This window comes from Microbacterium sp. ET2 (genome assembly GCF_030347395.1).
GTDB lineage: Bacteria > Actinomycetota > Actinomycetes > Actinomycetales > Microbacteriaceae > Microbacterium > Microbacterium albipurpureum.
The window spans coordinates 3,513,701-3,570,516 of record NZ_CP128170.1; the positions used below are offsets into that span (position 1 = coordinate 3,513,701).

Here is a 56,816-nt window from a genome sequence, read left to right on the forward strand (position 1 = left end):
GCGGTTCATCGATTCGCTTCAGCTCGCCTCGCATCTGGCCAACATCGGTGACGCACGCACCCTCGTCATCCACCCCGCCTCGACCACCCATCAGCAGCTGAGCGCCGAGCAGCTGAGTGCGGCCGGCGTCCCCGCCGACCTCGTGCGCATCTCCGTGGGTCTGGAAGACCCCGAAGACATCCTCTGGGACCTCGACCAGGCCCTGACCGCCGCGACGGGAGCGACCCGATGACCGATCTGTCCTGTGCCCTGCCCGCTGCCCGGCCGACGGCGGCGCCGGCTGACCAGCCCGTCACCGCGGATGGCGCGGCGTGCGTGCTGCCCTCCGCCGCGGTGCCGGGTCGCACGTGGCAGGGTCCCGGCCCGCAGGAACGCTTCGAGATCCTCCGCCGCACACGATCGATCGCCATCGTCGGCGCCTCCGACAACCCGGCGCGGGCGAGCTTCTTCGTCGCGACCTATCTGCTGGGAAGCGCACCGCACGACGTGTACTTCGTCAATCCCCGCGCCGACTCCATCCTCGGCCGGCCCGCGTACGCGTCGCTGGCGGATCTGCCGGTGGCTCCCGACCTGGTCGACGTCTTCCGCCGGCACGACGACCTTCCGGGCGTCGCAGCCGAGGCGGTGGCTGCCGGTGCGAAGACGCTGTGGCTGCAGCTCGGCTCGTGGCACGAGGGTGCCGCCGCCATCGCCGAGGAGGCCGGACTGTCGGTCGTCATGGACCGGTGCATCAAGATCGAGCACGCGCGGTTCCACGGGGGACTCCACCTCGCGGGGTTCGACACCGGGGTGATCAGCTCACGCCGGCAGCTGCTCAGCCGGCGCGCCGACCTGTAGAATGGAGGGATGGCGCGGCTCAGCCGTCCGCCCCGCGCCCGACGACTTCTCCGCCGACATCCTTTCGAACCAGGAGGTTCAGCCATGGCCGGAACCAACCAGGGCATCATCGAGCCCCCCATCGACAGCCTTCTCGAGAAGGTCGACTCGAAGTACCAGCTCGTCATCTACGCCGCCCGTCGCGCGCGTCAGATCAACGACTACTACTCCGACCTGCACGAGGGGAACCTCTTCGACAACGTGGGTCCCCTCGTGGACTCCACGGTCGAGGACAAGCCGTTGACGATCGCCCTTCACGAGATCAACGAAGACAAGCTGCGCCTGCGGGCCGCCGAGTAAGTCGTTCCCGAGTCCCTGCCCGGGGTGGCTGTCGGCCACCCCGGGCATACTTGTGCCCGTCCCCGCGAGATCTGGAGCACCGATGACCTCACTGCGTCTGTTCACGTCCGAATCCGTCACCGAGGGGCATCCCGACAAGATCTGCGACCAGATCTCGGACAGCATCCTCGACGCGATCCTCGCCGAGGATCCGCACGGTCGGGTCGCCGTCGAGACGCTCGTGACGACAGGCCTCGTCCATGTGGCCGGCGAGGTCTCCACGGCCGCGTACGTCGAGATCCCGGCGATCGTGCGCTCGGTGGTCAACCGCATCGGCTACACCTCCAGCGACACCGGCTTCGACGGCGACTCGTGCGGCGTGAGCGTCTCGATCGGCGCGCAGTCCTCCGACATCGCCGCAGGAGTCGACAAGGCGTTCGAGCGACGCGAGGGCGGATCGATCGACCCGAACGACGAGCAGGGCGCAGGCGATCAGGGCATCATGTTCGGCTACGCCACCACCGAGACCCCGGAGCTCATGCCGATGGCCGCGTGGACGGCTCACCGCATGGCCGAGCGTCTCGCTGCCGCGCGACGCGACGGCAGCCTCCCCTTCCTCCGTCCCGACGGCAAGACCCAGGTCACCCTCGGCTACGACGGCGCGGTCCCGCGCACCGTCGAGTCGGTGGTGCTGTCCACCCAGCATCACCCCGACATCTCCCAGAAGGCCCTGCGCGGTGCGGTGCGCGAAGAAGTCATCGAGCCGGTGCTCGAGGCCACGGGGCTCGACACCTCAGACGTGAAGTTCTACATCAACCCGGCGGGGCCTTTCGTCGTCGGCGGTCCGAAGGGCGACGCGGGTCTGACGGGGCGCAAGATCATCATCGACACCTACGGCGGCGCCGCACGCCACGGCGGCGGAGCCTTCAGCGGCAAGGACCCGTCGAAGGTCGACCGCTCGGCGGCGTACGCGATGCGGTGGGTGGCCAAGAACGCCGTCGCCGCCGGGCTCGCCGACCGACTCGAAGTCCAGGTCGCCTACGCGATCGGCAAGGCCAAGCCGGTGGGTCTTTACGTGGAGACGTTCGGCAGCGGCCACGTGCCGGACGAGGTGATCACCGCCGCCATCCGCGAGGTGTTCGACCTGCGTCCGCGCGCGATCATCCAGCACCTCGAGCTCCTTCGTCCGATCTACGCCCAGACGGCGGCCTACGGTCACTTCGGCCGTGAGCTTCCCGACTTCACCTGGGAGCGCACCGACCGGGTCGACGACCTGCGCGCCGCCGCAGGACTGTGAGACCGGCCCTCCCGGGAGGGGATCCGCGCTCATGAGCGGCGCGCGGGTGGCGCGGGTCCTCATCGACTCTCCGCTGCCGCAGCTGGATCGTCTGTTCGACTACGCCGTACCCGGACCCCTCGCGGGGGACGTGGTGCCCGGCGTCCGGGTCAAGGTGCCGCTGCGCAGCGCCGGCCGCGTCGTCGACGCCTACGTCATCGAGGTCCATGACGAACCGGATGTCGGCGGGCGGCCGCTCTCCGACATCGACGCGGTCGTCTCGCCGGTCCCCGTCCTTCCCGATGGGCTCTACCGGCTCGCGCGACGCGCGGCCGACCGGGCTGCCGGGTCGGCCTCCGACATCCTGCGCCTGGTGATCCCCAAGCGCATGGTGCGCGCCGAGAAGGTGTGGATGGCGGGCGAGAGGGCGGCGGCGCCGTCGGTTTCGCAGGACGCCCGGAGCTGGGCTCGAGCCGTCCTCGACGGCTTCCCGGAGCTCTCGTCGACGCTCCGCGCCGCGGAGCGTCTCGCCGTCGACGCCCCGCCGCACCCTGTCGCCACTCCGGAGGGCGAGGTCGGCGCGTGGGCAGAACTCCTGGCCGCCGCGGCGGTCGACACCCTCGCGGCGGGAAGGAGCGCTGTGATCGTCGTGCCCGATCATCGCGATCAGGCCCAGATCGAGCGCGCCCTGGCCTCTCGGGTGGATGAGTCGGTCGTCGTCCGCGACGATGCGCGTCAGCCCGGCCCCGCCCGGTACGCGGGCTTCCTGCGGACGCTCTCCGAGTCCCCCTGCATCGTCGTCGGCAACCGGTCGGCCGTCTACGCCCCGGTGCACCGGATCGGGCTCGTGGCGATCTGGGACGACGGCGATCCGCTCCTGGCCGAACCGCTCTCGCCCGGCGTCCACGCGCGCGATGCCGCGCTCATCCGGCAGGAGCTCGATGGCTGCGCGCTGCTCTTCGCCGGCCACACCCGCACCACCGATGTGGAACGGCTCGTGCAGCTCGGCTTCGTACGCGACGTCCCCGCCTCGCGCCGCCGTTCGCCCCGGGTCGTGCTCAGCGCCACACAGGAGGGGGAGCGCCGCGGAGTGCGCATCCCGTCGAGTGCGTTCCGGGCCGCTCGAGACGCCCTCGCCGAAGGGCCCGTCCTCGTCCAGGTCGCCCGGCCCGGATACGCCCCCGTGCTGGTGTGCGCCGAGTGCCGCCGGCCCGCACGGTGCCGGCACTGCGAGGGGCCGCTCCACGCGCGCAGTGTCGGCGCCGTGCCCGAATGCTCCTGGTGCGCGCGCGAGGCGCGAGCCTGGACCTGCGTGCACTGCGGCTCGGAGAAGGTGCGTCTGGCCTCATCGGGCAGCGAGCGCACCGCAGAGGAGCTCGGCCGCGCCTTCCCCGGCGTGCGCATCGTCATCTCGGACGGTCGCCACGCGGTGGACGAGGTCCCTGCGGCCCCCGCACTCGTGATCGCCACCCGCGGCGCCGAGCCTCCGGCGGAGGGCGGGTACCGCGCCGTCGTGCTTCTCGACGGAGAACGGATGCTCCTCTCCGACGACCTGCGGATCGGCGAGGCGGCCCTTCGATGGTGGTCGAACGCCGCCGCTCTCGCCGCCCCCGACGCCCCGGTGCATCTGGTCGGCGTGACCGGTGCCGTCGCCCGGGCGCTGGCGACCTGGTCGCAGGCGGCCTACGCCCGCTCCGAACTCGCCGCCCGGGCGCCGCTTCGCATGCCGCCGGCTGTGCGGGTGGCCGCAGTCGACGGCGACGCGCCCAGCGTCGAGGCGGCGATGGCGGCACTGCGCGAGGCCGTGCCCGCTCTCGACGATGACAGTGTCCTGGGCCCCGCCCCACGGGGCGAGGGCGGCGTTCGGGCTCTGGTGCGCTTCGACTACCGCGCCGGCGCCGAGGTCGCCGAGTCCCTCCGCTCCTCTGTCGTGGCGGCTGCACTCCGCACACGTCGCGCTCGCGGTCGTGCCCCGGCGCCCGGCGGTGCGCCGCCTACACTCAGAGTGCGGGTGGACCTGCCCGACCTCGACCTGTGAGAGCCCCTATGCGTCTCGTCTTCGCCGGAACCCCCGCCCCGGCCGTGCCGTCATTGCGCGCCCTCCACGCGTCATCCCACGACATCGTGACCGTCGTGACCCGCGATGACGCGCCGCTGGGACGCAAGCGCGTGCTGACTCCGTCGCCGGTCGCCGCGGCCGCCGCCGAGCTCGGTCTGCCGGTTGTCAAGACCCGCCGACTGGATGACGCGGCGACGACCGCGATCGAACGCACCCACCCCGACCTCGGCGTCATCGTGGCCTACGGCGGACTCGTGCGCGAGCCACTGCTGTCCGCCCCTCGCCATGGCTGGATCAACCTGCACTTCTCGCAGCTGCCGCGGTGGCGGGGTGCCGCGCCCGTGCAGCACGGGCTCATCGCGGGTGACGCCGACGTCGCCGCCAGCGTCTTCCGGCTCGTGGCCGAGCTCGACGCGGGCGACGTCTTCGACGAGGTGGTTCTTCCTGCCCCTCAGGACGCGACGGCGGGGGAGGTGCTCGACCTCCTCGCCGAGCGGGGAGCGGCCCTCCTGCGCACGGTCGTCGACGCGATCGCCGATGGGTCGGCGACGGCTCGGCCCCAGGAGGGCGTGCCGACGTTCGCGCCCAAGCTCGGCGACGCCGACGGTCGCCTCGACTGGAATGGGACGCGCGAAGAGGTGATCCATCGGTTCCGTGGGGTGACCCCCGAGCCGGGCGCTCACACGATCCTCGACGGCGCCCGACTGAAGGTGCTGCGTGCCCGGGAGGCCGCTCCCGACGCGCCCCGCCTGTCTCCAGGTCGTCTCGCGATCCACGGTCGCGCGGTCATCGTGGGGACCGCGACCGAGCCGGTCCTCCTCGAACGCGTGCAGCCCGCCGGGCGCGGGCCGATGATCGCCGAAGACTGGTTCCGCGGACTCCGCCACAGCGAGCCGGTGCTGGGCTCGTGAGCGCCCTGAATCCCGCACGACAGGTGGCCTTCGAGACGATCCGCTCCGTGCACGACTCCGATGCCTACGCCAACCTGCTCCTGCCCACCGCGATCCGCCGCGCAGGACTCGACGCCGCCGATGCGGGGCTTGCGACCGAGCTCACCTACGGGACGCTCCGTCGGGAGAACACCTACGACGCCGTCATCTCGCTCGCCGCCGGCCGCTCGGTCGACCTCATCGATCCGCCCGTGCTCGACGCCATCCGTCTCGGCGTGCACCAGCTGCTCTCGACCCGGGTCGCCTCGCACGCGGCCGTCAACGAGTCCGTCGAGCCTCGCCCGACGCGACAGGGGACGCAGCGCCGGAGGTTTCGCCAACGCGGTGCTCCGGCGGATCTCACGCGACACGCCGGGCGAGTGGATGACGCGCATCGGCGAGACCGCGCGCTCCGACGACGAGCGGCTCGGCCTGCTCACCTCCCACCCCGTCTGGGTGGTGCGCGCCTTCCGGCGGGCGCTGGCCGCCGAGGGACGCGCCGACGAACTCGACGACCTCCTTCAGGCCGACAACGCCTCACCCCGCGTGACCTTCGCCGCCCTCCCGGGCCTCGCCGAGGTGCCGCAGGACGCGCGGCGCACAGCGTTCTCCCCCCTGGGCTTCCGCTCGCCCGGCGGCGACCCGGAAGCCCAGGTGACCGCGTCGGGCGGTCGCATCCGCGTGCAGGACGAGGGATCGCAGATCGCCGCGCTCGCGCTCACCCGGGTCCGTCCCACGCGGGCGGGGGAGCGTTGGCTCGATCTATGCGCGGGACCAGGCGGGAAGACAGCGATCCTCGCGGCCGAGGCTCTCGCGGCAGGTGCGCGGCTCGAGGCCAACGACGTCAGCCCCGCCCGTGCGGGGCTGGTGCGGCAATCCGTCGCCGGGGTGCCGCTCGACGTCCCGGTCAGCGAGGAGGATGGCCGCGCCCGGGCACGCGTCGGAGGATACGACCGCATCCTCGTCGACGCTCCCTGCACGGGGCTCGGTGCGCTGCGCCGACGCCCGGAGGCCCGGTGGCGCAAATCGCCGGCTGACGTCGCCGACCTCGTCGATCTGCAGCGCGGGCTCCTGGATGCGGCCGTCGACGGGCTCGCCCCGGGGGGTGTGGTGGCCTACGTCACCTGTTCGCCGCACCTGGCCGAAACCGCCGGCGTCGTCGCCGACATCCTCCGAGAGCGCGCCGAGGTCGAGGAGCTCGATGCCCGTGCCGTGATCACCGCGTTCAGTGCGACCGACCCCGGCCTCCTGCCCCAGGCCGATGGATCGGGCCGCGCGCAGCTGTGGCCGCATCGGCACAACACCGATGCGATGTCGATCTCGCTGCTGCAGCGGCGCTGAGCCCCCCACAGCGCGCACTGCCGCGGGGTGCCGGCAGTGGGTGTGCCGACATAATGGTCCGGTGCACGCCGACCACGACTCCGCCGCAGCGGTGAGGATCAACCCCAGCATCCTGGCCGCGGACTTCGTCCACATGGCAGACGATCTCGCCCGCATCTCCGCCGCTGATTTCGTGCACGTGGACGTCATGGACAACCATTTCGTGCCGAACCTGACGTTCGGTCCGCAGATGGTCCAGCGCATCCAGGACACCAGCCCGGTCCCGCTCGACGTTCACCTCATGATCGACGATCCCGAGCGGTGGGCGCCGGGTTACGCGGAGATCGGCGCCGCGTCGGTGACGTTCCATCTCGAGGCGGCGAGCGAGCCGACAGCCGTTGCGCGGCGTCTGCGCGCGATCGGCGCCCGGGCCGGGGTCGCCGTCAAGCCCGCGACCCCGGTCGAGTCGCTCTACGACGTGCTCGACGAGTTCGATCAGATCCTCGTGATGACGGTCGAACCGGGATTCGGCGGGCAGTCGTTCATGCCCGAGACGATGCCCAAGCTCAGCGCCCTGGCGGCCGAGGCGAGGCGTCGCGGGTCGGAGGTGTGGCTGCAGGTCGACGGCGGTATCGGCGAATCCACCATCGCCCAGGCCGCCGAAGCCGGTGCGGACACCTTCGTCGCGGGGTCGGCGGTCTTCGGCGCCGACGACCCCGAGAAGGCGATCATCGCCCTGCGCGAGCAGGCCCGCCACCACCACGCCCGCCACCACCCGCAACACCCCCGTCGCTGATCGGAGAACGCCCATGACCGACCGCTCCGAGGACCAACCCGCAGACCCCGGGCCGGAGCCCACCGTGGGTGGCGCGAAGGTGGCGGCACCCTCGAGCACCGAGGCGCTGCGCGTAGCCGGGGCTCGCGGAGCGAAGGCGCTGCTGTCGGCTTACAGCGGTGAGCACGGCATCTACGGCGTGGTCCTCGTCACCGCCCTCATCGGCGCCGAGATCGAAGCGCCCACCGACCTCGACGTCATCTGGTTCGTCGCCGGAACGGTCGGGGTGTTCTGGTTGGCCCACATCTACGCGGCCGTCGTCGCCAGCCGGTCCCGCAGGCCGGTCCCCCCGCTGCACGAGGGCATCCGCGATGGCGTGCGCCACTCCGGCGGCATGGCGCTGGCGATGCTCATCCCGGTCTTCCTCCTCGCCACCGGCACGTGGGGTGTCCTGGACGAATGGACGGCCTATTTCCTCGCGCTCGGCAGCGGCGTGGTCATCCTGGGGCTGATCGGCTTCCTCAACGCCCGCCGCAACGGTGCGACGTGGCCGTGGCGGGTGCTGGGCGTCCTCGCGACGACGCTGCTGGGGCTGCTCGTCATCGGCCTCAGCATCCTGGTCCACTGACATCCCGCCGCGCCGGTCCGCCCCGCCCGTTCGCTACCCTGGCATGGTGAAGACTTTCGACGCGCTGTTCGCCGAGCTCACGGCGAAGGCCGTCGAGCGACCCGCCGGATCGGGGACCGTCGCCGAGCTCGACGCCGGTGTCCACGTAATCGGCAAGAAGATCGTCGAAGAGGCCGCCGAGGTGTGGATGGCCGCCGAGTACGAATCCGACGAGCGCGCCGCCGAGGAGATCTCGCAGCTGCTGTACCACCTGCAGGTGATGCTCGTCGCGAAGGGTCTCACGCTGGAGGACGTGTACCGACATCTCTGAGCGGTCCGCTCGTCCGTCCTCTCTCTTGAAAGCCACCCACATGCTCAGAATCGCCGTGCCCAACAAGGGCTCCCTCGCCGACACCGCCTCCGCGATGCTCCAGGAGGCCGGGTACACCGGCCGACGTGATCCGAAGGATCTGCACGTCATCGACCCCGAGAACGAGGTCGAGTTCTTCTATCTGCGCCCGAAAGACATCGCCACCTACGTCGGATCCGGCGCGCTGGATGTCGGCATCACCGGTCGCGACCTGCTCCTGGATGCCCGCATGCCGGGCGCCCGCGAGATCGAAGCGCTCGGCTTCGGCGACTCGACCTTCCGCTTCGCCGGGCCCCCGGGACGTTTCGCCGATGTCGACGACCTCGAGGGAGTGCGTGTGGCAACCGCTTACCCCGGACTCGTCGACGGCTTCCTCGACGAGCGGGGGGTCGCCGTCGATCTCGTTCCGTTGGACGGCGCGGTCGAGTCTGCCGTGCGTCTCGGCGTGGCCGACGCGGTAGCCGACGTGGTCTCGACGGGTACGACGCTGCGCCAGGCGGGCCTGGAGATCTTCGGACCGGCGATCCTGCAGTCCGAGGCGGTCCTCATCGGGGCACCGGTCGATGCGGAGGGGACCGAGACCTTGCTGCGGCGCCTGCGGGGCGTCATGGTGGCCCGCCGCTTCGTGCTCATCGACTACGACCTGCCTGCTCGTCTGATCGACGACGCCGTCGCGGTGGCGCCCGGCATCGAGTCGCCCACCATCTCGCCTCTCCGCGATCCCGAGTGGGTCGCTGTGCGGGTGATGAGCCCGCGCAAGGGCGTGAACCAGGTCATGGACGCCCTGTACGCCATCGGTGCCCGGGCGATCCTCGTCACCGAGATCCACGCGGCGAGGCTGTGACATGACTTTGGCCACCCGGGTCATCCCCTGTCTCGACGTCGCAGGCGGTCGCGTCGTCAAGGGGGTGAACTTTCTCGATCTGCGCGACATGGGCGACCCGGTCGAGCTCGCCAAGGCCTACTTCGAACAGGGCGCGGACGAAGTCACCTTCCTCGACGTGACCGCGACGGTCGATGAGCGTGCCACGACCTACGACGTCGTCCAGCGCACCGCGGAGCAGGTCTTCATCCCCCTCACGGTCGGCGGCGGAGTGCGATCCACCGACGACGTCGCGCGCCTGCTGTCGGTGGGCGCGGACAAGATCGGCGTGAACTCCGCCGCGATCGCTCGTCCCGATCTGCTCGACGAGATCGCCGACCGCTTCGGCGCCCAGGTTCTCGTTCTCTCGCTCGACGTCAAGCGGGTCTCACCCGATCGACGAGCCGCCTCGGCATCGGGCTTCGTGGTGACCACTCACGGCGGTCGCACCGAGACCGACCTGGATGCGCTCGTCTGGGCCCGGGAGGCTGTGGAGCGGGGAGCCGGGGAGCTGCTGGTCAACTCGATCGACGCCGACGGGACCAAGCAGGGCTTCGACCTCGAGCTCATCGGTGCGATGCGCGAGGCGGCACGCGTTCCCGTGATCGCCTCCGGCGGCGCAGGCGCACTCGAGCACTTCGCCCCCGCCATCACCGCCGGAGCCGACGCGGTGCTTGCCGCGTCGGTGTTCCACACCGGTCAGCTGCGGGTCGGCGAGGTCAAGGAGGCGCTGGAGCGCGAAGGCATTCCCGTGCGTCGAACGGAGCAGAACGGATGACCCGGACCAAGCCTCCCGCCGATGTCGAGGAACGCATCGCGCGCGTCAGCTTCGCCGACGACGGCCTCGTCGCGGCGATCATCCAGCAGTGGGACACCCGCGAGGTCCTCATGCTCGGATGGATGGATGCCGAGGCGCTGCGTCGCACGCTGACCGAGGGGCGAGTCACGTTCTGGTCGCGGTCCCGCAAGGAGTACTGGCGCAAAGGCGACACCTCCGGCCACGCGCAGTACGTCCGCGGCGCGCGTCTGGACTGCGACGGCGATGCGATCCTCGTCGAGGTCGATCAGATCGGCGTCGCCTGTCACACCGGCACCCGGACGTGTTTCGACGCCGACGACCTCGATCCGTCGGTCGGCTCCGCGCCCGCCGGCGACCCGTCGTGAGGGCGTCACGGGAGGAGCGCGGCGGCGTGACCGCCCGTGCGCGCTCGCTGGCGGTGCTGCTCATCCTGGCCGCCGGTGCGACCGGCGTCATCGCCTCGACGCAGACATGGCTGATCGTGACCATCGAAGACGGGGCGCGTGACCCGCTCCCGGTGAGCGGCGCCGCCGCCCTCCCCGTACTCGCACCCCTCAGCCTGACCACACTGGCGCTGGGAGCGGCCCTCGCGATCGCGGGCACCGTTCTGCGGTACGCCTTCGGGGCCCTCACGATCGTGATCGCCGCCACCCTGGGTGTCGCCACCGGTGTCGTCGCCCTCACGGCACCCGTTGCCGCCGTCGTCTCAGCGGTGACGGAGGCGACCGGGATCGCCGGCCTCGAGGCCGTCGACGACCTGGTCACGGGGATCTCCACGACGCCGTGGCCGCTCATCACGCTCGCGGCATGCGTCGTACTGCTCGCTGCGGGCGTGCTGATCCTCGCCACGGCGCACCGGTGGCCAGGTTCGGGTCGCAAGTACCGCACCAGCGCGCAGGTCGCACCCGACGGTGCGCCATCGCGGCGCACGGATGCCATCGACTCGTGGGACGAGCTGTCGCGCGGACAGGATCCCACGGTCTGACCGATAGACTGGCGCTGGTGTGTCCCGGCGTCCTGGAGGATATTCATGAGCAACCACATCGGTGATCCCGGCCACGGCAATTCGCCCGCAGCATGGACGGCTGTCGTCATCATGCTCGTCGGCTTCACCGTCGGAACCGTCGCGTTCTTCTTCGACGTGCCGGTGGTGGTGTGGGCCTCCGCCGGTCTGGTCGTCGTAGGGCTGCTCGTGGGCTGGGGCATGTCGAAAGCCGGTTACGGCGTCGGCGGTGCCAAGACAACGGCGAAAGAGCATTGAACGCGGGCGCTGAGAGAACCTCGGCGGGCATCGATCTGCTCGCCGAACTGACGGCCGGCGCCGTCGCGGATGCCGAGCGCCGTGCTGTCGGTGCCCCTCTCGCCGCGGTGGAGCGTGCCGCGCTGTCGCGCTCCGCAGCCCGAGACGCCCGCGCAGCGCTGGCCCCGAGCGACCGGGTGAAGATCATCGCGGAGGTCAAGCGGGCGAGCCCCTCGCGCGGGTCGCTGGCCGACATCCCCGACCCTGCCGCGCAGGCGCTTCGCTATCAGCAGGGGGGCGCCGCGGCCATCTCGGTCCTCACCGAGGAGCGTCGCTTCTCGGGCAGCCTCGCAGACCTCGGCGCCGTGGTGGCCGCGGTCGACCTGCCCGTTCTGCGCAAGGACTTCATCGCCACCGAATACCAGGTCGTGGAGGCCCGCGCCGCTGGGGCGGACCTGGTGCTCCTCATCGTCGCCGCTCTCGAGCAGGACCTCCTCGCCCGGCTGCATCATCTCATCGGCGAACTCGGCATGACCGCTCTCGTCGAGACCCACAGCGCCGACGAGGTGTCCCGGGCGATCGACCTCGGGGCCTCGGTGATCGGCGTCAACGCCCGCGACCTCTCGACCTTCGAACTGGACCGTGACCTGTTCGGGCGTCTGGAACCCCTCATCCCCGAAGGAACCGTCCGCATCGCGGAATCCGCGGTGTCGTCTCCGGACGACGTCGCGCACTACCGCGATCACGGCGCTGACGTGGTCCTCATCGGCGAAGCCCTTGTGACGGGCGATCCGGTGGCCACGCTCGGTCGGTTCCTCGCGGCGGGAGAACGTCCCGCCGGCCGGAACCGGAAGGAGCGGACATGAGTCTGCGTGAAGCCGCAGGGCCATTCTTCGGCGAGTTCGGTGGGCGGTTCATGCCCGAATCGCTCATCGCCGCGATCGACGAACTGAGCGCGGAGTACGACCGTGCCAAGAACGACCCGGCCTTCCAGGAGGAGTTCCTCCAGCTGCTGCGCAGCTATGCCGGTCGGCCATCGATCATCACGGAGGTTCCGCGGTTCGCCGCCCACGCCGGCGGCGGCCGCGTGTTCCTCAAGCGCGAGGATCTCAATCACACCGGCTCGCACAAGATCAACAACGTCCTCGGCCAGGCACTGCTCACCCGCCGCCTCGGCAAGAAGCGCGTCATCGCCGAGACAGGCGCCGGCCAGCACGGCGTGGCCACCGCGACCGCGGCAGCGCTGTTCGGCCTGGAGTGCACCATCTACATGGGAGAGGTCGATACCGAGCGCCAGGCGCTCAACGTCGCGCGCATGCGCCTGCTCGGGGCCGAGGTCATCCCGGTGACCACGGGATCGCGCACTCTCAAGGACGCGATCAACGAGGCATACCGCGATTGGGTGTCCAGCGTCGAGACGACCAACTACATCTTCGGCACAGCGGCGGGTCCGCACCCGTTCCCCGCCATGGTGCGCGACTTCCAGAAGGTCATCGGGGAAGAGGCCCGCCAGCAGCTCCTCGACGAGGTCGGCCGCCTGCCCGACGCGGTCTTCGCGTGCGTGGGCGGGGGATCCAACGCGATCGGAATGTTCGACGCCTTTCTGGATGACGCCGACGTGCGCCTGTACGGGGTCGAAGCCGCGGGTGACGGCGTCGACACGGTGCGACACGCGGCGTCGATCGAGCGGGGTCGCCCGGGCGTCCTCCATGGGGCGAAGACCTTCGTCCTGCAGGACGACGACGGCCAGACCGTCGAATCACATTCGATCTCGGCGGGCCTGGACTATCCGGGCGTCGGGCCGGAGCACGCCTGGCTCGCCTCGATCGGTCGGGCCGAGTACATCCCCGCCACCGATGCCGAGTCGATGGCAGCGCTGCGGCTCCTCTCCGAGACCGAGGGCATCATCCCCGCCATCGAATCGGCGCACGCCCTGGCCGGCGCGATGCGGATCGGCGAGCAGCTGGGCCCCGACGCGGTGATCGCGATCTGCCTCTCCGGCCGCGGAGACAAGGACATGGACACCGCGGCGCGCTACTTCGAGCTCTACGACGCGGGGATCGATCTCGCGGCCGCGGCCGCCGAACCTGTCGTCGACGCCGCCAAGGGCGAGGGTGTGAAGCTGTGACCTCGTCCGTCTCGATGGCGATCGACACCGCCAGGGCCGCCGGCCGCGGTGCCCTCGTCGGATACCTCCCGCTCGGCTTCCCCGACCTGGCGACCAGCATCGACGCCGCCGTCGCCCTCGCGGAGGCCGGCGCCGATGTGCTGGAACTCGGCCCGCCCTACTCCGATCCGGTCATGGACGGCACGGTGATCCAGGAGGCGACGCAGACGGCGCTGGCCGCCGGATTCCGCTTGCGCGACACGTTCACGGCGGTCGCCGAGATCACGCGGCAGACCCACACCCCGGTGCTGGTGATGACGTATTGGAACCCGGTGATGCAGTACGGTGTCGATCGGTTCGCGGACGACCTGCGCGCAGCCGGGGGAGCGGGCCTCATCACGCCAGACATCACTCCTGACGCTGCAGGAGAGTGGATCGCAGCGTCACGCCGCACCGATCTCGACCGGGTCTTCCTCGCTGCTCCCACCTCGACCGACGAGCGTCTCGACCTCATCGCGTCGAACTCGACGGGGTTCGTCTACACGGTCTCCACCATGGGGATCACCGGAGTCCGCGAAGACCTCGACGCCGCGGCCCGAGGCCTCGTCGCGCGGCTGCGCGCACACGGGGCCGAGCGCGCGTGCGTCGGCATCGGCATCTCGAACGCCTCCCACGTGGCGGACGTCCTGGAGTACGCGGACGGCGCCATCGTCGGAACGGCCCTGGTCCGCGCCCTGCGAGACGGCGGCATCCTCGCCCTGCGTGACCTCGCCGCCGAGTTGCACGAGGGCACGATGTCCGCGGGCGCCGGGCGCCCGGCTTAGACTCGAACCCATGTCGTTCGCCCTCTCGAGCGCGGGAACGTCCGTGCTCGCCAGCATCCCGAGCCCTGAGATCAGCTTCATCCAGCTGGGTCCGCTCCGCGTCTATTTCTACGCGCTGTGCATCATCGCCGGCATCGTCGTGGCGGTTCTGCTCACGAACCATCGCCTGACCAAGCGCGGCGCAGAGCCCTGGGTCGTCATCGATATCGCCCTGCTGGCGGTGCCGCTGGCGATCGTCGGTGCCCGGATCTTCCACGTGCTCACCCACCTGGGCTTCTACTTCACCGAGGGTTCGAACCCGTGGAACCCCTTCCAGCCCGGCTCTGTCTGGGCCATCTGGGAGGGCGGGATCGCCATCTACGGTGCGCTGATCGGCGGCGCGGTCGGCGCGTGGCTCGGCTGCCGCTGGACGGGCATCCGCTTCTGGTCCTTCGCCGACGCGCTGGCCCCCGGCATCCTGCTCGCGCAGGCCATCGGACGCTTCGGCAACTGGTTCAACCAGGAACTGTTCGGTCTTCCCACCAACGTGCCGTGGGGCCTGGAGATCGATTCCGACAACGCGGCCTTCCCCCCGGGGCTGCCCGCCGACACGCTGTTCCACCCGACCTTCCTCTACGAGGTCATCTGGAACACCGCGGGCGTCCTCGTGCTGCTGTGGGCGGGGAAGAGCCTGCGGATGCAGTGGGGGCGGCTGTTCGGTCTCTACCTCATCTGGTACAGCGCCGGCCGCTTCGTGTGGGAGTCGATCCGCATCGATCCCAGCGACATCTACCTGGGTCTTCGCACCAATGTCTGGGCGGCGATCTTCGGTGTCGTCGTCGGTCTCGCCATCATCATCGTGCAGCGTCGGCGCCACCCCGGCACCGAGCCCTCGCCGTATGTCGCGGGCCGGGAGTGGAAGGGCCGGGGCACGGTACAATCGCAGGACACCAACGACTTCGTCGACCTCAGCGAACCACCGGCGAACGAGGTCGCCGAGAGCGATGCCACAAGCACAGCCGCCAAGAAGTAGGGGTGTTCATCAGCTGATCCGGGCCGACGTCGTCCCATCTTGAGCATCAATGTGAGGACGGTACGCATGGCCGCGAGTTCTGGCAGCAGCACCTCCACGTCGGTCGTGGGCGGTGGCTTTCCCGCCCGCCAGGGCATGTACAATCCGGCATTCGAGAAGGATGCCTGCGGGTTGGCGATGGTCGCGACGCTCAGAGGCGAACCGGGCCACGACATCATCGACCTGGCCTTGACGGCGCTGCGGAATCTGGAGCACCGCGGTGCGATCGGTTCGGATGCGGGTACCGGGGACGGAGCGGGCATCCTGACGCAGATGCCCGACGCCTTCTTCCGCGCGGTCGTCGACTTCGACCTCCCGCCGATGGGGGAGTACGCGGCCGGGATGGTCTTCCTGCCTCGCGACGACGAAGCCCGGGCCGCGCAGAAAGCCGGCATCGAGCGGATCGCGGCCGGCGAGAACCTCGTCGTACTCGGCTGGCGCGAGGTGCCGGTCGCAGAGGAGCACCTGGGCAAGCTCGCCTTCGAGGCGCGCCCCGCCTTCGAGCAGATCTTCGTCTCCCGTCCCGGCGAGGGTGGCGCGCCGGCACTGTCGGGCATCGACCTCGACCGGCGCACCTACCGGATGCGCAAGCGCGCGCGGCACGAGCTCGACGCCTACTTCGTCTCTCTGTCTGCCCGCACCATCGGCTACAAGGGCATGGTCACCACGCTCCAGCTCGAGCCGTTCTATCCCGACCTCCAGGATGAGCGCTTCGCCTCCGAGCTCGCGGTCGTGCACTCCCGGTACTCCACCAACACCTTCCCGTCGTGGCCGCTCGCGCAGCCGCTGCGGATGCTCGCGCACAACGGCGAGATCAACACCGTCAACGGCAACCGCAACTGGATGCGGGCGCGGCAGTCGCAGCTGGAGTCGGAGCTCCTCGGCGACATCCGTCCCCTGCTGCCGATCTGCACCGTCGGCTCCAGCGACTCCGCGTCCTTCGACGAAGTTCTCGAGCTCCTGACGCTGACCGGTCGGAGCCTCCCGCACGCGGTGATGATGATGGTGCCCGAGGCCTACGAGAAGCAGGCCGACATCGCGCCCGATCTCCGCGCCTTCTACGACTACCACGCGAACCAGATGGAGCCGTGGGACGGGCCTGCGGCACTGATCTTCACCGACGGCACCCTCGTGGGCGCGACGCTCGACCGCAATGGGCTGCGTCCCGGTCGGTGGACGGAGACGACGGACGGATTCGTCGTCATCGGGAGCGAGACCGGCGTGCTCGACATCGCCCCGGAGCGGATCAAGCGCCGCGGACGGTTGCGCCCCGGCCGGATGTTCCTCGTGGACACCGCCGCCGGTCGCATCGTCGAGGATGACGAGATCAAGCGTGATCTCGCGAGCATGCATCCCTGGCAGGAGTGGTTGGATGCCGGTCGCGTGCGCCTGGCCGATCTGCCCGAGCGCGAGCACATCGTCCACCCGATCGCCTCGATCACCCGGCGTCAGCGCACCTTCGGCTATACCGAGGAGGAGGTGCGGATCCTCCTGACCCCCATGGGGCAGAACGGTGCCGAGCCGCTCGGCGCGATGGGCAGCGACACCCCCGTCGCCGTCCTCAGCGACCGGCCCCGCCTGCTCTTCGACTATTTCGTCCAGCAGTTCGCGCAGGTCACCAACCCACCGCTGGACTCGATCCGCGAAGAGGTCGTCACCTCCCTGTCGCTGGGGCTCGGTCCCGAGCGGAACCTGCTGGCGTGGGGACCGGATCACGCCCGCACCGTGATGCTCGACTTCCCGGTGATCGACAACGACGAGCTTGCGAAGATCCAGCACATCGACACGGCGCTGCCGGACCGGTCGTCGGTGACGATCCGGGGTCTCTACCGCGTCGAGGCCGGGCACAAGGGCATGCGCAAGCGGCTCGAGCAGATGTGCACGGAGGTCGACCAGGCGATCGAGGACGGCGCGGAGCTCATCGTGCTCAGCGACCGCGACTCCAACAAGGACCTCGCGCCGATCCCGTCCCTGCTCATGCTGGCCGCCGTCCACCATCACCTCATCCGCCGTGAGACCCGCATGAAGGTCGGTCTGGTGGTCGAGGCCGGTGACGTGCGCGAAGTGCACCACATCGCCACACTCATCGGGTACGGCGCGTCGGCGGTGAACCCGTACCTGGCGATGGAGACGGTGGAATACCTGGTCCGCGCGGGGTACATCACCGGCGTCACCCCCGAGAAGGCGGTGAAGAACCTCATCTACGCCCTCGGCAAGGGCGTGCTGAAGATCATGTCGAAGATGGGCATCTCCACGGTGTCCTCGTACGCCGGTGCTCAGGTCTTCGAGGCCGTCGGCCTGTCGCAGGAACTCGTGGACACCTACTTCACGGGTACCGAGACCAAGCTCGGGGGCGTCGGGCTCGACGTCATCGCCGCCGAGAACGCCGCCCGCCACGCCTACGCCTACCCGGAGGACGCCGCGGTGCGCGCGCACGAGCGGCTGTGGACCGGGGGCGAGTACCAGTGGCGCCGTGACGGATCGCCGCACCTGTTCAACCCCGACACGGTGTTCCGTCTGCAGCACGCGACACGCACCAGGCGGTACGACATCTTCCGCGAGTACACCAAGCTGGTCGACGACCAGGCGGCCGAGCTCAAGACGCTGCGCGGGCTGTTCCAGCTGCGATCGGGAGTGCGCCCCCCGGTGCCGATCGACGAGGTCGAGCCCGTATCGGCGATCGTGAAACGGTTCCAGACGGGCGCGATGAGCTACGGCTCCATCTCTCAGGAGGCCCACGAGACCCTCGCGATCGCGATGAATCGGATCGGCGGTCGGTCGAACACCGGCGAGGGCGGCGAAGACGTCGAGCGTCTGCTCGACCCGGAGCGCCGGAGCTCGATCAAGCAGGTCGCGTCCGGCCGGTTCGGGGTCACGAGCCTCTACCTGACCGAGGCCGACGACATCCAGATCAAGCTGGCCCAGGGCGCCAAGCCCGGCGAGGGCGGGCAGCTTCCTCCGGCGAAGGTCTATCCGTGGGTCGCGCGCACACGCCACGCGACCGCGGGCGTGGGGCTCATCTCCCCTCCGCCCCACCACGACATCTACTCGATCGAAGACCTCAAGCAGCTCATCTTCGACCTCAAGCGCGCCAACCCCGGCGCCCGGATCCATGTGAAGCTCGTGAGCCAGTCGGGCATCGGCGCGGTGGCGGCGGGCACGGCCAAGGCGCTGGCCGACGTCATCCTGGTCTCGGGGCATGACGGAGGCACGGGCGCGAGCCCGCTCAACTCGCTCAAGCACGCGGGCACCCCGTGGGAGCTGGGGCTGGCGGAGACCCAGCAGACACTCATGCTCAACGGCATGCGCGACCGCGTGGTGGTGCAGGTCGACGGTCAGCTCAAGACCGGACGCGATGTCATCATCGGGGCGCTCCTGGGCGCGGAGGAGTTCGGCTTCGCCACCGCACCGCTGGTGGTCTCGGGATGCATCATGATGCGCGTGTGCCACCTCGACACCTGTCCGGTGGGCGTCGCGACGCAGAACCCGACGCTGCGGGCCCGCTTCAACGGCAAGCCGGAGTTCGTGGTGAACTTCATGGAGTTCGTCGCACAGGAGGTGCGCGAGTACCTCGCGGAGCTGGGATTCCGCTCTCTCGACGAGGCCATCGGCCACACCGAGATGCTCGATCTCAACGGCGCGATCGAACACTGGAAGGCCAGTGGGCTCGACCTCGCTCCGGTGCTGCACGGACCGAACTTCGCCGAGGATGAGCCGCGGCGCCATCGTCGCGCCCAGCTGCACGAGCTCGAGGAGCACTTCGACACGGCACTCATCGAGCGAGCCCGCGACGTGATCGAACGCGGCGGCTCCGTCACGATCGACCTGCCCGTCCGCAACACCGCGCGCGCCGTCGGAACCCTCCTCGGACATCACGTCACCCGTGCCCGGGGAGAGAACGGTCTGCCCTCGGGATCGATCACCGTGAACCTGACCGGATCGGCGGGCCAGTCCTTCGGTGCCTTCATGCCGGCGGGAATCACGCTGCGCCTCGAGGGTGACTCCAACGACTACGTCGGCAAGGGCCTGTCGGGCGGCCAGATCGTCGTCCGCCCGCCGCGAGGGGCGTCCTTCGATGCGTCGAAGAACGTCATCGCCGGAAACGTGATCGGCTACGGCGCGACGCAGGGCACCATGTTCCTCCGCGGCGTCGTGGGGGAGCGGTTCCTCGTCCGCAACTCCGGGGCGACCGCGGTCGTCGAGGGTGTGGGCGATCACGCGCTGGAGTACATGACCGGCGGCCTCGCCGTCATCCTGGGAGAGACGGGGCGCAACCTCGGGGCCGGGATGTCGGGAGGCACGGCGTACATCTACCGACTCGACCGGAAGCTCGTCAATCGGGAGGCGATCGCGTCGGGCGAACTCGTTCTCGGCGAGCTCGGCGCCGGTGACGTCGAGATGCTTCGCGATCTGCTCGAGCAGCACGTCAAAGAGACCGGATCCGAACTGGCGCAGCGACTGCTCGACGACTTCGAGCTCGAGGCGCAGAACTTCGTCCGTGTCGTCCCGCGCGACTACGCCGCCGTCCTCCAGACGCGGCAGGAAGCGCTCGACGAAGGACTCGACCCCGACGGCGACGTCGTATGGAGCCGCATCCTGGAGGTGACGGGTGGCTGACCCCAAAGGCTTTCTGAAGGTGACCGAGCGGGAGCTGCCGCCGCGGCGCCCGATCCCGGTGCGGATCATGGACTGGAAAGAGGTCTATGAGCCGGGCGACTCGGCCGTTCTCCGGCGACAGGCCGGTCGCTGCATGGACTGCGGCGTGCCGTTCTGCCACAAGGGGTGTCCGCTGGGAAACCTCATCCCGGAATGGAACGACCTGGTGTGGCGGGGAGAGGGGCGCGCGGCGATCGAGCGCCTGCACGCGACGAACAACTTCCCCGAGTTCACGGGCAGGCTCTGCCCCGCGCCCTGCGAGAGCTCGTGCGTCCTGGGCATCAACCAGCCTCCGGTGACCATCAAGCAGGTCGAGGTCTCGATCATCGACGAGGCATTCTCGCAGGGCTGGGTCGAGCCCGAGCCCCCCGCGCGGCTGACCGGCAAGACGGTCGCCGTCGTCGGTTCGGGCCCCGCCGGCCTCGCCGCCGCGCAGCAGCTCACGCGGGCAGGTCACACCGTGGCCGTCTACGAGCGTGATGACCGCATCGGCGGGCTTCTGCGCTACGGCATCCCGGACTTCAAGATGGAGAAGCGTCATCTCGAGGCGCGTCTTCGTCAGATGCGCGACGAGGGGACCCGGTTCCGCGCCGGCGTCGAGATCGGCGTGGACATCTCGTGGAGCGACTTGCGCGCGCGGTACGACGCCGTCGTCATCGCCACCGGTGCGACGGTGCCGCGCGACCTCGCGATCCCGGGTCGGGACCACGCCGGCGTCCACTTCGCGATGGAGTACCTCGTCGAATCCAACAAGACCGTGGCCGGCGACGCGGTGCCCAACCAGATCACCGCCGAGGGCAAGCACGTCGTCGTCATCGGCGGCGGTGACACCGGAGCCGACTGCATCGGCACCGCCCACCGCCAGGGCGCACTGAGCGTGACCAACCTCGCGATCGGCAAACAGCCGCCCGAGGAGCGCCCCGAGGACCAGCCCTGGCCGATGACGCCGAACCTGTTCGAGATCGCCTCCGCGCATGAAGAGGGCGGCGAGCGTCACTACCTCGCGTCCACCGTCGAGTTCCTCGCGAACGCCGTCGGCGAGGTCCGCGCGCTGCGCGTCGCCGAGACGGAGTACCGCGACGGGCGACGCGTGCCGAAGTCGGGCACGGAGCGCGAGATCCCCGCCGACCTCGTCCTGATCGCGCTGGGCTTCACCGGCCCTGAGCACACGCACCTGGCCGATCAGCTCGGTACGCAGTTCGGTTCGCGCGGCAGCGTCGAGCGTGACGCGGTCTACCAGACATCCGCTCCCGGGGTGTTCGTCGCCGGCGACGCCGGGCGCGGTCAGTCGCTCATCGTCTGGGCGATCGCCGAGGGGCGTGCGGCAGCCGCCGCGGTCGACGAGTACCTCATGGGCAGCACCGACCTGCCGGCGCCCGTTCACCCGAACGATGTCGCCATCGGGCTGCAGCCCGCGTAGGCTGGCCCCGGCCCTTCGCCACTTCCCCCTTCACTCGGAGTTCATACACGGATGAGACGCGCCAAGATCGTCGCCACTTTGGGTCCTGCCACTTCCTCTTATGACATGGTCCGCGCGATCATCGACGCCGGCGTGGACATCGCCCGGCTCAACCTCAGCCACGGTGACTATTCCGTGCACGAGGCCAACTTCGCCAATGTCCGCAAGGCCGCCGAGGACGCAGGTCGCCCGGTCGCGGTGCTCGTCGACCTCCAGGGGCCGAAGATCCGCCTCGGTCGCTTCGCCGACGGGCCGCACGAGCTCGCCGAGGGTGACATCTTCAAGATCACCACCGAGGATGTCCCCGGCACCAAGGAGCTCGTCTCGACGACGTTCAAGGGGCTTCCCGGCGACGTCAGGCGCGGCGACTTCCTCCTGATCGACGACGGCAAGGTCCGCGTCGAGGTCGTCGAGGTCGAGGGATCGGTCGTGACGACGCGTGTCGTCGTCGCCGGCGCGGTGTCGAACAACAAGGGCATCAACCTGCCCGGCGTGGCGGTGAACGTTCCCGCGCTGTCGGAGAAGGACGAGGCCGACCTCCGCTGGGGTCTGCGGATCGGCGCAGACTTCATCGCGCTCTCGTTCGTGCGCAACGCCAAGGACATCCAGCGCGTGCACGTCATCATGGCCGAGGAGGGACGCCACGTCCCCGTGATCGCCAAGATCGAGAAACCGCAGGCGGTGGACAACCTCGAGGAGATCATCGACGCGTTCGACGGCATCATGGTCGCCCGTGGAGACCTCGGCGTGGAGCTCCCGCTGGAGGCGGTGCCGATCGTGCAGAAGCGCGCCGTCGAGCTCTGCCGCCGGATGGCCAAGCCCGTCATCGTCGCCACCCAGATGCTCGAATCGATGATCAACAACCCGGTGCCCACGCGCGCTGAGACCAGCGACGTCGCCAACGCCGTCCTCGACGGCGCTGACGCCGTCATGCTCTCGGGTGAGACCAGCGTGGGTGACTACCCGGTGAAGGTCGTCGAGACCATGGCGCGCATCGTCGAGTCGACCGAGGACCACGGACTCGAGCGCATCGCGCCGCTGACGACCAAGCCGCGGACCCAGGGCGGCGCGATCACCCTCGCCGCGATGGAGGTGGCCGACTTCGTCGAGGCGAAGTTCCTCTGCATCTTCACCGAATCCGGTGACACCGCTCGCCGCATGTCGCGCCTGCGCCCGAAGATCCCCATGATCGGATTCACGCCCGAGCCGGCGATCCGTCGTCGCATGGCGATCACCTGGGGGATCCGCTCGACGCTCGTCGAGCACGTTCCGCACACGGACCGCATGTTCATCCAGGTCGACGACTACCTGCTCTCGAACGACCTGGCGAAGGTCGGTGACAAGGTCGTCGTGATCTCCGGGTCGCCTCCCGGCATCGTGGGTTCGACCAACGACATCCGCATCCACAAGGTCGGCGATGCCGTGCACGGTGCGGCCCCGATCTACCAGACGCGGGACTGAGCCTCAGCCCCTGGGAACCTCCTCATGCGACGAGCGTGAGGAGGTTCCGTTCTTCCACGGCCGCCAGCTGGAGAACCTTGTACCCCTGATCGCCGAAGAACACGGTGAGTCGATCGTCGTCGACCTCCACGACACTCCCGCGTCCCCATTCGACGTGGTCGACCTCGGCGCCCGGTGGGAACGGTGCAGCCGCACCAGCCGCATCGGCCGCTGCGGCGTCCTCGGCGGTACCGCTGCGGCACGTGTCGCAGCTGCGGCAGGACGCGGAACCGTCGTCCCCGAAGTAGCTCAGCAGGACCCGTCGACGGCAGTCCCTCGTCTCGGCATACCGACGCATGACGTCCAGGCGCGACTGCTCGATGCGCTCTCGGCGCTCGGCGGCTTCCCGTGCCAGAGCAGCAGCCTCCTTCGGCCGACGTACCGAGATGATCGTCGCGCCCTTCTGATCCACGACGACCACTCCCGCTTCGACGAGGAGGTGGACCAGGCCTGTGACGCGACGGGTCGGAAGCCCGAGCGTCTCGGCGAGTGCTCGGATCCGCAGAGGCGTGCCCGCCTTCGCGAGGGCGCGATAGACCCGGCTGACGGCCTCGGTGTCGACCGTGTGGGCGGTGAAGTACTTGCGGATTCCGAGATCCTCGGATCGGTAGAAGAGCACGGCCTGTGCCGGTTGCCCGTCTCTGCCCGCGCGTCCGGTCTCCTGCGTGTAGGCATCCAGTGATTCCGGTACGGCGGCGTGCACGACGAAGCGCACGTCGGGCTTGTCGATGCCCATGCCGAACGCGTTCGTCGCGACGACGACGTCGACCTCATCGTCGAGGAACTGCTCGTGCGTCCGTCTCCGCTCCGTCGCGGAAAGGCCGGCGTGGTAGGTCTCGGCACGCACCCCACGTTCGCGCAGACTCTGAGTGAGCCTCTCGGCCTCGCGGCGGGTCGACGTGTAGACGAGCCCTGGGCGGGGGAGTGTCGGAATGAGCTCCCGCAGTTCGCGATCCTTCTCGGCTTCCTCGGAGAAGCGCCGGACGTCCAGATCGATATTCGGTCTGTCGATGCCGCGTACGACCAGGAGCGGATCCTCCATGCGCAGCCGTCCGACGATCTCTTCGCGCACGGGTGCGGCAGCGGTGGCCGTGAGGGCCGCGGTCGGCGGGTTTCCGAGGCGTTCGCGCACATCGCCGAGCCCGAGGTAGTCGGGCCGGAAATCGTGTCCCCAGCTCGCAACGCAGTGGGCCTCGTCGACGACGAACAAGCCGACCGTCACACGCGACAGGCGGTCGAGCACATCATCCTTGGCGAGCTGTTCGGGAGCGAGGAAGAGGAACTCCACCTCGCCGGCCGCGACCGCCTGCCACAGCTTCTCGGTCGCGCGATCTCCGATCGTGGAGTTGAGCATCGCGCCGCGCGGCGCGTGAGGAGTGTCGGCGAGACCTGCGAGCTGGTCGGCCTGCAGGGCGATCAGGGGAGAGACGACGATCGTCATCCCGTCCCGAAGTGCCCCCGCGAGCTGATAGACGGCGGACTTCCCCGCGCCGGTGGGAAGAACGGCCACCACGTCACGGCCCGCCAGGAGTGCGCTGACGGCTTCCTCCTGTCCTTCTCGAAGCTCATCCCATCCGAAAAGCTCGCGCGCAGCGCGAGCGATCGACATCCTCGACATCCTGTCCTTCCCTCGGGGCCGGATCATCATGCCACCCACGACGGGCGTCCACCGGGGGATTGACAACCGGTGATCGAGCGGTCGCCTGCGCCCCTCCCGAATGGACCGCGTTGTCGCTACGCTGAGGCCACACCTCGAGGCGCGGAGCGAAGATGCCCTACATCACCGATCTGATCTGGCTCATGCTGTGGGCGTTCTACTTCGTCGCCTATCTGTACGTCGTCATCGTCATCATCACCGACCTGTTCCGCGACCACCGGCTCAGCGGATGGTTCAAGGCGCTGTGGATCATCGCGCTCGTCTTCGTGCCGCTTCTGACCGCGCTGATCTACATCATCGCCCGGGGCCGAGGGATGGCGGAGCGAGCCCATTCTCCAGGACCGCGAACCGTTGCGGAGAACGACGACTATCGGCCCGCGCCGTCGGCCAGCCCTGCGGACGACATCGCCAAGGCCAAAGAACTCCTCGATTCGGGGGTTATCACCCCGGGCGAGTTCGAGGCGTTGAAGAGCAAGGCCCTCGGTCACCAGTTCTACGGTGCGTGAGCCGGCGACGCACGGGGTGCCGGTGGTGGGAGTCGAACCCACACGCCCTTTCGGGCAACCGAGTTTGAGTCGGTCGCGTCTGCCATTCCGCCACACCGGCTCGCGGCGAGCGGCCGCGTCCGCCCTCGACCCTATCGCAGCGAGCGGGACCGATTGCGGGCCCGCAGGCGGGAAGCCGTAGGATTGCGGGGTGACTGAGCAAGAGCAGGCTGGGCAAGAGCAGACCGGGCAAGAGCAGACCGCGCGAGAGCAGGCCACCGCATCCGCCCCCCGCCGGGTCGTCGTCGCCGAGGATGAGTCGCTCATCCGCCTCGACATCGTCGAGATCCTCCGCGACAACGGCTTCGATGTCGTCGGAGAGGCCGGCGACGGTGAGACCGCCGTGCAGCTGGCCACAGAGCTGCGCCCCGACCTCGTGATCATGGACGTCAAGATGCCCCAGCTCGACGGCATCAGCGCCGCCGAGAAGCTCAGCAAGAATCACATCGCCCCCGTGGTGCTGCTCACGGCCTTCAGCCAGAAGGAGCTCGTCGAGCGCGCGAGCGAGGCCGGAGCGCTGGCGTACGTCGTCAAGCCGTTCACCCCGAACGATCTGCTTCCCGCCATCGAGATCGCCCTGGCCCGCCATGAGCAGATCATCACGCTCGAGGCCGAGGTCGCCGACATGGTCGAGCGCTTCGAGACCCGCAAGCTGGTCGACCGTGCGAAGGGTCTCCTGAACGAGAAGATGGGCCTCACCGAGCCCGAGGCGTTCCGCTGGATCCAGAAGGCGTCGATGGACCGTCGCCTGACGATGCAGGATGTCGCCAAGGCGATCATCGAGCAGCTCGCCCCGAAGAAGTGAGCCGCGCGGCGAAGCCGCCGTATTCGAACCCTGTGGGATCACTGCCGCGCAGCGGCGCTGATCTCCTTGATGTGATTGGTGATCCGCACCGTCGAACAGCGGCGTCCCTCATCGTCGGTCACGACGATCTCGTGGACGGTGAGGCTGCGTCCGAGGTGGAGAGGCGTGCAGACGCCTGTCACGAAACCAGTGGTCGCGGATCGGGTGTGCGTCGCGTTGATGTCGACGCCGACTGCGAGGCGCCCGGCCCCGGCGTGGAAATTGGCATGCATCGAGCCGAGCGACTCGCCGAGCACGACGTACGCGCCGCCATGGAAGAGCCCGACCGGCTGGGTGTTGCCCGCGACCGGCATCCGGGCCGCGCACCGCTCGGCGGTGAACTCCAGCCATTCGAAGCCCATCTTCTCGGCGAGGGCTCCGATGCCCCGGGCGTCGGCCCAGGCGAGCTGGTCGGAGGCGGTGTCGACGGTGTCGGTCATCGGCGGGTTCCTGGCTCGGGGGGTGTCACACCCCGCGTCTAGGCTGTCAGGGTGACGGACTCCGCAAAGCCTACCCTCCTCGTCGTGGACGGCCACTCGCTGGCCTACCGGGCGTTCTACGCCCTCCCGGTCGACAACTTCTCGACGAAGGACGGGCAGCACACCAACGGGATCTACGGCTTCCTGGCGATGCTCATCAACCTCATCAAGGCCGAGAAGCCCACGCACCTCGCTGTGGCCTTCGACACCTCGCGTCAGTCGTTCCGCACACGGCAGTACGCCGAGTACAAGGCGAACCGCTCCGAGACCCCGAAGGAGTTCCAGGGACAGATCCCGCTGCTCAAGGAGTGCCTCGGGGCGATGAGCATCCCGGTGCTCGAGCAGGAGGACATCGAGGCCGACGACATACTCGCCACGCTCGCCACGCGCGGAGCCGCCGAGGGCTTCCACGTCCTCGTCTGCTCCGGCGACCGCGACACGATCCAGCTGGTCACCGAGGACATCACGCTGCTGTACCCCAACGTGCAGGGCGTGTCTCAGCTCAAGCGCTACGACACCGAGGCGGTGCGCGAGCGCTACGGCGTCGAACCGGCGATGTACCCCGACGTCGCGGCCCTCGTCGGCGAGACCAGCGACAACCTCCCCGGCGTGCCGAAGGTGGGCGAGAAGACGGCGGTGAAGTGGCTGAACCAGTTCGGTTCGCTTGATGATCTCCTGGCTCAGGCCGACAAGGTGACCGGAGTTGTGGGGAACAATCTCCGCGAGCATCTCGACGACGTCCGCCGAAACCGGCAGCTGAATGCCCTCCTCACCGACGTCGATCTGCCCGTGGGTCCCGTCGACCTCGCTGTGCGGCCGATCGATGCCCAGGCCGTCCGAGAGATCTTCGCGCAATTGGAGTTCCGGACGCTCCTGCCGCGGGTCTTCGAGGCCGCGGGCGTCGATCAGGCCATGTCGGCGCAAGCGGCCGTCCCCACTGCCACGGCGCCCACGCCCTCCGAGCCCGACTCCTCGAGTCTGGCGGCCTGGGTCGACCAGACGTCAGGCGATGTGGCCCTGACCGTCGTCGTGGAGAACGGCCGACCGCGTCGCATCGGACTCGCCACGGCCGACGCCGCCGTCGAAGCGACCTGGTCCGAAGAAGTCGCCGCGGCCCTGACCCCGTGGCTGCTCTCGGGGTCGCCGAAGGTCCTCACCGACGCCAAGCCGCAGGTCAAGGCACTCCGCCGGGAGGGTATCCGTCTGGGCGGACTCGCGTTCGACACGATCCTGGCGGGCTGGCTCCTGCGACCGAGCTTCCCCGACAAATCCCTTGCCGATCTCACCGATCGTTTCCTGGGAGAGAAGCTCCCCGAGGCCGATCCCGCCCAGCTCGTCCCCGAGACCGAGGGCGCGACCCCAGGACAGCTTTCGTGGTTCACCTTGCGCGTCGCCGAGGCGCAGCGGTCGCAGCTCGCGGCACCCGTCCTCTCGGTTCTCTCCGACATCGAGCTGCCCACCCTGCAGACCCTCGCGGACATGGAGCTCGCAGGTGTGGCGGTCTCGCACGCGAAGCTGTCGGAGTTCTCGGGGGAGCTGGGCGAGCGGGCTGACCGGATCGCGCAGGAGGCCTACGCGGCGATCGGACGAGAGGTGAACCTCGGGTCGCCGAAGCAACTCCAGGAGGTGCTCTTCGAGGAGCTTCAGCTGCCGAAGACCCGGAAGACCAAGACGGGTTACTCCACGGATGCTGCGGTGCTCGCCGATCTGCAGGAATCCCACCCGCATCCGTTCCTGAGCCTCCTGCTCCAGCATCGCGAGGCGACGAAGCTGCGCCAGATCATCGAGTCCCTCGACGTGGCGATCGGTTCCGACGGGCGCATCCGCACCACCTACCTCCAGACGGGATCGCAGACGGGCCGGCTCTCGAGCACCGACCCCAACCTCCAGAACATCCCGATCCGCACCGAGGAGAGCCGCCGCATCCGCTCGGCGTTCGAGGTCGGCGAAGGCTACGAAGCGCTGCTGACCGCTGACTACTCGCAGATCGAGATGCGCATCATGGCGCACCTGTCCGAGGACCCCGGCCTGATCGAGGCGTTCAACTCGGGTGAGGACACCCACCGGTTCGTGGGCGCCCGGGTCTTCGGTGTGGCACCCGAGGACGTCACCCCGGCGATGCGCACGAAGGTCAAGGCGATGTCCTACGGTCTCGTGTACGGTCTGTCGGCGTTCGGGCTGTCCAAGCAGCTGCGGATCGAGCAGTCCGAGGCCCGAGAGCTGATGCTCGAGTACTTCGCGCGGTTCGGGGCCGTGCGCGATTACCTGCGCACGTCGGTCGAGAAGGCCCGCATCGACGGCTATACCGAGACGATCTTCGGTCGCCGCCGGCCGTTCCCCGACCTCAACAGTCCCAACCGGGTGCTCCGCGAGAACGCCGAACGAGCGGCGCTGAACGCGCCGATCCAGGGCAGCGCCGCCGACATCATGAAGGTCGCACTGTTCCGCATCCACGACGACCTCACCTCGCAGGGGCTCGGATCACGTGTGCTCCTGCAGATCCATGACGAACTCGTCGTCGAGGTGGCGCCGGGGGAGTGGGATGCGGCGGAGCGCATCGTGCGGGAGCGGATGGCGGATGCGGCGGAGCTGACTGTTCCGCTCGACGTGCAGATCGGTCGCGGCGGCGACTGGAACGCCGCGGGCCACTGACCGATCCCGTCAACGGTCGAGACGCGCCACGGCCGTGTTGGCGCTCGGCCGAGCGAGGTGCCTAGGCTCAGAGGTATGACAGACGCATCCCGCACCCCCACGCCGATCGACACGATCGCCGAGGCGTGGGTCGACACCCTGGCCGAACTCGATCCGTCGCTGGCGACCTACATCGGTCGGTCGGAGCACAACCACCGCTATGGCGACTACTCGCCCGCGGGTCAGGCGCGCGTGGTCGAGGAGGCGAAGAAGGTGCGCGCAGCTCTGGCGAGCGCGACCCCCGTCGACGACATCGACGCCGTGACCAAGGAGGATCTCACCCGCGAGCTCGACCTGCAGATCGAGCTCGATGAAGCGCGGTGGCACCTCCGCGACCTCAACGTGATCGCCTCTCCCGCTCAGGACATCCGAGCGGTGTTCGACCTCATGCCGACGGACAGCGCCGAGGACTGGTCGGTCATCAGCACGCGGATGGCGGCCCTCCCCGATGCGGTGCACGGATACATCTCCACTCTCCGTGAGGGGATCGCGCAGGGAGTCGTTCCCGCGCGCCGCCAGGTCGTCGAGGTCGCGACCCAGATCGCCCGCTACACCGCCGACGGGGGGTTCTTCACGACGTTCGTCGGCAACGCTGCCCCGGCCGAGGGCCAGCTGCCGGCATCCCTCGCCCGTGAGCTGTCCGATCGCGCCGGCGCCGCCCGCGTCGCCTACGACGAGCTGGCGTCCTTCCTCTCCGGTGAGCTCGCCCCGGCGGCGACCGAGAAGGACGCTGTCGGTCGGGAGGTCTACGCACTGATGTCGCGTCGATTCCTCGGTGCCACGATCGACCTCGACGAAACGTACGAGTGGGGTGTCGAAGAGCTCGCGCGCATGGTCGCCGAGCAGGAACAGATCGCCGGGGAGATCAAGCCGGGCGCATCGGTCGAGGAAGCCGTGGCGTTCCTGGAGGAGGATCCGTCGCGGAAGCTGCACGGCACCGAGGCGCTGCAGAAGTGGATGCAGGAGACCAGCGACCGCGCGGTCGCCGAACTCGGCAGGACCCACTTCGACATCGCCGATCCGATCCGCCGCCTCGAATGCATGATCGCCCCGACCAACGAGGGCGGCATCTATTACACCGGTCCCACCGACGACTTCTCCCGTCCCGGACGCATGTGGTGGTCGGTGCCCGAGGGTGTCACGGAATTCGACACCTGGCGCGAACTCACGACGGTGTACCACGAGGGTGTACCGGGTCATCACCTCCAGATCGCGCAGGCGGTGTACAACCGCGCGCAGCTGAACTCGTGGCGTCGCCTACTGGCCGGCCCATCGGGCCACGCGGAGGGATGGGCGCTGTACGCCGAACGCCTCATGGAGCAGTTGGGGTACCTCGATGACCCTGCCGACCGACTCGGCATGCTCGACGGTCAGCGCATGCGCGCCGCGCGCGTCGTGCTCGACATCGGGGTGCACCTCGAGAAGCAGCGCCCCGACGGAGAGGGAGTCTGGGACGCTCCGTTCGCGTTGGAGTTCATGCGCCGCAACGTGAACATGCCCGACGAGTTCGTGCAGTTCGAGGTGAACCGCTACCTCGGCTGGCCCGGACAGGCGCCGTCGTACAAGGTCGGGCAGCGCATCTGGGAGCAGCTGCGCGATGACTACCGTGAGGCGAACGGGGCGGATGCCGACCTCAAGGCGTTCCACAAGAAGGCGCTCGATATCGGCGGTGTGGGCTTGGACACCCTCCGCACAGCGCTTTCACGCTGACGCGTGCGGTGACGTCCTCGGAGGAATAGTCTGGAAGCCGTAGTGTTCCATTCGTCTGAATAGGTCCTTGTGGGCCATCGAGAAAGGGCGATCATGATCCAGTTCGGACTCCACACCTTCGGGGACGTCACCGTCGACGCCGACGGCCATGACCTGTCGCAGGCGCAGACCCTGCGAAACCTCGTCGACCAGGCCGTGCTCGCCGACGAGGTGGGTGTCTCGTTCTTCGGCGTGGGGGAGCACCACCGCCGCGAGTACGCCGTCTCGAGCCCCGAGGTCGTTCTCGCCGCGATCGCATCGCGAACCCGCGACATCCGTCTCGGCACCGCGGTGACCGTCCTGTCTTCCGACGAGCCCGTGCGCGTCTATCAGCGCTTCGCCACCCTCGACGCCCTGTCGAACGGTCGCGCAGAGCCGATTCTCGGGCGGGGCTCGTTCACCGAGTCCTTCCCACTGTTCGGCTACGAGCTGACGGACTACGAGGTGCTCTTCGAAGAGAAGCTGGAACTGTTCGCTCAGCTGCTGACCGAGCAGCCGGTGACCTGGGAGGGCACGACGCGTCGGGGACTGTCGAACGTCGATGTCTTTCCCAAGACCGAGGGGGGCATGCCGGCCTGGGTCGGCGTGGGCGGCTCGCCCGAGTCCGTCGTCCGCACGGCGCGGTACGGCTTCGGCCTCATGCTCGCCATCATCGGCGGGCCTGCCGCGCGCTTCGCCCCGTACGCCGAACTGTTCCGCCGGTCGCTGGCATCGTTCGGACACCCGTCGCGGCCGATCGGGGTGCATTCGCCCGGCCACATCGCCGATACCGACGAGCAGGCGTGGGAGGAGGCGTATCCCGCCTTCGACGTCATGTTCTCCACGATCGGGCGCGAGCGCGGCTGGCCGCCGTACAGCCGTCTCCGCTTCCAGCAGGATGTCGGCGAGGGTGCCATCTACGCGGGGTCGCCCGAGCGGGTCGCCCGCAAGATCGCCGACACCGTGCTGACCCTCGGGCTCGACCGGTTCGACCTGAAGTACTCCAACGGCACGCTCGGTCACGACAAGCTCATGCGCTCGATCGAACTCTTCGGAACGCAGGTGATCCCGCGCGTGCGCGAGCTGGTCGCCGAGGCGCAGGATGCCGCGCCCGAGCCGGCGACGACGGTGGCGCCCTAACATGACTGCGTGAGCATCCGCACCGCGCCCGAATCAGTCGGCGATCGCCTCGACGGTCTGCCCTTCACCCGCAGACATCTCCGGGTCCTGACCGGATCCGGGGTGGGGTGGGCACTGGACGCGATGGACGTGGGGCTCATCTCCTTCGTCATCGCGGTTCTCGCGCAGCAGTGGAGCCTGACCGGAACCGAGACGTCGCTCATCGCCTCCGCCGGGTTTCTCGGCATGGCCGTGGGTGCAAGCCTCGGAGGCCTGCTCGCCGATCGCATCGGACGGCGCTCGGTCTTCGCTGTCACCCTGCTGGTCTACGGCCTCGCCACCGGGGCCAGCGCGCTGGTCGGGGGAGTGGCGGCGCTCCTCGTGCTCCGGTTCATCGTCGGTCTCGGTCTCGGCGCTGAACTGCCGGTCGCGTCGACCTATGTGAGCGAACTCGCCCCCGCGAGGATCCGCGGCCGAGTCATCGTCATCCTCGAGGCCTTCTGGGCGGTCGGCTGGACCGCAGCCGCCCTGATCGGATTCTTCGTGATCCCGGCGTCCGAGGACGGATGGCGCTGGGCCTTCGCGCTCGGGGCGATTCCCGCCGCGTATGCCCTCGTGGTTCGGTGGGGCCTTCCGGAATCGGCGCGCTGGCTGGAGCGCCGAGGCAGAGCCGGCGACGCCGACACGGTGGTCCGGTCGTTCGAATCATCGACCCCCCTGTTCGCTCGCGGCGCGGCTTCGTCGCCGTCGAGCGCGCCGACGCCGACGGCAACGGCGATGAGTGTGCGCTCCGGTGTTGCGGCGCTCTGGAGTGCGGAGTTCCGTGTTCGCACCGCGTGCCTCTGGCTGGTGTGGTTCTGCGTGAACTTCAGCTACTACGGCGCGTTCATCTGGATCCCCTCCATCCTCCTCGCGCAGGGGTACGACCTCGTCCGCTCCTTCGGATTCACCCTCATCATCACCCTCGCCCAGCTGCCGGGCTACGCCGCGGCGGCCTGGTTGATCGAGGTCTGGGGGCGTCGTGTGACGCTTTCGGTCTTCCTCGTCGGCTCCGCTGTCTCGGCCGTGCTGTTCGGCACGGCGACGAATGAGGCGACGGTGATCGCGACGGGGATGGCCCTGTCCTTCTTCAACCTGGGCGCGTGGGGCGCGCTGTACGCGATCACGCCGGAGACGTATCCCACCTCGGTGCGGGCGACGGGCGCGGGATGGGCGGCAGGAGTCGGCAGGATCGCCTCGATCATCGCGCCGCTGGCGGTGCCGCCTCTCCTGGCCCTCGGCGGAGCGCCGGGGCTCTTCGTCGTGTTCGCCGCGTTCTTCGCCGTCGCGGCGGCCGGCGCATGGGGTCTTTCCGACCGGCGAGGTCGGGCCTTGGACGACCGTTGAGCGTTTGTAGGGTGGTCTGATGGCTGCAGTGCGCTACGTCGCGATCGGGGATTCGTTCACGGAGGGAGTCGGTGACGAGCTCCCGGACGGACGCACCCGCGGATGGGCGGACCTCGCAGCTCAAGGGTGGGCTGATGCGACCGGGCAGCGCATCGAGTACGCCAACCTCGCGATCCGCGGAAAACTCGTCTGGCCGATCGTCGAAGAGCAGCTCGAACCCGCTCTGGCGTTGAAACCCACGCACCTGTCCTTCAACGGCGGGGGCAACGACATGCTGCGGCCCCGGACGTCGATCCGTGGGATCGCGGATGCCTTCAGCCAGGTTCTCCGACGGTGCGACGAGGAAGGCGTGCGACTCATCCTGCTGTCCGGGGCGAATCCCTCGCCCCAGCTTCCGCTCAGCCGCGTCATCCAGAGGCGTGGCGACCTCCTGTCGATCGCCGTCGTCGGGCGAATCCAGGATCGCCCCGACGTCATCCGTGCGCTGAACTGGCCCGATCGAGAGCTGTCGGCTCCGCCGTTCTGGTCGCCCGACCGGCTGCACATGAACAGCCGGGGTCATCACCGTGTCGCCGCTCGGGTGCTGACGGCGCTCGATCTGACGCCGCCGGAGCAGTGGTGGTCGTTGCCCGAGCTCGATCTCGGGCAACTGGGCCGCCGCGACTACTACCGCGAACATCTCGGTCCCTGGGTACGCCGGCGGTTGACCGGCACATCGTCCGGCGATGGTCGGACGCCGAAGTATGCCGACTGGGTCACGATCCACCCGGGGTCATCCTGATCCTCGGTCAGGTGATCTGCTGACCGCGCGTTGCCGCGCAGCTCACGCCGGTCGTACCGAGTAACGCAGCTCCGCGAACTGGCCCGCGCGTGACATCGACTCGAGGCGAAGTCGGTCAGGTCCGATCCGGCGGGGCAGAAGCGGACGGCCGGAGGCGAGGGTCGCGGGAGCGACCGAAAGCCTGATCTCGCTCAAGAGGCCGGCGTCGGCGAACTGCCCGGCGAGGTCGCCGCCCCCGACGATCCAGATCGCCCGCTCAGCGGCTGCCGTGCGCATCGCCGGCCACTGCGACGCCACGTCGCCGCGTGCGAACCGGAGGTGCGCCCCGTCGATGCGGGGCAGGTCGCGGGACGTGAAGACCCACGTCGCGCGGTCGCCGTAGATCTCCGTCCACTTCTCGGGCTGGGCCGACAAGTTCTCGTGGTCGACGATCCACTCGTAGGTCGTCGACCCCATCACCAGCACGCCGACCGTCTCGAGGAAGGTGGAGAAATCGCTTTCGGCCTCGGCCGCGCCGGGTGTCGCAAAGAGCCAGTCCAGCGAATCCCGGTCGTCGGCGAGGAAACCGTTCAGCGTGGTCGCCGTGTGGAAGATCACCGGAGTCATGGCCGAAGCCTAGGGCTCACCTCCGACATGCCGCATCACCCCCCGTGGTGTCAAGAGGGTGCATCGCTCATCGCGCACGGTCCACAGTGTTCGTGGGTACTGCCCTCGCATACCCGGAAAGGGGAGACCCATGAGTATCGGTGCTGGCATCGCGCTCTTCGCCATCGGGGCCATCCTGGCCTTCGCCGTCAACGTGCAGGTCGAGTGGATCAACCTCGACATGATCGGCTACATCCTGATGGGCGCCGGAGCGCTCGTCTTCCTCATCGGCATCGTTCTGCTCGCGCGTCGCCGGAGCTCGGAGTCGGTGAGCCGCACGACGGTCGACCCTGCGACCAACGAGCGCGTCACGCGTCAGTCGACCAGTCGTCCCGACGACGCCGCGGGGCTCTGACACCCACCCGGCGGACCATAGGCTCGAGGAATGAGCCTTTCGTCTCCGCCGGGTACCGCCCTCATCACCGGCGTCGGACGTCGCCGGTCTATCGGAGCGGGACTCGCTCTCGGTCTCGCCCGCGATGGATGGGATCTCGTCCTGAACCACTGGGACGAATACGACGAGAGGGTGGGTCTGGAGCGCGCAGCATCCGATCCCCACGACATCGCGGCCGCGTGCCGCGCGGAGGGCGTCGCGGTAACCGTCATCGGCTCGGACCTGTCCGATCCCGACGTGCCGGAGCGGCTCGTCGCCGCTGCCTCGGCGAGTGGGCCTCTTCGCGCGCTTGTGATGTCTCACTGCGAGTCTGTGGACAGCTCGATCCTCAGCACCGACATCGCGAGCTTCGACCGCCATTTCGCCGTCAACGCGCGGGCGACGTGGCTTCTCATCAAGGCGTTCGCCGAACGGCTGCCGCAGCGCGCCGCCGGGGGAGAGGTCGCCGGGTCGGTCATCGCGCTGACCAGTGACCACACTGCGCACAATCTGCCCTACGGTGCGAGCAAAGGCGCACTCGATCGGATCGTCATCGCGGCGGCCGCGGAACTGGGCGAGCGGGGCATGCGGGCGAACGTCATCAACCCCGGGCCGATCGACACGGGCTGGATGGATGCGGACATCCGACGTCGCGCACGCGAAGCCACACCGGCGGGTCGCCTCGGCACACCCGACGACATCGCGAACACCGTCCGGTTCCTCCTGTCGCCGGAGGGCTCGTGGGTCAACGGACAACTGCTGAAGGTGAACGGCGGGTTCGCCACGGGTTAGGCGACCCGGCGGGGTCGCGCTGCGACGAGACACCGCATTCGCGTCGAGACACCCGGAATATCGCGGTGGCTCGACGCAAACGCAGTGTTTCGGCGCCGCGGAGGCGGCCTCCGGCTACAGGGCACCGGGTTGGAGGAGGGCTTGCCGCGCTGACGCGCAGCCGGCGCCGGCGCACCGGGCGGGGTCGTCGCCGCGAAGCGCTGCGACGATGTAGCCGGCGGCGAAGGCGTCCCCGGCGCCGGTGGTGTCGATCACGCCCTCGACGCGGTCGACCGCGATCTGCGTGAGGCCGTCATGATCGCGGACCTGCACGGGGTCCTCACCGCGCTTGACGACGAACACCGTGCGCGCGGGCAGCGCGACCTCCAGCTCGACGAGGAGGGCGGCTTCCTCGGCATTCGCGAAGACCACTGCGGGGGAGAGACGTGCGAGCAGATCGGCCAGCGTCGCCTGCCCCAGCGCCCGCATGGTCGCCACACTCGACAGGTCGATGCTGAGGGGCACGGCGCGCTCGCGCGCCCAGGCGGCTGCGGAGAGCAGCGCCTCACGCGACAGCGCGTCGGCGAAGCCGTACAGCGGAAGATGCAGCCAGCGCGTGCCCTCCAGCCACGCGGTCTCGATGGGACCGAGCTCGGCGGCGGCACCGCGATCGGTGAGCATCGTCCGCTCGGCGGATTCGTCGACGAGGATCACGATCGACCCGGTCCGTCCCGCTCGCTGCACGCGAACCTCGACTCCCGCGCGCTCCAGCTCGTGCACGAGCGCCTCGCCCTCGGCATCCGATCCGACCCTGCCGATGAAGCGGACGGATGCCGCGGGCGAGGCGGCCGCGGCGACATTGGCCGCGCTGCCGCCCCGGGTATGGGTGATGGTCACCGGGTTGTCGGTGCCGCGATCGAGCGAGGACGCGCCGAGAACGACGATGTCGGCGAGGAGATCGCCGATGACCGTGAGCATCACTGGACGCCGGCGAGAGCGGCGGCGATCTCGGCGCCGAGGGCCACATTGCCGCGGTAAACCTCGACGTTGACGTCCAGGCTCCGCCCAGCGGTCTCGCGCTGCATGAAGTCCAGGAGGAACGGCGTGGTGTCATGGCCCGACACCCCGGCTGCGGCGGCGGCGTCGAGTGCGCTGGTGAGCACCTCATCATGGACCGCGGGCGTCAGCTGGAGGTCGGTGTCGACGGGACGCGCCACGAGGAGCGTGGAGGAGATCCCGAGGGCGTCGCGGGCGCGCGCGATGTCGGCGATCTCGGTGGCCGAGTCCGCGGCGTACTCGATGTCGAGCCCGGAGTCGGCGATGTAGAAGCCGGGGTAGTCGGTGGTCCGGTACCCCACGACGGTGAGATTCAGTGTCTCCATGCGCTCCAGAGTGAGAGGGATGTCGAGGATCGACTTCACACCGGCGCTGACCACGACGAGGGGAAGTGCCGCAAGCGTCGGCAGATCGGCTGACTCATCGAAGGTCTGCTGGGCGTCGCGGTGGACCCCGCCCAGACCACCCGTCGAGAACACACGGATGCCTGCGCGACGCGCGAGGAATGCCGTTGCCGCGACGGTGGTGCCGCCGCTCAGGCGTTTCGCGACGGCGACGGGGAGGTCTCGAAGGCTCAGTTTGACCGCGTCGTCGTCGGTCGACAATCGCTCGATCTCAGCGGGGGAGAGGCCGACGATCGGTTGCCCGTCGACGACCCCGATCGTCGCCGGGAGGACGCCGTGATCACGCAGCCAAGCTTCCGCCTCCCGCGCGACCTCGAGGTTGCGGGGCCGGGGGAGTCCGTGGGTGAAGATCGTCGATTCGAGGGCGAGCACGGGTCGGCCGCGGTCGAGGGCGTCTCGCACCTGCGGCGCGATGACGAGCCCGCCAGGCGTCTGGCGAGGGGACGAGGTCATGGAAGCTCCCTGCTGGATGTTGCCGCTAGTCAACCAGCTCCAGACGGACTCCTACTGATCGGTGGCGCCGCGGAACTCGCCGGCGGCGATGGCATCGGCGTACGTGCGGATGTCAGGACCCGGCTGGTAGTCGATGAACCGATCCTTGAGGAGGTGATTGAGCTGGGCGAAGGCGTCGTCGGAAGAGACCTCGTCCTGTTCGGCCACCTTCCTCACGGCCTCACGGAGGACGTGATCGGCATCGTCGAGGATCTTCGCGCGAGCGGGCTCGTTCCAGGCTACGTCGGAGATGTCCATGAGGTGACAGTACGGCCGACCGTCGCGTGGCACAGGGGGCTTGCGCACGCTCGACTTCGTGCTTCGGCCCGGCCACTGTGCGCCCACTTCTGTGCGCTCACGTCGCGCGGTGAGGGGAGTCGACGGGCTCACTCGCTCTCGTTGAAATGACATAATGTGCATTATCGGTTAATCGGCGATGTCCGTAGTCCAGCCTAGAGTTGCGGCATGCCGGAGGGTGACAGCGTCTATCGCCTCGCCCGCCGGTTGGCGCACGCGTCGGTCGGTCGCACCATCGTGTCGGGTGAGCTCCGTTCCGGCGCTCACGCCGGCGCCAAGCTCGACGGACGACAGATCCTCTCGTACGACACGCACGGCAAGCACCTGTTCACACGCTTCGACGACGGATGGTCGCTGCACACCCATCTGAAGATGCAGGGATCCTGGTCGGTCACGAAACGCCCGCTTCCACGCGCGGAGCTGCACCGTGTGCGCTGCCGGTTCGCCCTCGACGACGGTGTCACGCTGTGGGGCGTCGATGTGCCGGTCATGGAATACGCGCCGACCACCGACGAGCAGCGCGTGCGCGAACGGCTCGGTCCCGATCCGCTTCGAGAAGACTGGGATGCCGCTGAGGCGATGCGACGGCTGTCGAGACGCCCTGACCGGCCCACCGTGGCTGCGCTCCTCGACCAGGCGAATCTCGCCGGGCTCGGAAACCTCTGGGTGAACGAGCTCGCCTTCCTCCGTGGCATCCATCCCTTCGCTCCCGTCGGCGGCACGGATATCGCAGCGCTCGTCGACCTGGCCGCCCGCTGCCTGCGCATCTCGGCCACGGTCCCCGGCATGTATCAGGTGACCACCGGTGATCGTGGCCGCGGATCGACTCACTGGGTCGTAGGTCGTGCCGGGCGACCGTGCTTGCGTTGCCGCACGACGATCGAGGTCGCGGCCGAGGTGCCGAACGATCCGGAGCGGCGGCGGACGTGGTGGTGCCCGCGCTGCCAGCCGCACCCGCCGAGACCGGCCGAGCCCGGCCTGCACCCCGCGGCGGGCGATACGATGCGATCCACGTGATCCCCGACGATGTGGAGCGCCATGACACGCCTCAGTCCTGATTCCTCGATCGACCTTCAGGCGGCCACGGCGGCGGCGCGCACAACGCTGGGCGCTGCCGACCCCGGATTCGATGAGCGCCTCGCCTCGGTCCTCCCTGAGCTGCACCGCCTGTTCCTGCAGCTGTACGGCGATCGGGAAGACGGACAGGAGGCCCTTGCGGAGGTGATCGCAGCGGCAGCGGCCGGGTGGCGGGATCGCCCCGCGGGGCTCAAAGACCTCGACGCACGGCGCACCACTCACCCCGATTGGTTCCTGTCGGAGCGCATGCTCGGCGGTGTCTGCTACGTCGACCGGTACGCGGACACCCTCGCCGGTATCCGGGCGCAGATTCCCTACTTCCAGGAGCTGGGGCTGACCTACCTCCACCTGATGCCCCTGTTCGACTCCCCCGAGGGCAACAACGACGGCGGCTACGCGGTCTCGAGCTATCGCAAGGTACAGACGGCGCTCGGGACCATGGCCGACCTGGCCGCGCTCTCAGCCGATCTGCGAGACGCCGGCATCTCGCTGGTGCTCGACTTCATCTTCAATCACACCAGCAACGAGCACGAGTGGGCCCGCAAGGCCGTTGCCGGCGACCCCGACTTCGAGGACTTCTACCTCATCTTCCCCGACCGCACGATGCCCGACCGGTACGAGGAGACGGTGCGCGAGATCTTCCCCGACGACCACCCGGGCGCGTTCGTGCAGCTGCCCGACGGGCGCTGGATCTGGGCGACCTTCTACCACTTCCAGTGGGACCTCAACTACGCCAACCCCCGGGTGTTCCGGGCGATGGCGCAGGAGATGATGTTCCTCGCCAACCAGGGCGTCGAGGTGCTCCGCATGGACGCCGTCGCGTTCATCTGGAAGCGCCTGGGCACACCGTGCGAGTCGCTGCCGGAAGCCCATCTGCTGCTGCGCGCCTTCAATCTCGTCCTGCGGCTTGCCGCACCCTCGGTGCTGTTCAAATCCGAGGCGATCGTCCACCCCGATGAGGTGATCACCTACATCTCGCCCGATGAGTGCCAGCTGTCTTACAACCCGCTCCAGATGGCGCTCGGCTGGGAGGCCCTCGCGACCCGGGACGCCCGGCTGCTGCAGAAGGCCCTCGACGAGCGTCACGCCCTGCCGTGGGGCACCTCGTGGGTGAACTACGTGCGCAGCCACGACGACATCGGGTGGACGTTCGCCGATGAGGATGCCGCGGCGCTCGGCATCGACGGCTATCCGCACCGCCGCTTCCTCAATGACTTCTACGTCGGCAGGTTCGAGGGCACGTTCTCGCGCGGTGAACCGTTCCAGGACAATCCCAAGACCGGTGATGCCCGCATCGCGGGCACCACCGCATCTCTCGCGGGCGTCGAGGCGGGCGATCCCGGGGGTGAGGACCGCGTCGTCCTTACCCACGCGCTCGCCCTGTCCACCGGAGGGATCCCGCTGATCTACCTCGGCGATGAGGTCGGCCAGCTCAACGACTACGGCTATCGCGATGATCCCGCGCATGCCGACGACAGCCGATGGGTGCATCGTCCGCATCGAGACGAGAAGGCCTACGCGTCTCGCCGCGACCCGTCGACCGTCGCCGGCCGCATCAGCACCCGCCTGCACGCCCTGATCCGAGCGCGAAAGAACTCCCCCGAGTTCGCCGCCGGCAATCCGCTGCTCCCGTTCCACACGCCGTTCCCGCAGGTCGTGGGATTCCAGCGTGTCGGCGCGGACGGCACGATCCTCGTTCTCGGCAACGTGGGCGACTCCGATGTCTTGATCGAGCCGGTCACCTTCTCGGGCTTGCGAACGGATGCCACGGAGATCGTCTCGGGCTACCCGGTCCTCCTCGCGAGCGGCCTCATGCTGCCGGCGCACGGCGTCTTCTGGCTTCGCGTGCAACCGGCGTGAGTGCTCTGCCGCACTAGCATCGAGGGATGCTCTCGGCTCTCACCGGCTTCGTCGTGGTGGGCGTCTCGATCTTTCTCGGCTACATCCTCGGACGCATCAACCTGCTGGGGGAACACGCCCGACCCGTCCTGGCGCGGCTGACCTTCTTCGTCCTGTCGCCGTTCCTGCTGTTCGTCGTGCTCGCCGAGGCCGACGTGCGGACGCTCTTCTCGTCGCTGCTGCCGGTGTCGGCGATCGCGGCGGTCGCGGTCTTCGTCGTCTACGCGCTCATCGCCCGCCTCCTGTGGCGCCGGTCGGTCGCCGAGACGACGATCGGGAGCCTCAGCGCGGGCCAGGTGAACTCCAACAACATCGGCATCCCCCTTTCGCTCTACCTTCTCGGCAACGCCGCGTTCCCGGCTCCCGTCATCCTCCTGCAGCTTCTGGTCTTCACGCCGATCACCATGGCGATCCTCGATGCCGTGACATCCGGCCGCTCGTCCCTCGGCAAAACGATCGGCCGCGTCCTCACCAACCCCATCGTCATCGGCTCCGCCCTGGGCGCGGCCGTCTCGATCAGCGGCATCGATCTTCCCGAGGTCGTCATGGCGCCCGCCCAGTTGGTGGCGAATGCCTGCGTGCCGGTGCTGCTCATCAGCTACGGCCTGTCACTGTTCGGCCAGCGCGTGCTCGGCGCACACGGACGTCGTCGCGACGTGATCCTCGCCACGACGCTGAAGCTCGTGGTGATGCCGGCGATCGCCTGGGTGGTGGGCGCGGTGGTGTTCGCACTCCCCCGCGCCGACGTGCTCGTCATCGTCGTGCTGGCCGCCCTCCCGACCGCGCAGAATGTGTTCAACTACGCCCAGCGGTTCGACGTCGGAGAGGCGATCGCGCGGGATACCGTATTCCTCACCACGATCGGGTGCATCCCCGTCCTTCTCACCGTGACGGCGATCCTCAGCTGAGGATGGCAGGTCAGGCTGAGCGGATGATGCCGAGCGGCGTGGACTGGTGGCCCTGACCCAGCGGGTTGTCCTTCAGGATCTCGACCAGCTGATTCTCGCGAGCCTTGCCCACCGTCGACCCTAGGATGTTGCCGCCGAGGTCGTTGATGTCGACCACCGCCACCTCGGGGACGCCGTCGAGGAGGTCCTTGAGCCGACGCGCCACGTCACGAGGGCGATCAGGTCCGAGGACGACGGCCCTGTTGTACGGCGGAATGGTGCCGCTGGTCGGGCCGTCGATCGCGCGCGCCTTGTCGCCGGCGATCCGATAGAAATCCCCCTTGCGGCCGAACAGCTTCGTCACCGCCGAGACGGCGGCGGCGAGCAGGATGCGGGGGGTCCCGCACTCGCGGAGCGCCATCTCCATGGTCTCGGGCATCCCGAGTCCGATGCCGTGCGGGGTCCGGGTCACGTAGCGCGAGAGGAATCGCGCGAGCCGTCTCGGCTGGATCTCGTCCAGCGGGTACGACCGGCCCTGCGTGATCGCGACGATCTTCTCGGTCACGAACAGCAGATCATCCGGTCGCACGAGGCTCGCCGCGTACTCGCGGACGAACGCGTCGAGATCGTCGCCCGGCATCACGACACGCGTGCGGATCGGGATACGGGCGAACGAGAGCCCGTCGACGCTGACCGTGAGGGCCTTGCCGTCGTTCGCTTCGCCGGTCACGCGTCCGACCGCTTACTCAAGGTAGTCCCGCAGCGACTGCGACCGGCTCGGGTGGCGGAGCTTGGCCATCGTCTTGGACTCGATCTGGCGGATGCGCTCACGCGTCACACCGAAGGTGTCGCCGATCTGGTCGAGGGTCTTCGGCTGACCGTCGCCGAGCCCGAAGCGCATGCGGATGACACCCGCCTCGCGTTCGGACAGCGAGTCCAGCAGCGACTCCAGCTGACGCTGCAGCATCGTGAATCCTACGGCGTCAGCGGGGACGACGGCCTCGGTGTCCTCGATCAGGTCCCCGAATTCGCTGTCGCCGTCCTCGCCGAGCGGGGTGTGCAGGGAGATCGGCTCGCGACCGTACTTCTGCACCTCGATGACCTTCTCGGGGGTCATGTCCAGCTCGCGACTGAGCTCCTCGGGCGTGGGCTCGCGACCGAGGTCCTGCAGCATCTGCCGCTGCACCCGGGCGAGCTTGTTGATGACCTCGACCATGTGCACCGGAATGCGGATGGTGCGCGCCTGGTCGGCCATGGCTCGGGTGATCGCCTGCCGGATCCACCAGGTCGCATACGTCGAGAACTTGAAGCCCTTGGTGTAGTCGAACTTCTCGACCGCGCGGATGAGACCGAGGTTGCCCTCCTGGATCAGGTCGAGGAACTGCATCCCGCGTCCCGTGTAGCGCTTGGCGAGGGAGACCACGAGGCGCAGATTCGCACCCAGCAGGTGGCTCTTGGCGCGCTGGCCGTCACGTGCGACCCACTGCAGGTCCAGGCCCAGCTGCGACGCCTTCTCGGCTGCCGACATGTGCGACAGCTTCTCTTCGGCGAACAGGCCCGCCTCGATCCGCATGGCCAACTCGACCTCTTCGGCCGCGTTCAGCAGCGGAACCTTGCCGATCTGCTTCAGATAATCCTTGACCGGGTCGGCGGTGGCGCCGGTGATCTGCGTCGAGTAGACGGGGATGTCGTCCTCGTCGTTGGAGATGACGATGGCGCCCGTCGGGAGCGGCTCGGCGAAGACCGGCTTGGCGGTCTCCTCCTCCTCATCCTCCGACTCCCCCTCGGTCGTCGCTGCGGCAGCAGCCTTGGGTGCCGGAGTGTCGCCGTCGCCCTCGGTGTCATCGACCTCGTCGCCGGAGACCTCGTCGTCGGCGTCGAGCTCGACGTCGTCCATCTCCTCGTCGACCTCGTCGGCGTCGGCCTTCTTCTTGCCGCCCTTGGCCGCCGTCTTCGCGGCGGGCTTCTTGGCAGGGGCCTTCTTCGCCGCGGGCCGCTTCTTCGCGGGAGCCGCGGCGGCGGTCTCGACCTCCTCGACCGTGTCGGCGGAGTCGGTGTCCTTCGTGGTGCGGTTCGTCGTCTTCGTGCCTGCGGTCACGGTTCGCCTTTCACCGTCACGAACGCGGAGCGCCGCGGCGGTATCTTTCGGACACTAGTAAGACCCTTGTCAAGTCCCGTTCCCATACGCAGGGCAGCGGACGGGGGACGACAATGGGTCAGAACGTCCATTGTCTCACATCTGTATGGGCGGTTCGCATCCGCACTCCCCCGCGAATCCCCGAACGCACCCTCGGGGAACAACGCCGAGGAGGCGGGGGGAATTCCCCTCGATCGTCAGGGGCGCTTGTCCTCATCGCTGCTCGGCCGCGAGGCGAGGAAGCGCTCCAGTTCCGCAGCGAGCTCGTCAGCGCTCGGCAGATCGCCGGTGTGAAGGATGGGCGTGGCATTGGTCGCACCGGCCATGTACGCGTCGTATCGCTCTTCGAGCCCCTGCAGCATCCGGGACAATTCGTCACTGCCGGCGACCTGCTCCTCGACCTTCGTCAGATACTCGCGGTTCTCTTCGCGCAGGCCGTCTCCGTCGAAGACGAGCCCGGTGGCGACCGTGACGCTGTCGAGTCCCGCAAGGGCGGCGGCGGGGTACTCGGTGTCTGCGAGATAGTGGGGCACCAGCAGGACGAAGCCGGCGACGGCGGCGCCCCTCTCGGTGAACCGGTACTCCAGAAGGTGGGCGACGGTCGCGGGTACCTGCGTGTGGGGCTGCCATACCGAGTGCGCCTCGGTCAGCTCCGTTCGGGTGCCGCTCACGGTCGTGCCGATCGGACGGGTGTGCGGGACCGGCATGGGGATGGCATGCACCCAGGTGACCGAGGAGACGCTGAAGCTCGACGCGAGTTCGAGGACAGCCTCGGATACGGCGTCCCAGGCGAAGTCGGGCTCGTAGCCGGCGAGCACCAGGAACGGCGTCCCGAGGGCGTCGTGCGCGAGGGAGAGTTCCAGTCGCGGCGGGCGGTAGTCGGTGAGGTGGTCGGCTTCGAACGTCACGATCGGACGGCGCGCCCGGTAGTCGAGCAGGATGTCGTTTGAGAAGACGGCCAACGGAATGGGGTCGAGATCGTCGCGGACGTACTCGATGAGTCGGGCCACCGCTCCCCCGGCGTCGGTGAAGCCGGTGAGCGCGATGACGAGAGGAAGGCCCGCCGGGACAGCCGGGGCGGAGACCGAGCGCTCGTACACAGGACCGGCGTAAGGCATGGCTCCATGCTACGAGTCGCCGCGACACCGCGAGCCGGACCGCTGCCGCTGACAGCGAACACCGCTCAATAGGATGGAACCCATGTCGTTCCCCGACCTCGAATATCGTTCCGCCCCCCTTGCCGAGATCGACGCCGACGCGGTCGTCCTGGCACTGCCCCCCGTCGACGGCGCGCCGTCGCTGGACGACTGGCCCGGAGTGAAGGACGCGCTGGTGGCGACCGGATTCAGCGGCTCGCCGGGCTCCTTCCAGCGGGTCTACGCGCCCGAGGTCACCACTGGACCGCTCGCGGTCGTCGGGACGGGTGCCGAACCGGATGCCGCTGCCATCCGCGACGCGCTGGGCGCGGCCCTGCGCACAATGACGGGTTTCGACACCGTCGTCGTCGCCGTGCCGTTCGCCTCGGAGCACCTTCTGGCCGCTGCGGAGGGAGCGGCCCTGGGCGGCTACCGTTTCGATGGATACAAGGCGGAAGGTCCCAAGCGCCGCGCGAGTCGCGTGGTCCTGCAGGGGCGAGCTGACCTCGACGAGGCCTCCCTCGACGCCGTGCGTGCGACGGTGTCCGCGGTCGCGCTCGTGAAAGACCTCGTCTCGATCCCGGCGGAGTGGCTCGGCCCGGCGGACCTCGCCGACCGCGCACAGAAAGAGGTCGAGGGCCTGCCCGTAGAGGTGACGGTCTGGGACGAGCAGGCCCTGCGCGACGGCGGCTTCGGCGGCATCATCGGGGTCGGTCAGGGGTCGGAGAGGCCGCCCCGTCTGGTTCGCCTCGACTACGCCCCCGCCGGCGCGACGCGTCACGTCGCTCTCGTGGGCAAGGGCATCACCTTCGACACGGGGGGGCTTTCCCTCAAGCCCGCGGCGTCGATGGTGGGGATGAAGTACGACATGTGCGGCGCCGCCACCGTTCTGGCCGTGGTCCGCGCTGCGGCCGCCCAGCAGCTCGCGGTGCGGGTGACCGGATGGCTCGCCGTCGCCGACAACATGCCCTCCGGCCGTGCGACGCGCCCGGGCGACGTGGTGCGCATCGCCGACGGCACCACGGTCGAGGTGCTCAACACCGATGCCGAAGGACGCCTCGTGCTGGCCGACGGGCTCGTGGCCGCCAGCAGGGAGAACCCCGACCTGCTGATCGACGTGGCGACCCTCACCGGAGCGATCACCATCGCCCTCGGCACCCGTCACACCGGTGTCATGGGCGACGACGACGCCGTCGCCCGGTACCTCGCAGCCGCGGGTGATGTCGCCGAGCTCGCCTGGCAGCTGCCGCTTCCGGCGCACATGGTCGATGAGCTGGACTCGCCGATCGCCGACCTGCAGAACGCCAAGATCGGCGACCCCGCCGGAGGGTCGCTGTTCGCGGGGTTGTTCCTGCGTCACTTCGTCGGCCGAACCGCCACGGACGGCGATGAGCGCATCCCGTGGATCCACCTCGACATCGCCGGCGTCGGCATGAACAAGGGGGGCGGGTTCGGATTCACCGACAAGGGCCCGACCGGGGCGACGGTGCGCAGCCTGCTGCGTCTGCTGCAGACCGAGGCCGCCCGATGAGCGGTTCGGAGGCGCCCGAGATCTCGGCTGACCTCGTGATCCTCGGCGGCGGGAGCGGAGGCTACGCGGCCGCGCTCCGCGCCGCCGAGCTCGGCAAGTCGGTGATCATGATCGAGAAGGACCTGGTGGGCGGCACGTGCCTGCATCGCGGGTGCATTCCGACCAAGGCCCTCCTTCACGCCGGGGAGGTCGCCGACACGGTCCGCGACGCGGCCGAGATCGGAGTCGACGCGCAGTTCCGAGGTATCGACCCGGCCCGGGTGCGCTCGTATCGGGAGGGCATCGTCGAGAAGAAGTATCGCGGCCTGCAGAGCCTGCTGAAGACCCGGGGCGTCCGGGTCGTCGAGGGCGAGGGACGCCTGGAGGCCGGCCCCGCGGTGCGGGTCGGTGACACCGCCTACCGAGGCACCGACGTGGTCATCGCCACCGGGTCGTACAGCCGAACTCTGCCGGGCCTGGAGATCGGCGGCCGCATCCTCACGAGCGATCAGGCGCTGCAGCTGGAGGAGATACCCGAACGTGTCGTCATCCTCGGCGGCGGCGTCATCGGGGTGGAGTTCGCCAGCGTCTGGCGTTCGTTCGGCGTCGATGTGACCATCGTCGAAGGTCTGGACCACCTCGTCCCGGCCGAGGACATCAGCATGAGCAAGGCCCTCGAGCGTGCGTTCCGTCGCCGCGGGATCGGCTTCAGGCTCGGAGTCAGGTTCGCCGGCGCCACGCAGACCGCTGATGCGGTCAGCGTCTCGCTCGAGGACGGCTCGCAGCTCGAGGCGGACTACCTGCTGGTCGCCGTCGGCCGCGGACCTGCCACGGCAGGCCTCGGTCTCGAAGACGCCGGAGTGACGCTGGATCGCGGTTTCGTCGTCACCGATGAGCGGCTCCAGACCGTTGTTCCGCACGTCTTCGCCGTCGGCGACATCGTGGCGGGCCTGCAGCTTGCCCACCGCAGCTTCCAGCAGGGCATCTTCGTCGCCGAGACGATCGCCGGAAAGAAGCCCGTCGTCGTTCCCGAGCACCTCATCCCCCGGGTCGCGTATTCCCATCCCGAGGTGGCGTCGGTCGGTATGACGGAAGCGCGGGCTGTTGAGATGCATGGCGCAGAGGCTGTGCGGTCCTACGAGTACAACCTCGCCGGAAACGCCAAGAGCGAGATCGTCGGTACCGGCGGCCTGGTCAAAGTCGTCAGACTCACCGACGGGCCGATCATCGGCGTGCATCTGGTCGGCGATCGCGTCGGGGAACTCATCACCGAGGGGCAGCTGGCCGTCGGATGGGAAGCCCACCCCGAGGACATCGCGCCGTTCATCCATGCCCACCCCACGCAGAGCGAAGCGCTCGGCGAGGCCTTCCTGGCCCTCGCCGGCAAGCCGCTCCACGCCCTGTGACCCTGACAAGTCGCGCCGGTGCAGTCCTGACACGGGCCTGCGGGCGCATCACTAAGCTAGACAAGACATCGGCAACCCCGAAGGAGACAAGCCCATGAGCACATCCGTGGTCCTCCCCGCGCTCGGCGAGAGCGTCACAGAGGGAACGGTCACCCGCTGGCTCAAGAAGGTCGGTGACACCGTGCAGGCCGACGAGGGGCTCCTCGAGATCTCCACGGACAAGGTCGACACGGAGATCCCCTCTCCGATCAGCGGTGTGATCGAGGAGATCCTGGTCGACGAGGACGAGACGGTCGAGGTCGGCGCCGTCCTCGCCAAGATCGGCGACGGCTCCGGGGGTGGCGAGGCCCCCGCCCCGGCCGATGCGCAGGAAGAGCCCGCGTCGGCCGAGCCTGCGCAGGCGGAGGCGCCCGCCGCTGAGACGGCCGAGCCTGCCGACGGTCCCTCGGACGACGGTCCCGCAGCTCCCGCCCAGGCAGCGCCATCGGATTCCACCTCCAGCGGCGGGACCGAAGTCGTTCTGCCCGAACTCGGCGAGAGCGTCACGGAGGGCACGGTCACGCGCTGGCTGAAGCAGGTCGGTGACGCGGTCGACGTCGACGAGCCGCTGCTGGAGATCTCGACCGACAAGGTCGACACCGAGATCCCCTCCCCCGTCAAGGGCATCCTCCAGGAGATCCTCGTGCAGGAGGACGAGACGATCGCTGTCGGCTCGGCCCTCGCCCGCATCGGTGACGGTGCCGCGCCGTCCGCGCCCGCGCCGGCCCAGGAGGCTCCCGCCGAGGAGAAGCCCGCCGAGCCGGCCCCCGCCGGTGAGGAGAAGCGTTCCGACGAAAAGGCCGCCGAGGAGAAGCCCGCCGAGGAGGTCGCGCCCGTCCCTGAGAAGGTCGTCGCGCACGCGCCGGTCTCCACGGGGGTCGCCACCGAGCAGGAACCGGCCCCCTCGAGCACTCCGTCGTCGGCCGCACCGGCGACCTCTTCCGGCGACGACGAGGTGGCCTACGTCACCCCGCTCGTGCGCCGGCTCGCTGCGCAGCAGGGCGTCGATCTGGCTTCGGTCAAGGGCACCGGCGTCGGCGGTCGCATCCGCAAGGAGGACGTGCTGAAGGCCGCTGAGGACGCCAAGGCACCGGCTCCCGCCGCCACAGCGTCGGCGCCCGCCGCCCCGGCCCGCACCCCGCTGGAGGTCTCGCCGTTGCGGGGCACGACCCAGCCGATGTCGCGGCTGCGCAAGGTGCTCGCCGAGCGGGCCGTGGCGTCGATGCAGGCGACTGCCCAGCTCACCACCGTCGTCGAGGTGGATGTCACCAAGCTCTCCGGCTTCCGAGACCGTGTGAAGGGCGACTTCCAGTCCAAGACCGGCGACAAGCTCTCGTTCCTGCCGTTCTTCGCGCTCGCTGCGGCGGAGGCTCTCCAGGCCTTCCCCATCATCAACAGCACGGTCGACGGAACGAACATCGTCTACCCGGCGAGCGAGAACCTCTCGATCGCCGTCGACACCGAGCGCGGCCTCCTCACCCCCGTCCTGCGGGACGCGGCGTCGAAGAACCTCGCTCAGATCGCCCATGAGATCGCCGACCTCGCCGCGCGCACGCGCGACAACAAGCTGAAGCCCGACGAGCTGGCCGGCGGCACCTTCACGCTGACCAACACCGGATCGCGCGGTGCGCTGTTCGACACTCCGGTGGTCTTCCTCCCGCAGTCGGCGATTCTCGGCACGGGCATCGTCGTCAAGCGTCCGGGTGTGGTGTCGGTCGACGGTCGCGATGCGATTTCGGTCCGGTCGTACGTCTACCTCGCGCTGTCCTACGACCACCGGGTCATCGACGGGGCGGATGCCGCGCGGTTCCTGGGCGCCGTCAAGGCCCGTCTGGAGGAGGCGGACTTCGAGGGCGACCTCGGCATCTGACCCACAGCGGCGCTGCGCCACGCGGGGGCGACATCGTGATCACGATGTCGCCCCCGCGTCGTAGATGTCGCGAATGACCCAGTGCTCGCCGATGCGGACGATGACGACGAGCTGCGACGCCGGAGAAGCACCCGCCGTGTCGGTGGCGTCCACGCGCAGAACCGCCGCTCCGCCCAGGTCGTCGAGGAACGTCACGGCCCTCGCGTCGGCCGGCAGGTCGGCTGCCCCGCGTGGCAGCGCACGCGTCGGATCGGCAACCATTTCGGCGAGACAAGCGGCCTCCGCGTCGCACGCTGCGCGAGCGCTCAACAGCTCGTCGGTCACCACGATGAGGTGATCGGGCGTGGCGGGGGGCGGGGCAGCGTCATCGATCGCTGTGTCGGTGCTCGACGCGTCGGTGTCCGCATCGAACGTCGGCGAGGGCGACGAACCTTGCGCCGGTTCCCGCGCCGTCACCACGGGCTCGGCCGCTGCCGGCGGCTCCGCGTCGCTCGGCCATGTCAGCCCCACGGCGAGCACCATCGCTGCAGCACCCGCTGCGACGATGAGTCCCCGACGTCGTGATCGGGGTCGCCGTACGTTGACAGCCCGCCAGACGCCGGTGGTCGCCCGGGAGACGGTCTCGCCGAGGTCGCGGTCCATCAGTGTCGAGACACGGGCGAGCAGTCCCTGACCACGGATGTCGCCGGCAGCCGCTGCCCTCGCCGCTGCCCGCGACCCCCTACGGGTCGGCAGAGGTCGGGCAGTGACGCCGAGCACAGCGCCATCCCGCAGCGACGGAATGCTCTTGGCCCCGACGCGAAGGGGCTGCGGTGCGGTCAGAGCGAACAGCCGCGCCTCGAGTGCCTGGGCATCGCGTTCGTGCAGGTCAGCCTGAGCCAGTGCCGCGAGGCCGTCGCGCAGCACGTCGCTCCATGCCGGAAACCCCCCGACGAGGAGACGGAAGATCTCAGCGGACTCGGATGGCCCGGCCGGCTGCAGCGCCAGCACCGGGCGCGCCTCGTCGGTGAGCCACCAGGTCCCGGCTGTCTCTCCGGCCGTCGCTCCGGCGTCGAGGTGGCCGCGCAGCACACTGACGGCGAGGGTGAGAGCCTCGCCCGCCGACAGCGGGTCATCGTCCTCGGAACGACGCCTCACGACGTCGATGACCCGTTCGCTGCAGATCGGGAACAGTGCCGCATGGCCCGCCGCCGTTCTCACGAGGTCGGCGGGGGTGAGAAGATGCTCCGATTCCGAGGCCCGCCATCCCGCCCAGTGCGTGCCGAGCGCACTCGCATCCACGAGAAGCCACGCAGCGCCCTCGGTGTCACGCACCACTTCTCCGGGCCACGGCGCGCTGGTGTCATCCAGCCGTCGCACCGGACGGTAGGACCGCAGCAGCGCGTGCTCGGAATCGATCGCCATCACCCCAGATTCGTGTCTGCGACTCTCAACGTGTCCGCGCTCCCCCCGAACTGTGGACAGCGGGACTCGTTCCCGGTCTTGTGCAGGAGTGGTCGCCAGGGCCGGAAAGGTAGGCTGGAATCATGGCCGCACGCAGTACCGCCCCCGAGAAGCGTCCCGGGTTCTTCTCGCAGATCCGCACCCTCTACACCTTCACGGTCCAGGCGTACCGCTGGCTGCCCTGGGCCCTCGTCGGCATCCTCATCGGCGGTACCCTCCTGGGTGTCGCGCTCGGTGCGCTGATCCCGCCGGGAGCGATCTGGAGCATCATCCTGTGGGGCATCACGGGCTTCATGTTCGGCATCCTCGCGGCGCTGATGACCATGACGCGGCTGTCGACGAAGGCGATGTATCGCAAGATCGACGGCATGCCCGGCGCCACCGGCTACGTGCTGTCGAGCGCCCTTGGTCGCCGCTGGCGCGCATCGGAGATGCCGGTGGGCATCAACCCCAAGACTCAGGAGGCCGTCTACCGCGCGATAGGCCGTGGCGGCATCGTGATCGTCGGTGAAGGGGCGCGGGGGCGGCTCACCCGGCTCGTGAACGAGGAGCGCGGAAAGGCGCAGCGCGTGGCATCCGGTGTTCCCGTCACCGTGCTGTACGTCGGTCACGGCGACGACGAGGTGCCGATCGGCAAGCTCGCTCCTGCCATCAAGTCCCTCCCGAAGAAGATCGACCGCGCCACCATGGCGGCCGTGGTGAAGCGGATGGACTCGGTGTCGCAGTCGGTTGCGTCGCTGCCGATCCCCAAGGGCATCGACCCGCAGCGCGTGCGCGCCCCCCGTCCTCGCTGAGCGCTCAGTCCCGGATGAGGACGGTGGCCGCCGCCTTGTCGTGAAGGCCGCGCTGATCCGCGTCCCAGACCACCGCGGGGATGACGAGGATCAACAGGATCGTGCGCAGCACCGGCCGCCACAGCCCCACCCACCCGCCGTCGAGGCGCACCAGTCGCATCCCGAAGATGCGGTGGCCGGGGCTTCCCTGCAGCGTCGGGAGGAAGACGATCTGAATGGCGCCGAAGATCATCAGAATCGCCAGGGCATCCCACCCGAAGAATCCCGAGATCAGATATGCGGCACCGTAGTCGATGAACAGTGCGCCCACGCGCCGGCCGAGGCGGCCGATCGATCCGGCGCCCTCACGGGGGCGTCCCAGCCGCTCCCCGGGATAGTCCTGTGCGCTGGCGACCACGATTCCACACTACCGTCGGTGGGCGCGTAACATGCCGGAAACAAAGGTGTCACGGTCGGGCAATCCCCTGCCGATACCGTGCCTCAAGGCCCGCTCGGCGGGCGGCAGTTCCCGATGCCCTACCTCTGGAGTCTCCATGTTCAGTGATTCATCCGAGGTGCTGCGGTTCATCAAGGACGAGGACGTCAAGTTCCTCGACATCCGTTTCACGGACCTCCCTGGTGTCCAGCAGCACTTCAACATTCCGGCCGCCACCGTCGACGAGGAGTTCTTCACTGTCGGGCAGCTGTTCGACGGGTCCTCGATCCGTGGGTTCGCGAACATCCACGAGTCCGACATGCAGCTCATCCCCGACGTCTCGACGGCCTACCTCGACCCCTTCCGCGAGGCGAAGACGCTGGTCATGGTCTTCGACATCTACAACCCGCGCAACGGCGAGATCTACGCCAAGGACCCCCGTCAGGTCGCCAAGAAGGCTGAGAAGTACCTCGCCTCCACCGGCATCGCCGACACCGCGTTCTTCGCTCCCGAGGCGGAGTTCTACATCTTCGACGACGTCCGCTTCGACGTGAAGCAGAACTCCAGCTTCTACTCCGTCGACTCGGAGGAGGGCGCCTGGAACACAGGCCGGGTCGAAGAGGGCGGCAACCTGGCCAACAAGACCCCGTACAAGGGCGGCTACTTCCCGGTCTCCCCCGTCGACAAGACCGCCGATCTGCGCGACGACATCAGCCTCAAGCTCATCGAGTCGGGATTGCAGCTCGAGCGCGCGCACCACGAGGTGGGCACCGGCGGTCAGCAGGAGATCAACTACCGCTTCGACACCATGGTCCACGCGGCCGACGACATCCTGAAGTTCAAGTACATCGTCAAGAACACCGCCGAGCAGTGGGGGAAGGTCGCGACCTTCATGCCCAAGCCCCTCTTCGGTGACAACGGATCGGGTATGCACACCCACCAGTCGCTGTGGAACGACGGCAAGCCGCTCTTCTACGACGAGAAGGGCTATGGCGGCCTGTCGGACATCGCGCGCTGGTATATCGGCGGCATTCTCGCCCACGCTCCCGCGGTGCTCGCCTTCACCAACCCGACGCTGAACAGCTACCACCGTCTGGTCAAGGGCTTCGAGGCCCCGGTGAACCTGGTCTACTCGGCCGGAAACCGCTCGGCGGCGATCCGCATCCCGATCACGGGGTCCAACCCCAAGGCCAAGCGCATCGAGTTCCGCGCGCCGGACGCCTCGGGAAACCCCTACCTGGCCTTCGCCGCACAGCTGATGGCGGGGATCGACGGCATCAAGAACCGCATCGAGCCGCACGAGCCGGTGGATAAGGACCTGTACGAGCTGCCGCCCGAGGAAGCCCGGGGCATCCCGCAGGTGCCGAACTCGCTGCAGGACTCGCTGGACGCGCTGGCGGCTGACCACCAGTTCCTCCTCGAGGGGGGCGTCTTCACGCCGGAGCTCATCGAGACCTGGATCGAGTACAAGATCGAGAACGAGATCCGGCCGATGGCGCAGCGCCCGCACCCGTTCGAGTTCGAGCTGTACTTCGGGGTCTGACACCCGGAGCGACCTCACTCCCCGAGCCCCGCACACCGCGGGCGCTCGGGGGAGTTCGTCATTCCGGCGTATCACCTCGCCCGCTCTGCGGCTCTCCCTCGTGTGCGCACGAGTGCACGCCCACGCAGAGAAAGGCGACATCATGTCAATCAACGGCGACGCGCAGGGCACGGGCGAAGAGGCATCGGGCCCCTTCGTGATGCTGGTCAATGCCGACGGCACCCCGTTCACCGGCTACGCCGAGGACGGCGGCGGGATCGGCGGTCACCTGCTCGGTCAGGTCTGCCACAATCACGTCCTCACCGAGGTCTACGCCGACTTCGACGGCGAGGGACACCTGGCCGGCATGCACACGCACGACGTGGGCAGCTGCTGAGCAACCTCTCCCGCAGCGCTACGGTGTAACGGTGCGGGAGATCATCCGGATGGGGCTTCGGCTCCTCGCAGCCCACTGGCCCGCACTGCTGGCCTGGTATCTCGCGGGGTCGCTCGGGCGTTACCTGTCGATCCAGCTCGCCGGCTTCGTGGGCGGGTATTCGGCGCTCGGCGGCATCCTGCTCCTTCCGCTGGCGATCCTCGCCAAGCTCGTCAGCCTCGTGGCGATGTTCCTCGTCCTCAGGGACGGGATGCTGCGGCTGAACGCCATCGCCCCGAACCCGGTGGACCGTGGTGCGCGCCTGCGCGCCTTCCGCGACGCTCTCCTGTCCGCTGTCCTGCCGTTCATCGCGGTCTACGCCGTGCTCGGCTTCCTCATCGACGACGTCGGCGCCTACCTGCGGGTGGCACTCGCGGTGCAGACCGATCGGCAATGGGCCGCCATCGTGGAAGAAGCCGCGGTAGACACCTCCGGGGCGGTGGACAGCCTCACCTGGGAGCCATGGACGATCGCCGTCGTCGTGCTCGCCTTCGCCGGACGCTGGGCGTGGAAGCGGTGGCACCAGGCCCTGCCCCGATGGACCGCGCTGATCGCGACCTACCTCGAAGCGCTGTGGATCTTCCTCGCCGCGTACTTCATCGGCGAGGCCCTCGGGCAGGTGACCGCCTGGGTCGACACACGCCAGGCGATGGTCTGGCTCGCCGATCTCCGGCAGGCGGTCGGTGATCTGTTCGCGCCGCTCGGGTGGACCTGGGACGCGGCGGAGTGGCTCCTCGGCCAGGCCGGCGCGGTGCTCTTCGTCCCCCTGGCCTGGTTGACGATCGCCGGCGTCATCTACGGTCGCACCGTCTCGCCGCAGGGGGTGCAGCTGCGCGGTGGGCTCGTCGACCGCGCCCGAACGCGCTACGGCTCGCTCCCCCAGCGGCTCCGCCGCCGCCTGGTCGATCTCGGCTCGGAGGTCGGCGGCCGATTCCGACCGATCTGGCAGGCGATCCTCCTCATGTGGCGCGGCGGCCCCCTCCTCGTCGGCGGGTATGTGCTGCTCTACACCGCCGTCCTCTTCGTCGGGGAAGGGCTCCGAGTGCTCCTCACCCGATGGGTCGGGCCCCACGACCTCTTCGATTTCTGGGTCGTCGCGGCCACTCCCCTCTTCCTCGTCGTTCCGCTCATCGTCGAGCCGCTGCGCACCGTCCTCATCGCCGCGACGTACGACGCGACGGTGGGCGCGCTGATCGGGGCGCCGGTGGTGTCGTCAGGGGACGACCTCGAGTCGGAGGAAGCGCGGCAGCTCGTCCGGGACGGTGAGCTCCACGCCGAACGGGCCGCGGGCGTCGTCGGGGACGAGGTAGGGCACCTCGAGGGTGAACGGGGCCTCTGAACCGGTCTCGCAAGAGCTCGGCTGCTCGTAGCGCCAGTCCACCTCGGTCATCGCCGCACCCCACGCCCGGCCCGCGCCGCCGAGCTCGCGAAGGACCGGGGTGGTGCAAGCGGGGGTCCTATCGGCCGGGTCGACCGGGATCTCGACGACGAGCACGCGGGTTCCGGTCGGCGCATCGGCGGCGAACGTGCCGGTCTCGTCGGCCGCCGTGGCCGGGCCCCAGGACGCGCCCGCCCAGTCGATGCTCTCCCCTGCGGCGGCGGTGGTGGGGAACACGGGGTCGGCCTGACTCCAGCGCCACCACTCGACGCCTGTCGGGAGGAGGACTCCCACCGGCAGCAGGATCGCGACCGCACCCAGGGCGAGGGCGTTGCGTCGCCACCATCCCTGTGTCGATCGGGCCTGAATCGATGGGGCCTGTGTCGATCGGGCTTGAATCGATTGGGCCTGTGACGACCGGTTCGCCGTCATCGCTCCGCCCACCCGGTCTCGACAAGCTCGACCTCGTCCTCGGCTTCGAGCGCGCCGAGGTCGATGGGGAGAGTCACGAGGCTGTCGAGACGGGGATCGTCACTGATTCCCAGCTCGAGAGTCGCCGTGTCGCGGACGACGTCGCTCGGAAGCTCGAAGGCGAGGCTCCCCTCCCGCG

The 56,816-nt window shown here is 69.1% G+C and carries 52 protein-coding genes, 1 tRNA gene and 1 pseudogene (2 of these 54 running past the window's edge); 41 read left to right on the top strand and 13 right to left on the bottom strand.

The annotated features are described in order from the left end of the window. The 22 genes and pseudogenes from QSU92_RS17015 to pyk form a co-directional block, all read left to right on the top strand. Window positions 1-232, top strand: the 3' portion of a protein-coding gene (locus QSU92_RS17015) for an O-acetylhomoserine aminocarboxypropyltransferase/cysteine synthase family protein (protein ID WP_289263740.1). The gene continues 1,100 nt to the left of window position 1, outside the view; the window shows 232 of its 1,332 coding nt (coding positions 1,101-1,332); the start codon falls outside the window, past its left edge; the stop codon is at window positions 230-232. Beyond that, window positions 229-837: a CoA-binding protein gene (locus QSU92_RS17020; protein ID WP_422880398.1), complete on the top strand. Its 609-nt coding sequence runs from the start codon at window positions 229-231 to the stop codon at window positions 835-837. Before QSU92_RS17015 ends, QSU92_RS17020 begins: the two co-directional genes overlap by 4 nt. 84 nt (window positions 838-921) lie before the next feature. Further along, window positions 922-1,176: a DNA-directed RNA polymerase subunit omega gene (gene rpoZ, locus QSU92_RS17025; RefSeq protein WP_124293224.1), complete on the top strand. Its 255-nt coding sequence runs from the start codon at window positions 922-924 to the stop codon at window positions 1,174-1,176. Window positions 1,177-1,258: 82 nt separating this feature from the next. Continuing rightward, entirely contained in the window at window positions 1,259-2,452 is a 1,194-nt protein-coding gene (metK, locus tag QSU92_RS17030; RefSeq protein WP_289263742.1) for a methionine adenosyltransferase, read from the top strand. Window positions 2,453-2,483: 31 nt separating this feature from the next. Continuing rightward, window positions 2,484-4,469, top strand: a complete 1,986-nt coding sequence (locus tag QSU92_RS17035; RefSeq protein WP_289263744.1) for a primosomal protein N' family DNA-binding protein — start codon at window positions 2,484-2,486, stop codon at window positions 4,467-4,469. Between the two features lie 8 nt (window positions 4,470-4,477). Next, window positions 4,478-5,401 carry a methionyl-tRNA formyltransferase gene (gene fmt, locus QSU92_RS17040; protein WP_289263746.1) on the top strand — a complete coding sequence of 308 codons (924 nt, stop codon included), beginning with the start codon at window positions 4,478-4,480 and terminating at the stop codon, window positions 5,399-5,401. Next, window positions 5,398-6,760, top strand: a pseudogene (locus tag QSU92_RS17045) (RsmB/NOP family class I SAM-dependent RNA methyltransferase). Before fmt ends, QSU92_RS17045 begins: the two are co-directional and overlap by 4 nt. 133 nt (window positions 6,761-6,893) lie before the next feature. After that, window positions 6,894-7,535 carry a ribulose-phosphate 3-epimerase gene (gene rpe, locus QSU92_RS17050; protein WP_289265953.1) on the top strand — a complete coding sequence of 214 codons (642 nt, stop codon included), beginning with the start codon at window positions 6,894-6,896 and terminating at the stop codon, window positions 7,533-7,535. A gap of 13 nt (window positions 7,536-7,548) precedes the next feature. Then, window positions 7,549-8,142, top strand: a complete 594-nt coding sequence (locus QSU92_RS17055) for a hypothetical protein (protein WP_289263748.1) — start codon at window positions 7,549-7,551, stop codon at window positions 8,140-8,142. A 46-nt stretch (window positions 8,143-8,188) separates the two neighbouring features. Continuing rightward, window positions 8,189-8,452, top strand: a complete 264-nt coding sequence (locus QSU92_RS17060; protein ID WP_289263750.1) for a phosphoribosyl-ATP diphosphatase — start codon at window positions 8,189-8,191, stop codon at window positions 8,450-8,452. A gap of 40 nt (window positions 8,453-8,492) precedes the next feature. Further along, window positions 8,493-9,335 carry an ATP phosphoribosyltransferase gene (gene hisG / locus QSU92_RS17065; protein ID WP_289263752.1) on the top strand — a complete coding sequence of 281 codons (843 nt, stop codon included), beginning with the start codon at window positions 8,493-8,495 and terminating at the stop codon, window positions 9,333-9,335. A 1-nt stretch (window position 9,336) separates the two neighbouring features. After that, window positions 9,337-10,131, top strand: a complete 795-nt coding sequence (gene hisF / locus QSU92_RS17070) for an imidazole glycerol phosphate synthase subunit HisF (protein ID WP_289263755.1) — start codon at window positions 9,337-9,339, stop codon at window positions 10,129-10,131. Continuing rightward, window positions 10,128-10,517 carry a phosphoribosyl-AMP cyclohydrolase gene (gene hisI / locus QSU92_RS17075; RefSeq protein ID WP_289263757.1) on the top strand — a complete coding sequence of 130 codons (390 nt, stop codon included), beginning with the start codon at window positions 10,128-10,130 and terminating at the stop codon, window positions 10,515-10,517. The genes hisF and hisI overlap by 4 nt, the downstream gene beginning before the upstream one ends. 26 nt (window positions 10,518-10,543) lie before the next feature. Next, window positions 10,544-11,137 carry a Trp biosynthesis-associated membrane protein gene (locus QSU92_RS17080; protein ID WP_289263759.1) on the top strand — a complete coding sequence of 198 codons (594 nt, stop codon included), beginning with the start codon at window positions 10,544-10,546 and terminating at the stop codon, window positions 11,135-11,137. Between the two features lie 45 nt (window positions 11,138-11,182). Next, complete coding sequence (locus QSU92_RS17085) at window positions 11,183-11,413, top strand: DUF6704 family protein (protein ID WP_289263761.1); 231 nt, start codon at window positions 11,183-11,185, stop codon at window positions 11,411-11,413. 35 nt (window positions 11,414-11,448) lie between these two features. Beyond that, window positions 11,449-12,258: an indole-3-glycerol phosphate synthase TrpC gene (gene trpC / locus QSU92_RS17090; protein WP_289265954.1), complete on the top strand. Its 810-nt coding sequence runs from the start codon at window positions 11,449-11,451 to the stop codon at window positions 12,256-12,258. Next, window positions 12,255-13,520, top strand: a complete 1,266-nt coding sequence (gene trpB, locus QSU92_RS17095; RefSeq protein ID WP_289263763.1) for a tryptophan synthase subunit beta — start codon at window positions 12,255-12,257, stop codon at window positions 13,518-13,520. The genes trpC and trpB overlap by 4 nt, the downstream gene beginning before the upstream one ends. Further along, a complete protein-coding gene (gene trpA / locus QSU92_RS17100) occupies window positions 13,517-14,323 on the top strand; it encodes a tryptophan synthase subunit alpha (protein ID WP_289263764.1) in 807 nt (268 codons plus the stop codon). The genes trpB and trpA overlap by 4 nt, the downstream gene beginning before the upstream one ends. Window positions 14,324-14,333: 10 nt before the next feature. Then, window positions 14,334-15,335 (top strand): prolipoprotein diacylglyceryl transferase, encoded by a 1,002-nt coding sequence (gene lgt / locus QSU92_RS17105; RefSeq protein WP_289263767.1) that lies wholly within the window; start codon window positions 14,334-14,336, stop codon window positions 15,333-15,335. A 66-nt stretch (window positions 15,336-15,401) separates the two neighbouring features. Then, the gene (gene gltB / locus QSU92_RS17110) at window positions 15,402-19,991 is read left to right on the top strand and encodes a glutamate synthase large subunit (protein WP_289263769.1); all 4,590 of its coding nucleotides are present in this window, start codon (window positions 15,402-15,404) and stop codon (window positions 19,989-19,991) included. After that, on the top strand, window positions 19,984-21,450 hold the full coding sequence (locus QSU92_RS17115; RefSeq protein WP_289263771.1) for a glutamate synthase subunit beta: 1,467 nt from the start codon (window positions 19,984-19,986) through the stop codon (window positions 21,448-21,450). Before gltB ends, QSU92_RS17115 begins: the two co-directional genes overlap by 8 nt. A 51-nt stretch (window positions 21,451-21,501) precedes the next feature. Then, window positions 21,502-22,950 (top strand): pyruvate kinase, encoded by a 1,449-nt coding sequence (gene pyk, locus QSU92_RS17120; protein ID WP_289263773.1) that lies wholly within the window; start codon window positions 21,502-21,504, stop codon window positions 22,948-22,950. 22 nt (window positions 22,951-22,972) lie between these two features. Here pyk and QSU92_RS17125 read toward each other — a convergent pair whose 3' ends face one another. After that, complete coding sequence (locus QSU92_RS17125; RefSeq protein ID WP_289263775.1) at window positions 22,973-24,598, bottom strand: RecQ family ATP-dependent DNA helicase; 1,626 nt, start codon at window positions 24,596-24,598, stop codon at window positions 22,973-22,975. A 161-nt stretch (window positions 24,599-24,759) separates the two neighbouring features. Between QSU92_RS17125 and QSU92_RS17130 the strand changes: the two genes are divergently transcribed. Continuing rightward, window positions 24,760-25,152 (top strand): SHOCT domain-containing protein, encoded by a 393-nt coding sequence (locus QSU92_RS17130; protein ID WP_289263777.1) that lies wholly within the window; start codon window positions 24,760-24,762, stop codon window positions 25,150-25,152. 17 nt (window positions 25,153-25,169) lie between these two features. Here QSU92_RS17130 and QSU92_RS17135 read toward each other — a convergent pair. Further along, a tRNA-Leu gene (locus QSU92_RS17135) sits at window positions 25,170-25,252 on the bottom strand. Window positions 25,253-25,342: 90 nt separating this feature from the next. On the opposite strand from QSU92_RS17135, the gene QSU92_RS17140 reads away from it, so the two are divergent. Continuing rightward, window positions 25,343-25,996, top strand: coding sequence for an ANTAR domain-containing response regulator (locus tag QSU92_RS17140; RefSeq protein ID WP_289263779.1), 654 nt, complete (start codon window positions 25,343-25,345; stop codon window positions 25,994-25,996). A gap of 38 nt (window positions 25,997-26,034) precedes the next feature. Here the strand turns inward: QSU92_RS17140 and QSU92_RS17145 are convergent, their stop codons facing one another. After that, a complete protein-coding gene (locus tag QSU92_RS17145; RefSeq protein WP_289263781.1) occupies window positions 26,035-26,475 on the bottom strand; it encodes a hotdog fold thioesterase in 441 nt (146 codons plus the stop codon). 51 nt (window positions 26,476-26,526) lie between these two features. Between QSU92_RS17145 and polA the strand changes: the two genes are divergently transcribed. The 5 genes from polA (at window position 26,527) to QSU92_RS17170 (ending at window position 34,219) form a co-directional block, all read left to right on the top strand. Further along, window positions 26,527-29,166 (top strand): DNA polymerase I, encoded by a 2,640-nt coding sequence (gene polA, locus QSU92_RS17150; RefSeq protein WP_289263783.1) that lies wholly within the window; start codon window positions 26,527-26,529, stop codon window positions 29,164-29,166. Window positions 29,167-29,241: 75 nt separating this feature from the next. Continuing rightward, window positions 29,242-30,915: a DUF885 domain-containing protein gene (locus QSU92_RS17155; protein WP_289263784.1), complete on the top strand. Its 1,674-nt coding sequence runs from the start codon at window positions 29,242-29,244 to the stop codon at window positions 30,913-30,915. 93 nt (window positions 30,916-31,008) lie between these two features. After that, window positions 31,009-32,073, top strand: a complete 1,065-nt coding sequence (locus QSU92_RS17160; RefSeq protein ID WP_289263788.1) for an LLM class flavin-dependent oxidoreductase — start codon at window positions 31,009-31,011, stop codon at window positions 32,071-32,073. A 9-nt stretch (window positions 32,074-32,082) separates the two neighbouring features. Next, entirely contained in the window at window positions 32,083-33,438 is a 1,356-nt protein-coding gene (locus tag QSU92_RS17165) for an MFS transporter (protein WP_289263804.1), read from the top strand. A gap of 19 nt (window positions 33,439-33,457) precedes the next feature. Then, on the top strand, window positions 33,458-34,219 hold the full coding sequence (locus QSU92_RS17170; protein WP_289263806.1) for an SGNH/GDSL hydrolase family protein: 762 nt from the start codon (window positions 33,458-33,460) through the stop codon (window positions 34,217-34,219). 42 nt (window positions 34,220-34,261) lie between these two features. Here the strand turns inward: QSU92_RS17170 and QSU92_RS17175 are convergent, their stop codons facing one another. Beyond that, entirely contained in the window at window positions 34,262-34,825 is a 564-nt protein-coding gene (locus tag QSU92_RS17175; protein ID WP_289263807.1) for a dihydrofolate reductase family protein, read from the bottom strand. A 130-nt stretch (window positions 34,826-34,955) separates the two neighbouring features. Between QSU92_RS17175 and QSU92_RS17180 the strand changes: the two genes are divergently transcribed. Together QSU92_RS17180 and QSU92_RS17185 are read left to right on the top strand one after the other, a co-directional pair. Continuing rightward, on the top strand, window positions 34,956-35,219 hold the full coding sequence (locus tag QSU92_RS17180; RefSeq protein WP_289263809.1) for a DUF6458 family protein: 264 nt from the start codon (window positions 34,956-34,958) through the stop codon (window positions 35,217-35,219). A 30-nt stretch (window positions 35,220-35,249) separates the two neighbouring features. Then, window positions 35,250-36,029: an SDR family oxidoreductase gene (locus tag QSU92_RS17185; protein WP_289263812.1), complete on the top strand. Its 780-nt coding sequence runs from the start codon at window positions 35,250-35,252 to the stop codon at window positions 36,027-36,029. Window positions 36,030-36,143: 114 nt separating this feature from the next. Here the strand turns inward: QSU92_RS17185 and QSU92_RS17190 are convergent, their stop codons facing one another. The 3 genes from QSU92_RS17190 to QSU92_RS17200 are packed head-to-tail and all read right to left on the bottom strand — an operon-like array spanning window position 36,144 to window position 38,218. Then, window positions 36,144-36,986, bottom strand: a complete 843-nt coding sequence (locus QSU92_RS17190; protein ID WP_289263814.1) for a carbohydrate kinase family protein — start codon at window positions 36,984-36,986, stop codon at window positions 36,144-36,146. Further along, window positions 36,986-37,921: a pseudouridine-5'-phosphate glycosidase gene (locus QSU92_RS17195; protein WP_289263815.1), complete on the bottom strand. Its 936-nt coding sequence runs from the start codon at window positions 37,919-37,921 to the stop codon at window positions 36,986-36,988. Before QSU92_RS17195 ends, QSU92_RS17190 begins: the two co-directional genes overlap by 1 nt. A 51-nt stretch (window positions 37,922-37,972) precedes the next feature. Next, on the bottom strand, window positions 37,973-38,218 hold the full coding sequence (locus QSU92_RS17200; RefSeq protein WP_289263817.1) for a hypothetical protein: 246 nt from the start codon (window positions 38,216-38,218) through the stop codon (window positions 37,973-37,975). A gap of 207 nt (window positions 38,219-38,425) precedes the next feature. On the opposite strand from QSU92_RS17200, the gene QSU92_RS17205 reads away from it, so the two are divergent. Genes QSU92_RS17205 through QSU92_RS17215 form a run of 3 tightly spaced genes read left to right on the top strand, consistent with a single transcriptional unit; the run spans window position 38,426 to window position 42,141 of the window. Further along, window positions 38,426-39,274 carry a DNA-formamidopyrimidine glycosylase family protein gene (locus QSU92_RS17205; protein ID WP_289263819.1) on the top strand — a complete coding sequence of 283 codons (849 nt, stop codon included), beginning with the start codon at window positions 38,426-38,428 and terminating at the stop codon, window positions 39,272-39,274. A gap of 21 nt (window positions 39,275-39,295) precedes the next feature. Beyond that, window positions 39,296-41,194, top strand: coding sequence for an alpha-amylase family protein (locus QSU92_RS17210; RefSeq protein ID WP_289263822.1), 1,899 nt, complete (start codon window positions 39,296-39,298; stop codon window positions 41,192-41,194). Window positions 41,195-41,220: 26 nt separating this feature from the next. Next, on the top strand, window positions 41,221-42,141 hold the full coding sequence (locus QSU92_RS17215; RefSeq protein ID WP_289263823.1) for an AEC family transporter: 921 nt from the start codon (window positions 41,221-41,223) through the stop codon (window positions 42,139-42,141). 10 nt (window positions 42,142-42,151) lie between these two features. Here QSU92_RS17215 and QSU92_RS17220 read toward each other — a convergent pair whose 3' ends face one another. The 3 genes from QSU92_RS17220 to QSU92_RS17230 all read right to left on the bottom strand — a co-directional run bounded on the left by QSU92_RS17220 (window position 42,152) and on the right by QSU92_RS17230 (window position 45,375). After that, window positions 42,152-42,850: a coenzyme F420-0:L-glutamate ligase gene (locus tag QSU92_RS17220; RefSeq protein ID WP_289263825.1), complete on the bottom strand. Its 699-nt coding sequence runs from the start codon at window positions 42,848-42,850 to the stop codon at window positions 42,152-42,154. 12 nt (window positions 42,851-42,862) lie between these two features. Further along, complete coding sequence (locus tag QSU92_RS17225) at window positions 42,863-44,218, bottom strand: RNA polymerase sigma factor (protein WP_289263828.1); 1,356 nt, start codon at window positions 44,216-44,218, stop codon at window positions 42,863-42,865. A 236-nt stretch (window positions 44,219-44,454) separates the two neighbouring features. Further along, a complete protein-coding gene (locus QSU92_RS17230; RefSeq protein WP_289263830.1) occupies window positions 44,455-45,375 on the bottom strand; it encodes a proteasome assembly chaperone family protein in 921 nt (306 codons plus the stop codon). Window positions 45,376-45,457: 82 nt separating this feature from the next. Here QSU92_RS17230 and QSU92_RS17235 point away from each other — a divergent pair, with 82 nt between their 5' ends. The 3 genes from QSU92_RS17235 to sucB all read left to right on the top strand — a co-directional run bounded on the left by QSU92_RS17235 (window position 45,458) and on the right by sucB (window position 50,218). Then, on the top strand, window positions 45,458-46,924 hold the full coding sequence (locus QSU92_RS17235) for a leucyl aminopeptidase (protein ID WP_289263832.1): 1,467 nt from the start codon (window positions 45,458-45,460) through the stop codon (window positions 46,922-46,924). After that, the gene (gene lpdA / locus QSU92_RS17240) at window positions 46,921-48,309 is read left to right on the top strand and encodes a dihydrolipoyl dehydrogenase (protein ID WP_289263834.1); all 1,389 of its coding nucleotides are present in this window, start codon (window positions 46,921-46,923) and stop codon (window positions 48,307-48,309) included. Before QSU92_RS17235 ends, lpdA begins: the two co-directional genes overlap by 4 nt. A gap of 94 nt (window positions 48,310-48,403) precedes the next feature. Continuing rightward, a complete protein-coding gene (gene sucB, locus QSU92_RS17245; protein WP_289263836.1) occupies window positions 48,404-50,218 on the top strand; it encodes a 2-oxoglutarate dehydrogenase, E2 component, dihydrolipoamide succinyltransferase in 1,815 nt (604 codons plus the stop codon). A gap of 39 nt (window positions 50,219-50,257) precedes the next feature. On the opposite strand, the gene QSU92_RS17250 is transcribed toward sucB, so the two are convergent. After that, window positions 50,258-51,622, bottom strand: a complete 1,365-nt coding sequence (locus QSU92_RS17250) for a hypothetical protein (RefSeq protein ID WP_289263838.1) — start codon at window positions 51,620-51,622, stop codon at window positions 50,258-50,260. A 122-nt stretch (window positions 51,623-51,744) separates the two neighbouring features. Here QSU92_RS17250 and QSU92_RS17255 point away from each other — a divergent pair, with 122 nt between their 5' ends. Beyond that, on the top strand, window positions 51,745-52,455 hold the full coding sequence (locus QSU92_RS17255) for a DUF4191 domain-containing protein (protein WP_179559177.1): 711 nt from the start codon (window positions 51,745-51,747) through the stop codon (window positions 52,453-52,455). Window positions 52,456-52,459: 4 nt separating this feature from the next. Here QSU92_RS17255 and QSU92_RS17260 read toward each other — a convergent pair whose 3' ends face one another. Then, a complete protein-coding gene (locus QSU92_RS17260) occupies window positions 52,460-52,852 on the bottom strand; it encodes an RDD family protein (protein ID WP_289263841.1) in 393 nt (130 codons plus the stop codon). Between the two features lie 136 nt (window positions 52,853-52,988). On the opposite strand from QSU92_RS17260, the gene glnA reads away from it, so the two are divergent. The 3 genes from glnA (at window position 52,989) to QSU92_RS17275 (ending at window position 56,167) form a co-directional block, all read left to right on the top strand. Then, on the top strand, window positions 52,989-54,413 hold the full coding sequence (gene glnA, locus QSU92_RS17265; protein ID WP_289263843.1) for a type I glutamate--ammonia ligase: 1,425 nt from the start codon (window positions 52,989-52,991) through the stop codon (window positions 54,411-54,413). Between the two features lie 142 nt (window positions 54,414-54,555). Then, window positions 54,556-54,789 carry a hypothetical protein gene (locus tag QSU92_RS17270; protein WP_289263845.1) on the top strand — a complete coding sequence of 78 codons (234 nt, stop codon included), beginning with the start codon at window positions 54,556-54,558 and terminating at the stop codon, window positions 54,787-54,789. Between the two features lie 31 nt (window positions 54,790-54,820). Continuing rightward, on the top strand, window positions 54,821-56,167 hold the full coding sequence (locus QSU92_RS17275; RefSeq protein WP_289263847.1) for a hypothetical protein: 1,347 nt from the start codon (window positions 54,821-54,823) through the stop codon (window positions 56,165-56,167). 467 nt (window positions 56,168-56,634) lie between these two features. Here the strand turns inward: QSU92_RS17275 and QSU92_RS17280 are convergent, their stop codons facing one another. Beyond that, a protein-coding gene (locus QSU92_RS17280; protein ID WP_289263849.1) for a DUF4352 domain-containing protein crosses the window boundary here: on the bottom strand, window positions 56,635-56,816 show its 3' end. The gene runs 364 nt beyond the window's last position; only the last 182 of its 546 coding nucleotides appear in the window; its start codon lies beyond the right edge, outside the window; it ends in the stop codon at window positions 56,635-56,637.

Bases quoted from the DNA above. Each gene is read 5' to 3' on its own strand.
- QSU92_RS17020 (WP_422880398.1), top strand. From the start codon at position 229: ATGACCGATCTGTCCTGTGCCCTGCCCGCTGCCCGGCCGACGGCGGCG.
- rpoZ (WP_124293224.1), top strand. From the start codon at position 922: ATGGCCGGAACCAACCAGGGCATCATCGAGCCCCCCATCGACAGCCTT.
- metK (WP_289263742.1), top strand. From the start codon at position 1,259: ATGACCTCACTGCGTCTGTTCACGTCCGAATCCGTCACCGAGGGGCAT.
- QSU92_RS17035 (WP_289263744.1), top strand. From the start codon at position 2,484: ATGAGCGGCGCGCGGGTGGCGCGGGTCCTCATCGACTCTCCGCTGCCG.
- fmt (WP_289263746.1), top strand. From the start codon at position 4,478: ATGCGTCTCGTCTTCGCCGGAACCCCCGCCCCGGCCGTGCCGTCATTG.
- rpe (WP_289265953.1), top strand. From the start codon at position 6,894: ATGGCAGACGATCTCGCCCGCATCTCCGCCGCTGATTTCGTGCACGTG.
- QSU92_RS17055 (WP_289263748.1), top strand. From the start codon at position 7,549: ATGACCGACCGCTCCGAGGACCAACCCGCAGACCCCGGGCCGGAGCCC.
- hisG (WP_289263752.1), top strand. From the start codon at position 8,493: ATGCTCAGAATCGCCGTGCCCAACAAGGGCTCCCTCGCCGACACCGCC.
- hisF (WP_289263755.1), top strand. From the start codon at position 9,337: ATGACTTTGGCCACCCGGGTCATCCCCTGTCTCGACGTCGCAGGCGGT.
- hisI (WP_289263757.1), top strand. From the start codon at position 10,128: ATGACCCGGACCAAGCCTCCCGCCGATGTCGAGGAACGCATCGCGCGC.
- QSU92_RS17085 (WP_289263761.1), top strand. From the start codon at position 11,183: ATGAGCAACCACATCGGTGATCCCGGCCACGGCAATTCGCCCGCAGCA.
- trpB (WP_289263763.1), top strand. From the start codon at position 12,255: ATGAGTCTGCGTGAAGCCGCAGGGCCATTCTTCGGCGAGTTCGGTGGG.
- lgt (WP_289263767.1), top strand. From the start codon at position 14,334: ATGTCGTTCGCCCTCTCGAGCGCGGGAACGTCCGTGCTCGCCAGCATC.
- gltB (WP_289263769.1), top strand. From the start codon at position 15,402: ATGGCCGCGAGTTCTGGCAGCAGCACCTCCACGTCGGTCGTGGGCGGT.
- pyk (WP_289263773.1), top strand. From the start codon at position 21,502: ATGAGACGCGCCAAGATCGTCGCCACTTTGGGTCCTGCCACTTCCTCT.
- QSU92_RS17125 (WP_289263775.1), bottom strand. From the start codon at position 24,598: ATGTCGATCGCTCGCGCTGCGCGCGAGCTTTTCGGATGGGATGAGCTT.
- QSU92_RS17130 (WP_289263777.1), top strand. From the start codon at position 24,760: ATGCCCTACATCACCGATCTGATCTGGCTCATGCTGTGGGCGTTCTAC.
- QSU92_RS17145 (WP_289263781.1), bottom strand. From the start codon at position 26,475: ATGACCGACACCGTCGACACCGCCTCCGACCAGCTCGCCTGGGCCGAC.
- QSU92_RS17155 (WP_289263784.1), top strand. From the start codon at position 29,242: ATGACAGACGCATCCCGCACCCCCACGCCGATCGACACGATCGCCGAG.
- QSU92_RS17160 (WP_289263788.1), top strand. From the start codon at position 31,009: ATGATCCAGTTCGGACTCCACACCTTCGGGGACGTCACCGTCGACGCC.
- QSU92_RS17170 (WP_289263806.1), top strand. From the start codon at position 33,458: ATGGCTGCAGTGCGCTACGTCGCGATCGGGGATTCGTTCACGGAGGGA.
- QSU92_RS17175 (WP_289263807.1), bottom strand. From the start codon at position 34,825: ATGACTCCGGTGATCTTCCACACGGCGACCACGCTGAACGGTTTCCTC.
- QSU92_RS17180 (WP_289263809.1), top strand. From the start codon at position 34,956: ATGAGTATCGGTGCTGGCATCGCGCTCTTCGCCATCGGGGCCATCCTG.
- QSU92_RS17185 (WP_289263812.1), top strand. From the start codon at position 35,250: ATGAGCCTTTCGTCTCCGCCGGGTACCGCCCTCATCACCGGCGTCGGA.
- QSU92_RS17190 (WP_289263814.1), bottom strand. From the start codon at position 36,986: ATGCTCACGGTCATCGGCGATCTCCTCGCCGACATCGTCGTTCTCGGC.
- QSU92_RS17195 (WP_289263815.1), bottom strand. From the start codon at position 37,921: ATGACCTCGTCCCCTCGCCAGACGCCTGGCGGGCTCGTCATCGCGCCG.
- QSU92_RS17200 (WP_289263817.1), bottom strand. From the start codon at position 38,218: ATGGACATCTCCGACGTAGCCTGGAACGAGCCCGCTCGCGCGAAGATC.
- QSU92_RS17205 (WP_289263819.1), top strand. From the start codon at position 38,426: ATGCCGGAGGGTGACAGCGTCTATCGCCTCGCCCGCCGGTTGGCGCAC.
- QSU92_RS17210 (WP_289263822.1), top strand. From the start codon at position 39,296: ATGACACGCCTCAGTCCTGATTCCTCGATCGACCTTCAGGCGGCCACG.
- QSU92_RS17215 (WP_289263823.1), top strand. From the start codon at position 41,221: ATGCTCTCGGCTCTCACCGGCTTCGTCGTGGTGGGCGTCTCGATCTTT.
- QSU92_RS17230 (WP_289263830.1), bottom strand. From the start codon at position 45,375: ATGCCTTACGCCGGTCCTGTGTACGAGCGCTCGGTCTCCGCCCCGGCT.
- QSU92_RS17235 (WP_289263832.1), top strand. From the start codon at position 45,458: ATGTCGTTCCCCGACCTCGAATATCGTTCCGCCCCCCTTGCCGAGATC.
- lpdA (WP_289263834.1), top strand. From the start codon at position 46,921: ATGAGCGGTTCGGAGGCGCCCGAGATCTCGGCTGACCTCGTGATCCTC.
- sucB (WP_289263836.1), top strand. From the start codon at position 48,404: ATGAGCACATCCGTGGTCCTCCCCGCGCTCGGCGAGAGCGTCACAGAG.
- QSU92_RS17250 (WP_289263838.1), bottom strand. From the start codon at position 51,622: ATGGCGATCGATTCCGAGCACGCGCTGCTGCGGTCCTACCGTCCGGTG.
- QSU92_RS17255 (WP_179559177.1), top strand. From the start codon at position 51,745: ATGGCCGCACGCAGTACCGCCCCCGAGAAGCGTCCCGGGTTCTTCTCG.
- glnA (WP_289263843.1), top strand. From the start codon at position 52,989: ATGTTCAGTGATTCATCCGAGGTGCTGCGGTTCATCAAGGACGAGGAC.
- QSU92_RS17270 (WP_289263845.1), top strand. From the start codon at position 54,556: ATGTCAATCAACGGCGACGCGCAGGGCACGGGCGAAGAGGCATCGGGC.